This window comes from Nonomuraea thailandensis (assembly GCF_024172165.1).
Classification (GTDB): Bacteria; Actinomycetota; Actinomycetes; order Streptosporangiales; family Streptosporangiaceae; genus Nonomuraea; species Nonomuraea thailandensis.
The window spans coordinates 3,905,229-3,962,899 of the sequence record NZ_JAMZEB010000002.1 but is presented as its reverse complement, the minus strand read 5'-3'; the positions used below and the strand labels follow the sequence as shown (position 1 = coordinate 3,962,899).

Below are 57,671 nucleotides of genomic sequence, written 5' to 3'. Positions count from 1 at the left end.
TTCATGCCGCCCGTGGTGGTCGTGATCCCGATCTTCCTCATGTACCGCCAAGTCGGACTCATCGACACCAAGCTCGGCCTGATCCTCATCTACGCCGCGTTCAACGTCCCGTTCACGATCTGGATGATGAAGGGGTTCGTCGACGAGGTGCCCGCAGAGTACGAGGATGCCGCCATGCTCGATGGCTACACCCGCTTGCAGGCGTTCTGGAAATTCACCCTTCCGCTGCTCCTGCCCGGTATCGCCGCGACGGCGGTCTTCGCACTCATCTTCTCCTGGAACGAGTTCGTGTTCGCCATCTTCCTCACCTCCAGCGACACCGTGCGGACGGCCCCGCCTGCCATCGCCGGCCTCATCGGTGGAACCACCGTGGACTGGGGTCTGGTGGCCGCCGCCTCCGTCGTGTTCGCCCTGCCGGTGCTCGTCTTCGCCTACCTGGTGCGCAAGCACCTCGTCGCCGGTGTGACACTCGGGGCGGTGCGACGCTGATGGCGGGCATCGAGGTGACCGCCCTGCACAAGCGCTACCCGGACGGGACGGTCGCAGTTGATCACGTGGACCTGTCCATCGGCGACGGCGAGCTGTTCGTGATGCTCGGCCCTTCGGGTTGCGGCAAGACGACCACGCTGCGGGCCGTAGCCGGCCTGGAGAGGCAGACGACGGGCGACATCCGCATCGGCGACACGCTGGTCAACGACCTGCCGCCCGCCGAGCGCGACATCGCCATGGTGTTCCAGTTCTACGCCCTCTACCCGCATCTGAGAACCCGCGACAACCTGGCGTTCCCACTGCGGGCCGAGGGACTGCCCAAGGCGGAGGTGCGCGAGCGGGTCGAGGAGGCCGCCCGGCTGATGCGGCTCGGTCCGCTCCTGGACCGGCGGCCGCGCCGGTTGTCCGGCGGTGAGCAGCAGCGCGTCGCGCTTGCTCGCGCCCTGGTGCGACGACCGCGCGCATTCCTCATGGACGAACCTCTCACCAATCTGGACGCGGAGCTGAGGGCGGACATGCGCACGGAGATCAAGCACCTGCAGGGGGAGCTGGGGACGACGATGGTCTACGTCACCCACGACCAAGTCGAGGCCATGTCGCTCGGTCACAGATTCGCCATCCTCAACAAGGGCCGCGTCGAGCAGATCGGCACGCCGCTGGAGGTCTACGACCGTCCGGCGAGTCTCTTCTGCGCCGCATTCATCGGCTCCCCGCCGATGAACCTGATCGAGGTGGAGGTGGCCGAGGGGAAGCTGCGCAGTCAGGACGGACTGGTCCTCACGCCACCGCCAGGCCTGCCGCGCGACCGTCGCCTGGTCGCGGGCGTCCGGCCGGAGGCGCTGGAAGTCACAGAACCAGGGGCGGAACGTTCGGTCCCGGCCCGCTTGGTCTCGGCGGAGTGGCTCGGCGACGAGATCATCTACGTGGTCGACCACGGTGGCCAGGACGTACGGGTTCGGATGCCACCGACTGTGCGTTTCGCCGCTGACGCGCCGGTCGGGCTGCGGCACACCGGCGGGCCCCCGGCGGTCTACGACGTGCGCACGGAAGAGCTGGTGGCCTGATGGGAACCGTGGCAGCGCACGGGCTGCGCAAGTCCTTCGGTAAGGTCCAGGCCCTGGACGGGGTGACGCTGGACGTGCCGGACGGATCGTTCTTCGTCGTGCTCGGACCCTCCGGGGCAGGCAAGACGACGACCCTGCGAGCGATCGCCGGCCTTGAGAAGCTGGACGCCGGGTCGGTGCACCTGGACGGCAGGGACGCGACCGGTGACGCCCCGGCCGCACGCGACCTGGCCATGGTCTTCCAGAACTACGCCCTCTACCCGCGACACACGGCGTACGAGAACATCGCTTCGCCGCTGCGGGCACGCCGCTGTTCCGCGAGCGAGATCGCCGCTGCCGTCGAGCAGATCTCGAGCCTGCTGCACATCGAACGTCTGCTGCAGCGTCGTCCGGCGCAGTTGTCGGGCGGTGAGATGCAGCGTGTCGCCCTGGCCCGGGCGCTGGTACGTCGCCCACGCGCGTTTCTCATGGACGAGCCGCTGACGAACCTCGATCTCAAGCTCCGCGTCGAGATGCGCACCGAGCTCACCCGCATCCACCGCAGCCTCGGGGCAACCTTCGTCTACGTGACCAACGACCAGGTCGAGGCCCTGTCCATGGCCGACCAGGTCGCGGTCCTCAAGGAGGGGAAGGTGCAACAGGTCGCAACGCCGACCGAGGTGTACGAGCGTCCAGCCAACCAGTGGGTCGCGGGATTCGTCGGGAGCCCGCCGATCAGCCTGCTCCCCTGCCACGCCGAGGGAGATCGTCTGGTCGGGGCGGAAGGCTGGACGCTGCCGCGCCCCCGCTGGACCACGGCTGAGGACGGTCGTCCGCTGCTGCTGGGCCTGCGCGCGGAGGACCTGTCCGTCGAGCAGCGTGGGGACGCGTCGTTGTCGGGTGAGCTCTACGGCCTTGAGCCGCTCGGTGACCGAACGGTGGTCGACGTCCGAGTGGGGACGGAGATCCTCAAGGTCAAGGCACGAGCCACCGTCACCGGTACGCCGGGCGAGCGGCTGCTTGTCACGGTCGACCTGGACCGTGCGCACCTGTTCGATGCGGGCACCGGGCTGGCGCTGTCCGAGGCCGGGAGGTAGTCGCGCAGGGTGGCCAAGGCCACGTTCGGCCCGCTCGGCGGCCTCGACCCCGACGAGGTCGTGTGACCCGTTCGTCAACGCGTGAGGCGCGATCGCTGACGTCACGCTGGACATCACCAAGAACATCACAGGAGGCGACGCCATGAGTGACCCGATGAACGTCCTGGCCCCCGAGCACCGGCGGCTCCGGATCGGTGACGCCTGGCGCGACGCCGCCGGCGGAGCCACCTTTGCCGTCGAGGACCCCGCCACAGGCAAGACCATCGCCGAGGTGGCGGACGCCGACGTCGTCGACGGGCTCGCCGCTCTGGACGTGGCCGGCAAGGCCATGGCGGAGTGGGCGGCGACCCCGCCGCGAAAACGGTCGGAACTGTTGACCGCGACGTACCGGGCACTGACCGAGCGATCCGAGGAGGTCGCCCGGCTGATAACGCTCGAGATGGGCAAGCCGCTCGCCGAGGCTCGGGGAGAGGTGGCCTACGGCGCCGAGTTCTTCCGTTGGTTCGCCGAGGAGGCGGTGCGCGTCGAGGGGCGCTACAACACCGCTCCCGCTGGTGGATATCGCATCCTCACCGTGCCGAAGCCGGTCGGACCGTGCGTCTTCGTGACGCCCTGGAACTTTCCGCTGGCCATGGGCGCCCGCAAGATCGCTCCTGCGCTGGCGGCGGGCTGCACGACGATCACCAAGCCGGCGGCCCAGACGCCACTCACCATGCTGTTCCTGGCCCGCATCATGGAGGAGGTCGGAGTTCCCCCGGGCGTCGTCAACGTCGTGACAACCAGGCGTGCCGGCGAGGTGGTCTCAGCACTGCTGGCCGACCGTCGGACCCGCAAGCTCTCGTTCACCGGGTCGACCGAGGTCGGGCGCGTGCTCCTCCGACAGGCGGCGGACAACGTGCTGCGCACCTCCATGGAGCTGGGCGGCAACGCGGCCTTGATCGTGTGTGCCGACGCGGACCTGGACGTCGCGCTCGACGGTGCCATGGTGGCCAAGATGCGCAACATCGGGGAATCCTGCATCGCGGCCAACCGAATCTACGTCGAGGAGCCGGTGCGCGAGGAGTTCACGGCGCGCTTCGCCAAGCGGATGGGCGCGCTCTCGGTGGGCCATGGTCTCGACGACGGCGTGGACGTCGGGGCGTTGATCGACGAGGCGTCGGTCGCCAAGATCGACGAGCTCGTCGCCGACGCGGTCGATCGCGGCGCCCGTGTCCTGGTGGGCGGCGAGCGTCCGGATGGGCCGGGCTACTTCTACCCGCCTACGGTCCTCGTCGACGTGCCCGAGGACGCGCGGATGCTGGAGACGGAAATCTTCGGCCCGGTGGCGCCGATCATCTCGTTCACGTCCGATGACGAGGTCATGGCGAAGGCCAACGACACCGAGCACGGCCTCGTCGGATACGTCTTCACCCGTGACCTCCAGCGGGCGCTCCGGTTCACCGAGGGGCTGGAGACGGGGATGGTCGGCATCAACCGTGGTCTGATCTCGGACCCGTCAGCTCCGTTCGGAGGCGTGAAGCAGTCCGGGATCGGCAGGGAGGGGTCGCACGAGGGCATCCTCGAGTACCTCGACGTCACCTACGCGGCGATCGACCTGCCGTGACCGGCCTGCTGCTCCAGGTGCCCGCCGAGGATCACCGCGCCCTGTGCACACATGACCCGACCGGCCTCCACCCGTGGGGCCGGACCCGGGCCATGGCCGGCACGGATCCGCCGACGCCGTCCCGGTCTCGCAGGTGACCTGGACGTCCGCCCAGCAAATCACCGCCGACGTTCCAGAGAGGCACTGACATGCTTGAGACCGTCCGCGGACCACGCCAGCTGATTGTGGGCGAAGGGGTCGCGCAGAACATCCCACGAGTGGTGGCCGAGTGTGGCTCGCGAGTCCTCATCGTGACCGACCGGGTTCTTCTGGGGCAGCCGGGCGTGGCCGAGATCGTGGCCGCCGTGCGGGAGAAGGTCGAAGTCGTCGGGGTGTTCGCCGACGCGACTCCGGACGTGCCACTCGCCGATGTCGCCCTGGCCGTCTCGGTCGCCGCAGAGGTGGACGCCGACGTCATCCTCGCCATCGGGGGTGGCACGGTGATCGACCTTGCCAAAATCGTCGGCGTCATCCGGTGTCACGGTGGGACGCCGCGCGACTTCTACGGCGAGTCGAAGGTGCCGGGGCCGACGATTCCTCTCGTCGCGGTCCCGACGACGTCAGGCACCGGCTCCGAGCTCACGCCCGTCTCGGTGTTGACCGACCCTGACCGCGAGCTGAAGGTGGGGGTCTCCAGCGTCCACATCGTGCCCGACTTCGCCATCGTCGACCCCGAGCTCACCTACACCTGCCCTGCCACCGTCACCGCCCACTCCGGCATCGACGCGTTCTGTCACGCGGTGGAGAGCTACACCGCGCGACCCCGGGCCCACGGACCGCGCGACCCGGTGGAGCAGGTCTTCCTCGGCCGCAACCCGATCACCGATCACTACGCGCTCCTGGCCGCGGAACGGATCGCCCGCAGCTTGCCCCATGTCGTCAGGGACGGAGGCGACAAGGACGCCCGCGCGGACATGTCCTATGGGTCCATGCTGGCCGGGCTCGCGTTCTCCCACGCAGGCAACGGGGCTCCGCACGCCCTCCAGTACCCCATCGGCGCAGCCACCCACACACCGCACGGCCTGGGCGTCGGGCTGCTGCTGCCCTACGCGCTGGACGCGGCCAGGGACGCCATCGGCGACCGGTTGGCCATCCTCGCCGGGGTGTGCGGGCTCGACGTGACCGACGCCTCGGAGGCCGAGGCCGCGGATTCGTTCCTCACCTGGCTCGACGGGCTCCTTGCCGACATCGGCATCCCTACCACCTTGGCGGACATCGGCGTGGCACGCGCCGACCTCCCGCGCTTCGCGGAGATGGCCAGCGGTGTCACCCGCTTGATCCAGAACCATCCAGGCCCGACCGACACCGCCAGCCTGACGGCGATCCTCGAAGCGGCCTGGCTCGGGGACCGGACCCGACACGTCCTGACTCCGGAGCAGAGATGGTGACGGGCCTTTCACGTGACCACGAGACTGGGGCGAGTTCCTGCGTGCTCAAGCTGAGGGGATGTCGCAGCATACGGGGGAGCAGGGCGGCCGCGGCGCCGACGGTGGCCCACCGCAGGAACCGCCCGGTGATCAGACGTCGGTGAGCCGGCCGCCGGCGCCGGCCACGGCTCGCCGAGCGACCGGTCGTAGGAGGCGTGGTACTTCGCGCGGGCGGAGTCGCCGGTGAAGGCTGACGGCCGGCCGGGAACGCGCATGCTGACCTACCCCATCTCCTGATGAGATACAGCCGTAGCCCGATCGGCAGGCGTGCCGGACGCGGTGGTTCCGCCGGGGCGGCGGCCGCAGGTGGCCGCCGCCCCGGCGGAACGGCGTCACTCGGAGGAGAAGGCGGCGTCGAAGGCGGCGGCCGGCGGGGTGATGGCGTTGAGCGAGCGGATGTAGGCGAGGGATTCCGGCGCGCCGTGCAGCCGGTCCATGCCCGCGTCCTCCCACTCGACGGAGATCGGGCCGTCGTAGCCGATGTGGTTGAGCGCCCGGAAGCACGCCTCCCACGGCACGTCGCCCCGGCCGGTGGACACGAAGTCCCAGCCGCGCCTGGGGTCGGCCCAGGCCAGGTGGGAGGACAGGCGGCCGCGCCGTCCGTCGCGGGTGGCGACGCGGGCGTCCTTGCAGTCCACGTGGTAGATGCGGTCGGCGAAGTCGAGGATGAAGTTCGCCGGGTCCAGGTCCTGCCACACCATGTGCGAGGGGTCCCAGTTCAGCCCGAAGGCCGGCCGGTGCCCGATGGCCTCCAGCGTGCGCACCGTCGTGTGGTGGTCGTAGGCGATCTCGCTGGGGTGCACCTCGTGGGCGAAGCGCACGCCGACCTCGTCGAAGACGTCGAGGATCGGGTTCCAGCGGTCGGCGAAGTCGGCGTACCCCGCCTCGATCATGGACGGGGGCACCGGCGGGAACATCGCCAGCGTGTGCCAGATCGACGAGCCGGTGAAGCCGACGACGGTCGTGACGCCGAGCGCGGCAGCCGCGCGGGCGGTGTCCTTGATCTCCTCGGCGGCGCGCCGCCGCACGCCTTCCGGCTCGCCGTCGCCCCAGATGCGGGCGGGCAGGATGCCCTTGTGGCGCTCGTCGATGGGGTGGTCGCAGACGGCCTGGCCGACCAGGTGGTTGGAGATCGTCCACACGCCGAGGTTGTACTTGGCCAGGGTCTCCTTCTTGCGTTCGACGTAGGAGTCGTCCGCGACGGCCTTGTCGACCTCGAAGTGGTCGCCCCAGCAGGCGATCTCCAGGCCGTCGTAGCCCCATTCGGAAGCCAGCCGGCAGACCTCCTCGAACGGCAGGTCCGCCCACTGCCCGGTGAACAACGTGACCGGTCTCGTCATGAATCCTCCACTATCGTATAGCGGCTGCCCTCAGCCGCGCTCTGCTCGACGGCCGCCGGCACGCGCTGCACCCGCAGGCCGTCCTCGAAGGACGGGAAGGGGCCGGTGCCGGTGGCGATCGCCTCCAGGAAGTCCTTCGTCTCGTGGACGAAGGCGTGCTCGTACCCCCGAGGCCGTGGCCGGGCGGCCACCAGGCGCCCGCGTACGGGTGGTCCGGCTCGGTGATCTGCACCCGCCGGAAAGGATTTTGATGAGTGCGGGCTTCCCGGTGCCGTTCCGGCCGAGCGGGCAGTGCGCTTCTCCGGCTCTGGCCTCCAGATCCACGCCGTCCAGAGCGCGCACGCCGGGGAACTGCTTGACGATTCCCCGCATCACGAGCAGGTATGAGGAGTCGGATGCTGACCGCGGCACAGGGCCTCCTCGGATCGGTGGGGCGGTGCCCCGCCCGCCTGATGGCGCCGTTGGCACCGCCGCGGTGGCACCGAGGTCGGCGTCAACGGTGCCGCTGCGGCTCGGACGGCCGATCAGGCGGGCGGGACGTTCTGGGGGAGAAGGGGCACGGGAAAGGCGCGGGAAAGGCACGGTGGGGCAGGGGCACGGCGGCGTCCGTCCGCCGGACGGCATGCGCCGTGGCCGCGGCACGCGGAATGTGCAGAGGCGGTGCGGGACAGCGATCAGGCGGGCGGAAGGTGCGGAGGACGGGGGCGGGTCAGGACGAGCGGGGAGAGCAGACCGTCGGGGTTCCCTCGATGACCCCGACGGCCGGAGACGTTCGGATGGAGATGCTGGTGGGGTCGGACAGGGCTCGTTCGACGACGACACCGGCCGCGCCGCGCGAGGCGGCGCCGAAGCCGAGGTCGGAGGCGGCGAACCGGCAGCGTTCGACGGCGTCGCTCATGCCCGTGCGGGCCAGTTCGCGCTGCGCCGCGGGGATGAGCGGGTCGGCGAGCCGGGCGAAGTAGCCGCCCAGCACGATCACCCGCGGGTTGAAGAGGTTGATGAGCAGGGCCGCGCCGATCCCGAGCCACCGGCCGACCTCCGCGACGGCGGCCTCGGCGCGCGGATCTCCGCCGGCTCGGCGCTGCTCGATCTCGGCCAGGCGCTCCTCCGGGTCGCGGACGACCTGCGGGCCGGTGCCGTACGGGCGGTTCGGCGTGGCCATGCGCACCAGCGCGGCCAGCCCTACCTTGGTCTCCCAGCAGCCGACGCGGCCGCAGCGGCACCGCTCGCCGGACGGATCGATCATGACATGGCCGATCTCCCCCGCGAACCCGTCCGCTCCTCCCAGGAGCCGGCCGCCGGAGATGACGCCGCCGCCGACGCCCACCTCGCCGGTGAGGCAGACCAGGTCGGGGGTGCCCGCCGCGACGCCCGAGGTGTACTCGGCGAGGGCGGCGAGGTTGGCGTCGTTGTCCACCGCGATGGGGATGTCCCTCGCGATGTGGGACAGCCGCTCGGCCACCGGCACGCCGCGCCAGCCGAGGTTCGGGGCGACGACGACGGTGCCGGTGGTGGTGTCGACCAGGCCGGGGACGGCCACAGTGATCCCGGCCGGCGTGACCCCGAGCCGGTCGAGGTCGGCGACGGTCGTCTCGACCATGCGGGCCAGCTCGTCCAGTGAGCGTTCGGGGCCCGAGCCCATGGCGTCGAAGCCGATCCGCCGGTCGATGAGCACTCTTCCGGCCAGGTCGGTGGCGATCGCGGCGGTGTAGTCGACATTGACCTCCACGCCCAGGGCGCCGGCCCGGGAGCCGTCCAGGGCGAGCGCGACACCTGGGCGGCCGACGGAGCCCGCGTGCTGCGGCCCCATCTCCCTGACCAGCCCGCGGGCCTGCAACTCGTTCACCAGGCTGGTGACGGTGGCCTTGTTCAGCCCGGTCGCGACGGCGACGGCCGACCGGGAGCACGGGCCGTTCGCGCTCACGTGACGCAGCACGAGGGCGAGGTTGGAGCGGCGCACGGTGGCCTGGTCCGCGGGGGCTCCCGCGGGTCCGCCGCGGCTCGCCGAGTCGGTCGCGTGGCCGTCGGCCCGGTTGTGGTCCACGCTCCTCCTCGATTAGTGCGGATGGCTAGCCGAATTAAAGGGGCCGGCCTCTGAGGACACAAGGGGAAATCGGCCGCAATTTGTGTAACGTTCCGATAACTAGCGCCGGAATAGCCACTGAAATGCGGGGATTTCGGCGATGCCAACTCGTTACGAAAGTGAGGGGTGCACATTCGGTCACTCGCGTGTTACAACTCCGATTAATTGATTTCGAAGATAAACAAAGGGGCGGGTGGTGCCCATGACGTACAAGCCGCCCAACCGCGCTCCGGGTGGCGCTCCGCCGGCAGGTCCCGCCGCGCTGCGCCGGGCGAACCTCTCCCTGGTGCTGCGCGAGCTGCGCGACCACAGGTCCCTGTCCCGCGCCCACATCGCCGAGGCGACCGGGCTGCACCGGGCCACCGTGTCCAACCTCATGGCCGACCTCCTCGAACGGCGTCTGGTACGCGAGGTCGGCGTCGAGCACGTCGGCGCGGTCGGCCGCCCCAGACGGGCGGTCGCGCTGCACGGCGCGCACGTCGGCGCCCTCGGCATGGAGATCAACGTCGACTACATCGCGGTCCACGGCACCGACCTCAGCGGCCGGGTCCTGGTCGAGCGCCGGGTCGTCTACGACGCCATGGGCAGCGGCCCGGACCGCGCCGTGCGCCGGCTCGGGCTCGTGGCCAAGGAGGCCGTGGAGGCCATGCGGCGGGCCGGAGCGTCGCCCGCCGGCATCGTGGTGGCGGTCCCCGGGCTCGTGGACGTGGCACGCGGCGTCGTGACGCTCGCGCCGAACCTCTACTGGCACGACCTGCCCCTGGCCGACCAGCTGAGCTCTCTGCTGGGCCCGCTGCGCGTGCCCGTGCGGGTGGACAACGACGCGAACCTCGCCGCGCTGGCCGAATACACCTCCGGCGTCGCCGCCGGCACGCCGTACCTGGTGTACCTCACCGGCGAGGTCGGGGTCGGCGGCGGCATCATCCTGGGCGGCGAGCTCCTGCGCGGCGCGGACGGATTCTCCGGCGAGGTCGGGCATCTGCAGGTGGACCCGAACGGCGCCCAATGTGGCTGCGGCCGCATCGGGTGCTGGGAGACCAAGGTCGGCCTGGCCGCGCTCGTCCGCGCGGCCATGCCCGAGCAGGCCTACGGGCTGCCCGGCATGCCGGTGCCCGACCCCGGCGAACGGGTGGCCGACCTCGCCAGGGGCCTGGCCTCCGGCGACCGGCGAATGACGACGGCGGTGGCGCAGGTCGGCGAGTGGCTCGGGCTCGGCGGCTCGATCCTGGCCAACCTGTTCAACCCGCGCGTGATCGTCATCGGCGGCTACTTCGCCTCGCTGGCGCAGTGGCTGCTGCCGCATGCGCAGGACCAGCTGCAACGGCTCGTGGTGGCCGCTCCCGCCGCCCGGTGCCGGTTCGTCGCCTCCACTCTCGGCTTCGGCGCCGCCTCCCGCGGCGCCGCCAGCATGGTGGTCAGCGACATCATCGACGATCCGACGACGATCATGGATTCACCGCCCCGGCCGGCACCTTACTGACGGCCCCCACAGGCCTGGAGACGGCACCCTCCAGCACCCCGCACCATCCGCTACCACCAAGTGGCAACAGCGCGGCGGCGCGCGCCTTGCCTGACGTCCCCCCGGTCAGGAAGGGTTTTCCATGTCACCACGTCATCGAACGTGGGCCAGGCTGCTCAACGCGGTCCTGCCAGCACGCGGACGACGCCCGAGGCGCCGGACCGCGACGACGATGGCCTTAGCCCTCGTCGCCCCCTTCGTCACCCTCCTCGCGGCGCCCGTGAGCGCCGAGGCCGCCACGGCGGCCGAGCCCGCGTTCAAGGTGCTCGTCTTCTCGAAGACGACCGGCTTCCGGCACGACTCGATCCCCGAGGGCATCGCGGCCGTGCAGAAACTCGGCCAGGAGAACAACTTCGCGGTCGACACCACCGAGGACAGCGCGCTGTTCACGGACCAGAACCTGGCCCAGTACCAGGCCGTGGTCTTCATGTCCACGACCGGTGACCCGCTGAGCGCGCAGGACCAGAAGGACGCCTTCCAGCGCTACATCCAGAACGGCGGCGGCTTCGTCGGCGTCCACGCCGCCGCCGACAGCGGCTACAACTGGGCCTGGTACGGCAAGCTGGTCGGGGCGTACTTCAAGTCGCACCCGGCGATCCAGCAGGCCACGGTCAAGGTCGAGGATCCGGCGCACCCGTCCACGAAGGACCTGCCGGCGACCTGGACCCGTACCGACGAGTGGTACGACTACCAGGCCAACCCGCGCGGCACGGTCCACGTGCTGACGTCGATGGACGAGAAGTCCTACACCGGCGCCACGATGGGCGCCGACCATCCGAACACCTGGTGCCACGACTACGACGGCGGCCGTTCCTGGTACACCGGGCTCGGCCACCTCAAGGAGAACTACAGCGAGCCCAACTTCCTGAAGCTGCTCCTCGGCGGCATCCAGACCGCCGCCGGCGCGGTCAGGGCCGACTGCTCGGCCTCGCAGAGCAGCAGCTTCGAGAAGGTCACACTCGACGACAACACCTCGAACCCGATGATGGTGGACGTCGCCAAGGACGGCCGGGTCTTCTACATCGACCGGCTCGGCGACGTCAAGATCATCAAGCCGTCCGGCGGCACGGTGACGGCGGCGAAGCTGAACGTCTTCACCGCCAACGAGAGCGGCCTGCTCGGGCTCACGCTCGACCCCGGCTTCGACACCAACCACTGGGTGTACCTGTACTACTCGCCCACCGGGACGAACGTCGACCGGCTGAGCAGGTTCACCGTCACCGGCGACACCCTGGACCTGGCGAGCGAGAAGCAGATCCTCGACATCCCGGTCCAGCGGGCCGAGTGCTGCCATCACGGCGGCGGCATGGTGATGGACCCCAGGACCGGCGATCTGTGGCTGGGCACGGGCGACAACACCAACCCGTTCGCCTCCGACGGCTACACGCCGATCGACGAGCAGTCCGGCCGCGCCGGCTGGGACGCCCAGCGCACCTCGGGCAACACCAACAGCCTGAGCGGCAAGCTGCTGCGGATCCACCCCGAGCCCGACGGCACCTACACGATCCCGTCCGGCAACCTCTTCCCGCCGGGCACGGCGAAGACCAAGCCGGAGATCTACGGCATGGGCTTCCGCAATCCGTTCCGCATCGGCCTCGACCCGAAAACGGGCCACGTCATGCTCGGCGAGTACGGCCCCGACGCCGGCTCGGTGAGCGCCACCCGGGGCCCGCAGAACACGGTCGAGTGGAACCTCGTCTCCAATCCGGGCAACTACGGCTGGCCCTACTGCGTCGGCAACAACACCCCCTACATCGACTACAACTTCGCCACCAAGCAGTCGGGGGCGCCGTTCAACTGCACCGCGCCGGTCAACGACTCCCCGAACAACGACGGCCTCACCGACCTGCCCACGATGGTGCCCGCGACGATCTGGTACCACTACGCGGCCGACCCGCAGAACTTCCCGGAGCTGAGCGGCGGCGCGCCGATGGGCGGCCCGGTCTACCGCGCCGACCCGAACCTGCAGTCGGACGTGAAGTGGCCGGCGTACTGGGACGGCAAGGCCGTGTTCGGCGAGTGGAACAACAACCAGGTGTGGTCGCTCCAGCTCGACGGGAGCGGCACCAAGCTCGTGGAGATGAACCGCATCCTCGGCTCCCTGTCGTTCAAGAAGCCGATGGACATGAAGTTCGGCCCCGACGGCGCGCTGTACATGATCGAGTGGGGCTCCGGCTTCGGCGGTGACAACGCCGACTCCGGCATCTACCGGATCGAGTACATCAAGGGCACCCGCCCGCCGATCGCCCGCGCCACGGCGGACAAGACGGACGGGCCGCTGCCGCTGGCCGTCACGTTCTCCAGCGAGGGCAGCCGGGACCCGGAGGACAAGCCGCTCACGTTCGCGTGGGACCTCGACGGCGACGGCGACACCGACTCCACCGACCCCAACCCCTCCTACACCTACGAGGAGGGCGGCGACTACAACGCGGTCCTGACCGTCACGACCCCCGACGGCAAGACCGCCACCGCCAGCGTTGCGATCAGCGCGGGCAACACCCGTCCCACCGTCACGGTGGACGTCCCGCCGAACGGCGCCTTCTTCGAGTTCGGTGACCAGGTGAAGTTCAAGGTCACCGCCACCGACCCCGAGGACGGCACGATCGACTGCGACAAGGTGAAGATCCAGGCGATCCTCGGTCACGACGGCCACGGCCACCCGCTCGACCAGCACACGGGCTGTGAGGGCACCCTGCAGACCCAGCAGCCCGGCCACGGCGAGTACGACAACCTCGTGTACGCGATCGAGGCCAGCTACACCGATGAGGGAGCCAACGGCGCCAAGCCCCTGACCGGGCGGGGCGAGACCCTCCTGCAGCCCAAGCGCAAGCAGGCCGAGCACTTCACGCAGACCGGCCGGGTGGCCGGCGGCCTGGGCACCGACGCCGCGGGCGTCCAGGCCGAGGCCACGAGCGACCCGCAGCGCGGCAACCAGCACATCGGGTTCGTCCAGGACGGCGACTGGTGGTCGTTCGACCCGGTGAACCTGTCGAACGTCACCGCGATCCGGTTCCGCGCCTCCTCGGGCGGCGCCGGCGGCACCGTCCAGGTCAGGGCGGGCCACCCCGAGACCGGCACGCTGGTCGGCTCGGCCGAGGTGACGCCCACCGGCGGGTGGCAGACGTTCACCGACGTCACGCTCGACGTGACCGGCCCGCCGGCGGAGAGCGGACCGCTGTACTTCGTCGTGCGCAAGCCGGCGAGCGCGGCGAACAACGCCTACCTGGCGAACTTCAACTGGGTCGACTTCGTCGGCAAGGGCGCCACGGACAACCAGCGTCCGGTCGTGACCGCGACGGCGACCCCGGCGGCGGGCGTCGCCCCGCTGAAGGTCGACTTCAAGGCGACGGCCACCGACCCGGAAGGCGACCCGATCACCTACAAGTGGAACTTCGGCGTGAACGGCGCGCCGGAGCCTGCCACGGCCGAGGCGAGCCACACCTACACCGCGCCGGGCAACTACACGGCCGTGGTGACCGTGTCCGACGACAAGGGCGCGTCGGGCACCGCGCAGGTCCAGGTCAAGGTGGACGCGCCGGCCACGGTGTGCTTCACCGGCCGTTCCGACGACTTCCTGGGCGACCAGCTCGACCGGGACCGCTGGTCGGTCATCAGGGAGAACCAGGACCTCAGGGTCGCCGACGGCAAGCTGGTGATCCCGACCTCAACCACCGACATCTACAGCGCGGGCGGCAACACGCCGAACATCGTGGTGCAGCCGGCGCCGTCGGGCGCCTGGACCGCCACCGCCAAGCTCACGCTGGACGCGCGGGACGCGTACCAGCAGGCGGGCCTGATCATCTACGGCGACGACGACAACTACGCCAAGATGGTGCTGCAGGCGCGCTCCACCTCGGGCTCGAACCACGCCGACCGCATCTTCCAGTTCATCCGGGAGGAGAACGGCAGCCCCAACGAGGTGTCGCAGAGCAACACGGCCACTCTCGGGGACGCCTACCCCGACACGGTGTACGTGCGGTTCGTCAGCGACGGAACGAACATGACCGCCCACTACTCCGCCGACGGCACCACGTTCACCGCGATGCCGCAGACCAAGTCGCTCGCCGGGATCACCGCCCCGAAGATCGGCCTGATCTCGCTGGCGGGGGCCAACCACCCGGTGGTGGACGCGTCCTTCGACTGGTTCCACATCACGCCGGACGACAGGGCGACCGGGCCGGACCCGGACGACGAGTTCGACGGCACCGCGCTCGACGCCTGCCGCTGGACCGCGATCGTGCGCCCCGACGCCACGGCGGTGCGCGTGAGCGACGGCAAGCTGGAGCTCGACACCACGACCGGTGACATCTACGGGACCGACAACACCGGCCCGAAGAACCTCATCCTGCAGCCGGCCCCGAACGGCGACTGGACGCTGGAGACCACGGTGGACGCCTCGGCCCTCAACGAGCAGTACCAGCAGGGCGGCCTCATGGTGTACACCGGCGACGACGACTACGTGAAGCTCGACTTCCTCACCACCAACGCGGCAGGGTCGACGGCGGCGCGGAGCATCGAGCTGCGCAGCGAGGTCGGCGGTACCGTGCAGAACCCGCAGCCGCAGGTGAACAACCTCACCACCGGCGTGTGGTGGCTGCGGCTCAAGAAGGAGGGCAACACCTACTCCGGGTCCTACTCCGCCGACGGCCAGACCTGGACGGCACTGTCCGCCGCGGTGCAGAACAGCGCGGTGGCCACCGGCGCCAAGGTCGGCGTGTACACGATCGGCACCAACCAGTCGGCGTCGAAGAAGGTCACGTTCGACTACTTCCGCCTCGCCAAGGCGGCGGCCGAGGACAAGACCGCGCCGGTGACGACGGCGACGACCGATCCGGAGCAGCCGGCGGGCGGCACGTTCACCGGCCCGGTGTCGGTCACGCTGCAGGCCACCGACGAGGACGGCGGCAGCGGGGTCGACAGGACCGAGTACCGGCTCGACGACGGCGACTGGACCGCCTATGCCGGACCGGTCACCGTGACCGGCGACGGGCAGCACGAGCTGCGCTACCGCTCGGCCGACAAGGCGGGCAACGTCGAGGAGGCCAAGACGCTGACACTGACGATCTCGGCGTCCACGCCGCAGGTCGACCTGACGGTCTCCGCCTCCTCCCGCTGCATCGGCACCTCGGCGTACGCGGCGGTCACGGCCGTCAACGGCTCCGACGTGCCGGTGACGGTGACGCTGACCACCCCGTTCGGCTCGAAGACCGTGGCCGACGTGGCCCCGGGCAAGCAGGCGTACCAGTCCTTCAACAGCCGGGCCGGGCAGATCGACGCCGGCACGGTGACCGTGAAGGGAGTCGCGACGATCGGCGGCGAGCAGGTCACCTCGTCGTACGACGCCGACTACCCGGCGCTCAGCTGCCGCTGACCGCACCGGCGGTGACCACTGTCCGCGCGACCGTGGTCACCGCCCCAGCAGAACCGGGGCCGGCCGGCCGATCGGCCGGCCGGCCCCGCCCCCCATCAATGGAGCGAAGACATGAGAATCAACAGGACCACGCAACTGCTCGCCGCGGCGGTGCTCGGCGTCGCGCTCGCGGGCGTCGGCGTGGCCGGTCCCGCGATGGCGGACGACGACCCCGAGGAGGGCATCGACGTCACGGTGACGATCGAGCCCAGCACCACTCACGGCCAGGTGTCCATGACCGTCGCCGACAACGGCGGCGTGCCCCTTCAGGAGGACGGCTCCAACGCCGCCGCCCGCCAGTTCGTCGGCACCCTGCCGACGGTCACGGTGACCGACACCCGCCGGCCCGAGGAGATCCCCGCCGGCGACTTCTGGGCGGTCGTCGGCCAGGCCAGCGAGTTCACCGCGACGAGCGGGTCCGCGCCGCCCATCGGCCCGCAGTACCTGGGCTGGCGGCCACGCCTGCTGACCGGCTCCTCCTCCGGGGCGGTGGAGGCCGGTGAGCCCGTCTCCAGTGTCATCTCCGACGGCTCGGGAGCGCCGACCGTCGGTCTGCAGGGCCAGGAGCTGCTGGTCTCGACGGCGAACTCCGCCGACGAGATCGGCACCTGGCAGGTCAACGCCGACCTCACGCTACGCACCCCCGCCGACGTCACCGCCGGCGAATACCGCTCGACCCTCACGCTTTCCCTGTTCAACCAGTCCTGAACGTTCACCAGTCCTGAACGTTCACCAGTACCGAACGTTCACCAGTACCGAACGTTCACCAGTACCGAACGTTCACCAGTACCGAACGTTCACCTAGTCCTGAACCGGAGGCAGGACGCCATCGCCCGCTCCGGCCGTCCGGGGCCCGCGCCCGCCCGGCGCGGGCCCCGGACGGCCACGACGAGACTGGAGACCTCTGTTGACCGCAAGCCGCCCGCGAGGCGTCCTCGCCCGCCTCGCCGTCCTGCCCGCTCTCGGTGTCGCGCTGCTGGCCGCCATGGTGGCGTTCGCCACCCCGTCCGGCGCCGACACCACCTGGTCGGTCGTGCCGGCCAACGCCGACGGTCCCGACGGCCGCAGCGTCATCGACCTCGAACTCGCCGGCGGCCAGCAGGTCGTCGAGCACGTGGCGGTCATCAACCGCTCCACCGAGCCGGTGAACTTCGCGATCGACGCCAACGACGGCTACCTGACCTCCAAGGGCTATTTCGACATGCGGCCCTCCGACGCCGAGCCCACCGACGGCGGCGCCTGGATCACGGTCCCCGGGAAGGTGACCATCGCCGCCGGGGCCACGTCCGTCGTTCCCGTGACGGTGTCGATCCCCCGGAACGCGACGCCGGGGGACCACCCCGCGGGCGTGACCGCGTCCCTGGAGACCGTCTCCGGCCAGGTACGGGTCCAGAACCGGGTGGGCGTCCGCCTGAACATCCGCGTCACCGGCGACTACGTGGCCAAGGTGGCCGTGACCGGCGTGCGGGCCGAGTACGTGGGTTCGTGGAACCCGTTCGCCGCCGGATCCGTCGAGGTGACCTACACCGTGGCCAACGAAGGCAACGTCCGGCTGGTCACGGACAACCAGGTGCTGACGTCCACGCTCGTGGGGGAGAGCGGCTGGAACGACCCGTCCGCGGCCAGGGCCAGGGAGCTCATGCCGGGCGGCAGCCGCACGTTCGTCGCGCGGGTGCCCGGCGCGTGGCCGCTGGGACCCATCGGCACGACCGTCATGGCGGTCCCCTCGCCTGCGGGCGAGCCGCTTCCCGGCGTCGCCGCCCAGCGGGCGGCGGTCGGCACCACGGTGTGGGCGCTGCCCTGGCCGCAGCTCGGCTCCCTCGCCCTCCTCGTCCTCGCCTTCTTCGCCATCCGGCTGAACGCCGCCAGGCGCCGCAGGCGCATCGAAAAGCTGATCATGCTCGCCCGCCAGGGCGCGCCCCAGGAGGCGTGAGCGCCCCCGGCAACCGTCCCCAGGAGGTGGCCACCATCAACCGACCCAGGCAACCGGCCCCGGCCCGGCCCGCGACGCGGGGCCGCGTGCTCGCCCTCGCGTTCGCGTTCGCGCTCGGCGCGCTCGTCGCCGGCGGCGTGGTGTTCGGCGTGACCCGGCCGAGCTCGATCGAGCAGGCGGCCGACCGCATCCGCGCCGAGTCCGCGCTGCGCGACCGGACCCAGATCAGGACCCTGACGGAGCTGGCCCGCGACACGCGGACCCGGCTCCTCCCCGTGCTCGACGGGCTCGCCCTGGCCCTGCCCGGCGACGGCGCCGCGGGACCTGCCGCGGTGACCGCCGCCGACGTCGAGAAGTGGCGGCAGGCCGCCGCCGCGGCCGTCCAGGGCTTCGCCGACCCGCCGTCCGGCGAGACCGCCACCAACGTGGCGCGGTCGAGTCTCGCCTCCGCCGTGCGGCAGTTCGCCACGACCGTCGACACCTACACGATGGCGCGGGACCTCACAGGACCGGCCCGCGCCGCCGCCCTCGACCTGGCCGCACGGCAACGCGCCGACGCGCTCTTCACCTGGTCGATCGGGGCCACCGCCCTCGACGCCGTGAACATCGACGCCGGCTACGGCCACCAGCACGTGTTCCTGCCCACATCACCCGGCGAAGGGGCGCTCACCCCCGACACCGAACCCGAGGGGAGCCACCACCAGTGAACAAGGCACCGGCATACGTCCTCACCGTCCTGCTGGCCGGGCTTGCGCTGGTGCTCGGCGCACCGGCCGCCGCGGCCCACGGCGGGCCGATCAAGCTGGAGGTGACAGGAGACGGCGCCGACAACGTCAACGTGCTGGTGACATACAAGAAGGACGGCCATCCCGTCACGGAGATCGTCGCGGCGACGCTGAAGGCGACCTCGGCCGACGGCCGGTCCTTCGGGCCGGTGCCGCTCAGGTCGGCGCCCGAGGGCCAGAACCTCTACCACTCCGCCGAGCCGCTGCCGAGCGGGGAGTGGCGGGTCACCGTGACCGCGACCGAGCCGTCCAAGGCGAAGGCGACGGTGCGGGTGAAGGCGGGCGTGGTCGCCGCCACGCCCGCCGTTCCCGCCCTTCCCGCACCGGACCAGCCGACGAGCCAGGCGACGGCCCCCGCGCGGAACGGCGCCGCCGCGGCGACGACCGCGGGGGACGACGACGGCGCGACGGGGACTCCCCTCAAGGTCGGCGTCATCGTCCTCGCGGCGCTGGCCGCCGTCGCGGCCTGGATCGTCTTCGCCCGGCGCCACACCCGCGCGGGCGCCGGGCACTGACGGACCTCGCGGGCCGGTTGCGGCCGATGGGCGATCGGGACGAGGACGTCGAGATTCTTGCGGGTGTGGCGTTGCCGGAGGGCCTCAACCGCCAGCTTGGGCAGATCCAGCGTGCGCCGCGATTTGCGGATCTTGGTGTCACCTCCGTCTCGGTCGGCGCGCCGGCGGTCAGGTGAGCGGGCGCGTCCATCGTCCCCCGTACTTGAGCGGCAATGCCGCGCTGCTCGCGATGGGCCCCCCATACCGGCGGGTGCTGGCATGGGCGGCCTCGAATATCGTTTACGGGCTGGTGCAGGTGTATCCGGATGGCAGGGCCGTGTTGCCGTCGGGACGGCTGGCCTGGAAGCCGAGGCTGGGGGTGCTGGCTCCGGGGGCCAACGTGCCGTTGAAGCTCATGCTCTTGGCCGTGACGGTCTGCCCGCTGGTGGTGACGGTGGCGTTCCACGAGCCGGTCAGCGTATGCCCGGCTGGGAGCGTGAAGGTGACCGTCCAACTGGTGATCGTCGAGGTACTGGTATTGGTGATCGTCAGCGGCTGGATCACATAGCCGGCACCCCACTGGGTCTGTACGGTCGGCGTGGCTGTGCACGTTCCGGTGGTGCCGCCGCTGGTGGTGACCTGGACCGTGTTAGACACCGGCGAGAGGTTGCCGGCGGCATCCCGCGCGCGGACCTGGTAACGGTAGGTGGTGCTCGGGGTCAGGCCCGTGTCGCTGAACGAGGTCGTGGCCGAGGTGCCGGCCTGGGCGAAGGTGCCGCCGGTGGCCCCGGGTGCGCGCAGGATGTCATAGCCGGTCACCCCGACGTCGTCAGTGGAAGCGGCCCAGGACAGGTTGATGCTGCCGGCGGTGGCGCCGGAGACCGCCAGCCCGGCCGGGGCGGTGGGTGGTGTGGTGTCGCCGCCGGTGGATGTCGTGGTGAACGTGACGAACGCGGAGTTGGCCGACAGGTTGCCCGCGCCGTCCCGTGCTCGTACGTAGACCTGGTACTGAGTGTTGGCGGTCAGCCCGGTCAGGGTGATCGAGTTGGTGGTGGACTGGCCGAGTAGCGGGTCGGTGGCGCCCGTTGCGCGGTAGACGTTGTAACCGGCCAGGCCGGAGCCGCCCTGGTCGGTGGATGCCGTCCAGGTCATGGTGGCGCCGGTAGCGGTCACGTTGGAGGCGGCGGGAGCGCCCGGAGTGGTCGGCGGAGTGGTGTCGTTCGTGCCCTGGAACTGGTTGAAGAAGTTCCACACCACTCCCTTGGTCCAGGTCCGTGCGCCGTCGTCGGCGGTGGACCCATCCACTGGACCGGGGGCATGACCCCCGTCGAACGCCGCCCATACGACCGGGTACCCGGATCGGCATCCCGAGTAGGCGGTGACGATGTGAGTCACGCTGCCTTGTGCCGGCTCGGGCGGGTTTTGGGGAGTGCAACCGTTGTTCCTGACGAACGTGTCGCGCAGGGACCGGCCCAGCGAGATGTTGAGTACGTTGTCCCTGAGGCCGTGTAGCCCGATGTAGGCGATGGGTTGGGTGCCGCCGCTGCATCCGCTGAGCTGTGCGCCGGAGTAGACGGCGACCGCGCGGAAGACCGTCGCCCGGGCGCAGGCCAGGGCGTAGCTCATGCCGCCGCCGTAGCTGAAACCTCCGGCGAACCGCTGCGTGGTGTCGACACACAGGTCTGCTTCGATCAGCCTGATCATGTCGTCGACGAAGGTCAGGTCTTCGCCGCCGGAATTGGCCCAGCCGTTGTTCAGGCCCTGGGGGGCGACGAAGATCGCGGTGTTGTTCGCCAGTTGCCTGAGCCCGTAGTAAGACCAGGTGAATCCGCTGGTCCCGCCTGAGTCGACGTCGTTGGCGGTGCCGCCTCTCCAGTGGAACCCGAAGATCAACCGGTAGGGGTTGTTGTTGTTGTAGTTGTCGGGAATTCTCAAGATGAAGGAGCGGGTCCGGCCACTGCTCTGAATCGACTGCGTGCCGCTTCTGAGCGTTGGGGTCTTGCCGCAGCCTGGCGTCGCCGCGGCGGCGCTTGCCGCGCGTGACGTGGTCTCGCTGCTGCTCAGCGCCGTACCATCGGTGGCCATCACGAGAAGCGCCGCGACCGTGACAGCGGCGAAGATGGATTTACCCCGCAACATCACTCACCTGCCTGTGGCTCCGCCGAGAGGGGCGGTGCCAGGGCCTCGGATAGCGTCGACATGAGGTTGATCAGTCCTCTCATCCGTGCAGACCTGGTGGCAGTTGGAAGGCGTGACGGATAATCGTGTTAGCGCTAACATAGCTTTCGCGCCTGCCCTCCGCCGATGGGTGGTGGTGTGACGGAGCAAATACGAGGCGTGCAGGTGCCGTCAAGGCGTGGCCCGCTCCTCTGTTCCGGATAAGCGGCGACCCGGGCCCCTCTTGCTGGCACGTAGCGCATCGTTCATTCGGAAACGCACTGAAAGTTTCAGGGCAACAAGCGTGCTACACCTGGCCTACGCCGAGGCTCCGCAAAGCCATGAGGCTGAATCCAACCTTCTCGGCCCCTGGCCGCACTGCTTCTGAAGGCCCTCGAAGCCATCTGAACATTGACCCGACAATCATCGAGGGCATCCAACAGATTCGCTCCTGAGGCCATGACAGGAGGAGGTGCGGTTTCAGTATGACTACCGGGTTGCCTCCCCCTGCCGGAGTCCGGTGGTGGACGGCAGGGGTCCCCGCGACCGAGTCGGCCCTGACCCCTCGGAGAGCGTGAGCGTCCGCCTCAGACCGGCATCGAGCGTCCCAGACTGCCGGTTTCCCTTCGGTCTCCCGAATGGAACATGAGCGACCCGCAGATTAGACGGGATCAAGAAAAGCCAGGCCCCACGGGGCGAGGCGGATCGCTCGCGTCCGAACCGCGCTTGATCCGTAGGAATCGGCCCCCAGCGGCTCCGTCCACGCCCCGCCCGCGGACCACTCGATCGCGATCTCACACGGCTGCGCCAGCCACTGCGCGCCGGCCGCGCGCGTCGAGTGCATCAGCCGCAGCGACGGAATGTCGTTCAGCGGCAGCGCGGCCTCGAACCCAAGATGCTGCCTGAGCAGACCGAGACGCAGCCCGTAGGTCCCAGCCGCCTGGCCAGGTCCAAGCAGCGGCAGGTACAGCTGTACCTCCAGTGCCTCATCGACAGTGGTCAGGCCGAACTCCGCCGCTCGCCACTCGATTGCCTCCTTCGGCACCCATGCGACGAATGCGTCGCGTAGGGTGCCGTCGAACGGGTCGTAGTGGATGAGCCAGGCGTTCTCGTGCTCGTTGACGACCTCGCGTACGCGTGTGATCTGCCATCGACGCATGCCGCCTCTTCTTTCCAGGGCTCTTGCCAAACAGGGCCCGACACATCAACCTGCAATTGTGGACAGTTCGCTGCTGCTCAATCTCGTCGCCCTATTTGTGTCCGTGACCGCAGTGGCCATCTCAGGGATCTTCGCCTTGAGGCAGATTCGGACAGCCGAGCACGCAAACCACATACCAGTAGTAATCGATCTGCTTACCGAGTTCCGATCACTCAAGTTCAACGAGGATTACTATTACGTCTGCAACGATCTCTGCGCTCAACATGATCCACGCCTGGGCATATCAGGGCTACCGGAGGACGCCAAGGAAGCTGTGTACAGCGTGGCTTACTACTTTCAGACCTTCGCGTCGCTGATAGCCATGAGGGTCGTCGACAAGAGAGCCACGATGACGCTCCTCTACCGGCGGGTGGTTCAGGTTTGGGGCGCCCTTGAACCCTACGTGCTACGAGAAAGAGAGATTCGGGGCACCGAAGGAGCGTGGCTGTTCAGAATACTGGAGTCTCTTGCAGGCGAAGCCAAGCGAATGCCCGCCGATACGCTCAACGACTTCCTGGCTACTGCCTTCAAGACCCCTGACGCCAGGACGTCCCGCCGAAACGGGCGCGCTCGATCCATGTCGCGGGATGATAATGAGATACGCGAGGCAAAACCTCTCAACGTCGAAGCGACGGATCTTGTCGATCCATGACCGTCCCAGAACCAGGGACACGATATTCGTCACATGCGCCAGGCCCACAGGTTCAGCAGCACCACGAACACCGTAGGCGTGCTCAGACCTGATTCGTTCGACGTCAGCTCGAACCCGCTCGTGCCGGGGTTGCGCACGTAGAAGTGCAGCCGGTCGGGGATCGGGTTGTCGGGCGTGAACACCACCCTCGGGGTGGTCTGCATGATCGGCCCGCCCCACGTCACGTTGTAGGCCGACCCGCCTGACAGCGACACCGCCCGCATGATCAAACCCGCGCCCGACGTGCCGTACGACCACTTGCCGATGAACTCGGTGCTCGCGGCGGAGAAGCGGAACCGGTTGAGGTTGCCGCCGATGTCGTTGTAGCCGACCTCGAGCTCATCAGGCTGCGCGAACATGTAGCCGCCGCCGGCCAGCCCATCGGCGGTCTGCACCATGTGCATGCGCCACTCGTCGCCGCGCTGGATCACCTCCGAGCGGCGGGTGCCGTCAGGGCTGTTGTCGGAGTTCAGCCGGATCGCCGCGTCGGTGTCGGTCCAGATGCGGGCCGAGTTCGCGCCGGTCCCCGGCATGAGCCTGATCTCCGGATCAGCCGCCCCGGCCGGGTTGACGATGATGCGGCGGCCGGTCACGCCGGTCGCGAGCTGGCCGACGATGCTGACGGCGCCGGACGCGGACGAGATCGACACGGTCTGCACGCTGGAGTTGTTGTACGCCTCCAGCCCGTCAGCGTTGAGCTCGACTCTGGCCCCGGTGGCGGCTCCCGCGACGATGCGGGTGGCCAGGGTGAGGACGGCCTCCAGCTTCGCCGCCGTGATCTGGTTGGCGGCGATGTGCCCGGCCTGGATCTGCCCGGTCGCGATCTGCGCCGCGGTGATCGCGTTGGCCACGATGGCGCCGGTAGTGATCGACTCGTCGGCCGCGTCGCCCTCGACGAGCCGCACCGCGGCGATCGTCACGCTCGCCGACCGGGCCGAGCTGTTACCGGACCGGTCGACGCTCGTGAACGAGAACTCCCGGTCCAGGTCGCACGGAAGGCCGGGAACGACGAGCGACCCGGCCGCGTCGAGCGCCCCGATCTCCTGCCAGCCCGGCGCGAGCGGGTCCTGCATCCAGACGAGCACCCTGTGGAGGTCGGCCGGCATCGGCGCACCGCCGACCCCGAGACCATCCCATGTCACGTGGACGACGCCGAGACGAGACTCCAGCGCCGGGGCAGCCGGCACGGGCGGGGCGTCCGCGTCGTCCGGGATCGTCACAGCGGCCGAGCTGGAGAACAGGCCTTTCTTGCCCAGGTTCACGGCGCGGACCTTGAACTGGTACTGCCAGCCGACCACCAGCGGCGAGTAGGTGGCGCTGGTGTCGGCGGCCTCCGTCACGGCCACCAGGAACCACGGCGCCCCGACCTTGTTGACGCGCATGAACAGCTCGTAGCCGCCCACGGTGAGCGCGACGGCGTTGACGGCGGTGGTGACCGCGCCCCACGTGACGGTCACCTGTCCGCGCGGCAGGCCGTGCTCGTCGATGTAAGCCAGCGGGTTCACGATCAGCCCGGCCGGGGCGGCGGGGGTGCGCGGCGTCGGCGACTCCGGCGCGGGCCGCGCACCCGACCCGCCCTCGGCCGTACTCCCGCCGACGATGCCGGCCGTGCGGCGAGCCAGCCGCAGGTCCCTTTCCAACAGGCGATCGTTGAGCACGAGGTTGCCGCCGAGGACGCCCTTCTCGTCCCGGGTGACGGTCATCTGCCGGACCCGCAGGCTCTCCATGGCCCCGGCCTCGTCCGGCGCGAGGATCCGATCGCCGGGCCGGTAGTCTCGCCACGGCAGCCACCGCGCGGTGTGCGGAGTGATCTGCCGGGTCCGCTGCACCTGCTCGTGCCCGGCCCGCAACAGCACCGCTTCGGCCAGGAGCTGCGCCGTACCCGGATCGCTCACGCCACCTTGACCGATGTAGGTTTCCCACCGGCCCCAGGGAGCTTCGGCGGCCCCGTTCGTCAACGACATGCGGAACCCGTCATCGCCCACCACGAGCGCCGACGTGGCCGCATCTTCGTAGGTGCCGATGTCGGGAGCGGCGACCACGTCACGGCCGGACCGCAGGTCAACCGGCCCGCTACCGCTGGTCAGGTCCCGCCCCAGCTCGGTGTCGGCGTTGTACGCCTGCAACGTCCGTCCGGCCATGCGGAAATCGAGCGTGCCCTGTTCGGCCAGGTTGATCAGCGTCGTCAGCGCGTCGATGCCCGGCTGGTAGTAGATCGTCAAGATCTTCGCCCACGGCTGTCCGGCGCTGTCGTGGGCCGGGGTGAAGTCCCACGAGAAGCCGGCCGCCGCGCCGCGCGCCTGCCCCTCTTGCAGGAACGTGGCCAGGATCGCGCCCGGGGTCGAGCTCAAGAAGGCCCGCTTGCCGTCCACCAGCGGCGCCGTTCCCGGAACAAGATCAGCTTGCGGAGCTGCTACACGTACCCAGGCAGCTCGTACCGCTCCAGCCCGGCCCGGTCGGTACCGTCACCACGGCGCTTGATCCGTAGAAACCGGGCGTCAGGGCCTTCCACCCAGCTCTGCCCGTCCTCGCTCCATTCGACCACGACCTCGACCGGCCCGGCCAGCAGGTCCGCGTTCACCGCGTGCGCGCTGGAGGAGAGCGTCAGCGCGGGCACATCATTCAGCGGGCACGAGACCTCCATGCTCAGCGGATACGGAAGCGACACGAACAACTACTGTCCGTCGATCATGGGAATCGGTTCCAGAAAGCCTGAGAACCAACTCCCGGTGCCAACAACCGCGAGAAATTGGTTCCAACAATCGTGAGCCGATCGTCAGGACCCCAGGGTCACGGCACCTCATCGGTTCCCACTATCGCGATCCGGCTCACCAGAAGTGGCTCATGGAAGCAGGGGCCCGCACCCTGTGGGTCGGCGCCTCATCGGCGGACCTCGCTCTCCAGACCACTGTCATGATCAAGAAGCCTCGCCACTGATGTAGGACGCGTCGGCCAACGATCAGCCGGGTGCGGTTCGGGGGACTCTGAGCCGTACCCGGCCCGGCTCCTTCGGCGGGATGGTCAGCTCCGCTTGAGGTTGGCCTTCTTCACCTTGTTGCCGCAGGTCGCCATGGAGCACCAGCGCCGCCGCCCACCCCGGCTCGTATCCACGAAAAGCCCGTCACACGTCGCCTGCTCACACCGCTTGATCACGCCGCCGGCGTGCCCGCCGAGCGTCGCGACAGCGTCGAAGGCCACGATGGCGAGCGCGGCCCGCGCCGGGTCGGCGTCGGGCAGACGCCACCGCGCCACACCGCCGTCGAGCTCCAGCGGTGGCCGGTGACGGGCGTTCCAGCGGTTGAGCAGCCTCTCGGCAGCCGGATCAGGCGCGCCGCCGTCCGCGATGGCGACACCCGATCGATGAATGGCCTCGCGCAGCTCGCGTGCCTCCTTCAGAAGCGACTCGGACACCGGCATGTCCTGCTTGCCGAGGGAATTGGCCAGCAACCAGGCCCGCAGCCGTTCCGGGGTAGGGATGCGCTCGACCGGGTCGCCGCGGCGCTCCGAGAGCGTGGCGACGAAGCGGAACGCGAGAACGTCGTTGCCCAGCCGAAACCCGTCGGAATGCGGCCGTACGGCCCCTGCGGACGACGCGCTCGCGGCGGCGGATGAACCGGTCATAGTGGTTCACTGTATGCCTCCAGCCTCTCCCACCGCAAAATTTGACGTTCCTCGGCGAACCGTCTAAACAGGTTCTATCGAACTGGCTCAAGAGGTTCACGCAGGAGATGATTCATGACCACGCCCCTTGAGGCGCTCACGGGTTTCGGCACCGTGCACGGCGTCCCCTGGCTGCCCGCCGGCTTCACCGACGTTTTCGACAGCACTCTTGTCCGGGCTGGCGACGTCCGCTTGCACACCGTGCAAGGAGGTGCGGGCCGGCCATTGTTGCTGGTCGGCGGCTGGCCTCAGAACTGGTACGCCTGGCGCTTTGTCATGCCCCGGCTCGCTGAGCACTTCCGCGTCGTCGCCGTCGATCCTCGCGGCGTCGGCCGCTCCGACAAGCCGCAGGGTGGCTACGACCTCGGCACCGTCGCCGCCGAACTCCGCACTCTCATGCGAGCGCTCGGACACGACCGGTTCCTCATGGCCGGGCACGACATCGGCATGTGGCTCGGCTACGCCCTGGCCGCCGATCACCCCGAGGCCGTCGAACGCCTCGCACTGATCGACGCCACCGTGCCCGGGCTCCTGCCCGGTGTCTCGATCTTCGGCCCCAAGGCCCAGAACGATCTGCTGTGGCACTTCGCCTTCAACCGCCAGCACTCGGTCAACGAGTCGCTGGTCCGCGGCCGGGAGGACATCTACTTCGGTCATCAGTTCCGCTCCAAGGCCGTTCAACCGCTGCCGGCGTCCGCGATCAGCTTCTACGTCGAAACTCTCGCCCGTGACCCCGAGGCGCTCCGGGCCAGCTTCGACTACTACCGAGCCACCGATGAGAACATCGCGCAGAATGAGCAGCGCAAGACGCGATCCCTCGCCATGCCCGTCCTCAGCGTCGCGGGCGCCCACGCGGTAGGTGAACGGATGGCCGACATGTTGAGGCCGGTGACCGGACGGCTTCACAACGTCGTCTTCGACGACTGCGGTCACTACGTACCCGAGGAGCGCCCCGATGCTCTCGTCGAGGAACTGCTCCGCTTCTTCCAGGACCCGCGAAGCCTCTCGTGAGTCCTGGAGTACAGCAGCCTTGAGACGTCGCTGTCGCGCTGGCCGGCTCGGTCCACGTACCGCTGGCCGGCTGGTGCCTGACGCAAGTGGCCGGCAACGCGGTACTCGCGCGCCTGCCGCTACGCGCCCTCCGGCAGCGGGGTCTCGCCGGAAAGCCATGCACGGACCACCGCCGCGTCGGCGCCGAGCACGGGCGGCGGGAGATGGCCGGTGAAGGTCTGCTCGGCCCCGTCAGGGTCGAAGAACCTCAGCGGCGGCCCCGGCAGGGTGATCCCCCCAGCGCGGGATGCTAGACATCGAGAAGGGGCCCTTGGCTGCGGGTCTGGTCCCATTCGTAGACCTCGCGCACGTCACGCACCTTCCCGGCGGGCACACCGGCTTCGGCGAGCAGACCGAGCAGCGTCGCGGTGTCGTGCTCCGCGAAGCGTTCCTCCACCAGACTCACTTCAATGAGCACCTCCCGCACCTGTCCCTGGGGTATGCCGCTCCCTTCGATCCCTGCCCGAGCCAGTCGAGGCCGATATCGAGGTCATCCGTCGTGATCGCCTCGGCGGGCTGATCCGCGAGTATGCGCAGGCCGCACAGGGTGGCCGAGTTCACGGCACCCACAAGTCCGCGGACGTCGAAAAGGCGAGGACCGATTCAGCGAATGGACGTCGCCCTGTCAAGAAAGTATGCGGCTGTTCGCGATGAATCACGCGCTCGCTGCGGAGCTCCGGAAGCTTGCCGCAGAACCCTTCCTTGAGGCACGTGCCGACCAGCTTTGTTCTCTATTCGGGGGCCGTCGAGGAACCGGCCGTGGGCGAGCTCCGGTGCGAGGTGGACCTGTTCGCTGCCTTCCCGGCCACTTCTGTGTCCACCGCGGCGCGTGAAGGCCACGGCTCCGTCCCCTCCGTGTCGAGGACGGAGCCGTGATCAGGAAACGCGCCGACGGTCAGGCGCAGGTGTAGCCGGACGGCAGGGCGGTGTTGCCGTTGGGCCTGCTTGCCTGGAAGCCGAAGCTGGTGGTGCTGGCGCCCGGCGCGAGCGTGCCGTTGTGGCCGACACTTCTGACCGTTACGGTCTGGCCGCTGGTGGTGACGGTGGCGTTCCACGAGCCGGTCAGCGTGTGCCCGGCCGGCAGGGTGAAGGTGACGGCCCAGCCGGTGATCGTCGAGGTGCTGGTGTTGGTGATGGTCAGCGGCTGGATCACATACCCGTTCCCCCACTGGGACTGTACGGTCGGGGTGGCCGAGCAGGCACCGCCGGTGCCCGCCTGGGTGGTGATCTGGACGGTGTTGGAGACGGGTGAGACGTTGCCCGCGGCGTCGCGCGCCCGCACCTGGTAGCGGTAGGTGGTGCTCGCGCTCAGGCCCGTGTCGGTGAACGAGGTGGTGGCCGAGGTGCCGGCCTGGGTGAACGTGCCGCCCGTCGCGCCCGGAGCGCGCAGGACGTCATAGCCGGTCACACCGGTGTCGTCAGTGGAGGCCGTCCAGGTCAGGCTGGTGCCGGTCGCGGTGGTGCCCGAGGCGGCGAGCCCGGCCGGGGTGGTCGGCGGCGTGGTGTCGGTCTGGCTGGTGGTCAGGCCGAAGAACTCGACGGCGTAGCGGGCCATGCCGCTCTGCGGAAGAACGTGCCCGGCGCCCTGGATGCTGTACGCCTCCACCTGCACCCTGCCGGACGGGTCGGCGTACCGGCTGCGGGTCCAGCCTGCCTGCGGGGTGTCGGTGCCGGTCGGGCTCTGGCTCAGCCCGAACACGTTGGTCCACTGCTCGATCGACTCACGCAGCAGCGAGTAGGGCACGAGGGTGTCGCTGGTGCCGTGCCACAGTTGCACGCGCGGGCGGGGGCCGGAGAATCCCGCGTACGCCTGGCGGACCGCATCGCCCCACTGCTGAGGTGTCCGGTCCATGCTCCCGCCGGTGCACCTGCTGCTTCCCGGCGGGTAGTCGGCGGCGCCGGCGAAGCAGTTGAAGGGCACACCCATGAAGGAGGCGCCTGCCTTGAACACGTCCGGGTAGACGGCGAGCATGTGCTGGGTCATCATGCCGCCGGACGAGCTTCCAGTGGCGTAGACCCGATTCGGGTCTCCCTGATAGGTCCGCTCGACATAGTCGATCATCGAGATGATCGAGACCGGGTCGCTGCCGCCGCCGCGCTGCTTGGCGGCGTCCGACCAGGTGTCGAAGCAGTTGCCGAACCCCGCCGACTGGGTGGCGGTCGGGTAGATGACGATGAAGCCGTATCGGTCCGCCAGCGAGGCGAACTCACTGCCCTGGTAGAAGCCGGGGCCGGAGCCGCCGCAGCCGTGCATCGCCACCACGATCGCCGGGGAGGCCGGGTGCGAGTCCGGCACGTAGACGTACATCCGCATGTTGCCCGGGTTGTTGCCGAAGCTGCTCACCTCCACCAGGGCGGCGGCAGCGGCCGGCGTTCCGAGTATCACGGTCATGACGGCAAAGAGCGCCGCGGCGCAGGCGCCAGTCAGCGCCGTGGTCCATCGTCTCATTCGCGCTCCTCCTCGCCATGTCCGCGGCGCGCCGCGGACCGGTCCGCCGCGTATCGACCTCGGTCGCTGGAAAATAGAAGGGCCACGAGCCGGCGTCAATGCGCGCTCGGTACACGTGCCCGCCGGCTCACCTGGGAGACGGCCGTTTCCCCTGCTTATCAAGTAACTTGCTATCAAGGTCCTTGATAAGGACCTGGGAAACTTTCACGGGGCCCGTCGTGACGGGGCGCGATATCGTCGCCTGGTGACCGATCCGGGTGTCCCCGCGGCCGCTGCGCCGGACGCACCACCGCCCCGTGTGAGCTATCTGGTGTTCCGGCTGGAACGCCGCATCCGTGCCTGCCTGGATGAAGCGCTCGCCCGGCACGGCCTGACGACCACCGAATACATGGCGCTCAGCGAGCTGCGCCTGCGCGACGCCCCGTCCTCGGCCGACCTGGCCCGCATCGCCTTCGTCACCCCGCAGGCGATGAACCTGGTCATCCGCGATCTCGAACAACGCGGCCTGATCCGCCGCGACCCGCATCCCCGTGGTGGCCGCGCCCTGCGTACCCGCCTCACCCCGAAGGGCCTGAGCACCCTCCGGCGATGCGACCGATCCCTCGACAGCATCGAAGCCGTCATGCTCGCCGGGATCGACGACCTGGACCGTACGACACTCGCGGAAACGCTCACCCTGTGCGCCCGAGCCATCCACCCCGGCACGCGGGCCCTGACCCCCGCCCTTCGCTCGAAGGAGCCACCACCGTAGCCCTGGCCCATACGCGGAATCGTCACAGGCCGCGACCACAACCGGCAGGGCGGCCGGTCATCGGCGGCCGTTGAGGCATCGGCGGCCGTTGAGGCATCGGCGGCCGTTCAGGGGCCGGGCCGCCGCCTGGGGGAGTGGTGATCTCCGCGAGCGAGCCGGACGGCGGTCGTGCGGCTCGCGCGACGTCAATGACCGCTTTCTCGATCCAGCGGGAGCGGAAGGGGGCCGGGGTTGGCCCAGGGCAGCATACGGAAGGCACGGTCGCTGATGCGCTCTGGCACGTCTGCCGGCATCCGGCTAGCGGGGAGCGGTAGGTGGCGGTGGCCTCGTCGAGGAAGGCCTCGCGATAGGCGGCGGCGATTCTTCGGGCCGCCTGCTCATAGTGGCTTCGCCGGGTGTCCAGCCCCAGCTCGCGGCAGATGGCCACGGTACGGGTGGCGATGCGGTGCAGCACCATCGTCGCCGTGGGCGCGGGACCTTCCGGTGCGAACTGGTGACCGGGGGACAGCCAGTCTCCCCAGCTGTGCAGCGGCCAGACGCCGTCGCCCGCGAGGTCCAGCAGGCGATCGGTGTAGCGGAACATCGGTTCGGCGTAGCGGTCCAAGATGGTCAGGTCGCCGTACTCCCAACAGTGATTCCACGGAATGAGCACCATGGACGCGCTCCAGGCCGGATCGGGACCGTAGCCCCATCCAGAGCTGGGGATGATCCGGGGAACCACCCCGTTCTCGTGCTGCGCCTCGACGTGGTCGTCGAGCCATTTGACGAAGGCGGTGCGCAGGTCGAAATGGTGGAGCGCCGCTTCGGTGGCCAGGTGGGCGTCGGCCGTCCAGCCGTTCTTCTCGTAGACGGGGGTGTCGGCGGGCACGCCGTGCAGGTTGTTGAGGAACGTGCGGCCTGTCGCGGCGTCGACCCAGGTCAGCGCTGGCGGATTTGGCGTTGACACCGACTCCGTGCCCGGGGGAGGCCGCTACGTAGGTCGCCTGGGCGTCGTCGGTGGCCGGGAACGGCTTGACCTCGTACGTAACGTCTTTGTTGAGGTCCTGCATCTGCCCGAAGGTGTATGACCTGCTCATCGACGTCAGTCACTCGCATCGGCATGAGCTCCCCCGTGGCGGGTTCGGAAACGACCATCGGAGTCCGCACTCCCGTGCACGGCCGCCCTCGTGCCGCACCAGAACGATCATTCAGTGCCGGTTGTCATCGGCCTCGTCACCCTGCGCGCGGACACTGTCGCATCAATCCTCGGAGTGCCTTCGGCGGTAGGCGGTGAAGGCCACGTACCGCAGGGCTCCGGTGCGGTAACCGTTCAGGAAGTGCGGCTCTACGCCGGTGCGGTGCTGGGATGCGCTGCGTAGCTCCCAGTAGGGGATCGCGTCCTGGGTGAGGTCCTGGATCTGGGTCGGGATCAGGCCGGCTTCGAGCATGGCGAGGATGTAGGCGCTGCGGGCGTTGATGTTGCAGACGTAGTGTTCGTCGATCGCGTCGATGGCGGGGGAGCGTGGCCCGGTGAGGTCGTCCCAGCACCAGGTGACGCCGACGTAGCGGCCGCCGGGCGTCAGGAGGCGGGCGAACTCGGTGAAGGCCTCCACGAGGTCCACGTACATCGTGGTCTCGTTGGTGACGACGGCGTCGTACGTTCCCTCGGGCAGGCCCGTGTCCACCATGTTCGCGTAGTGGAAGCGGACGTGCTGGTCACAGCCGCGCTGCTTGGACAGGTTCTCGGCGAAGTCGAGGTGGTGCCGGCAGAAGTTGACCCCGTCCACCCGGCACCCGTACCGGTCATGGATCATGAAGCTGGTGCCTCCGCGGCCCGAGCCGGCGTCCACGACGCTCACCTGCGCGGTCAGTCCCGTCAGGCCGTCGAGGATGAGATCGACCTGCTCGGTCTCCATGCGATGCATCTCGGCGAGAATGCGCTGTTCGCGCCCGGCCGGGTCGGCGTCGAGGATGCTGCGGTCGAAGTCGCCGACGGCGTAGTGGTGGTGGTAGAGACCGTCGTCCTGACCGAGCAGGAGGTTGATAGGGTCGTCGGTCTTGTCCGTCCAGTGCTCGTGCAGGGCACGTTCGTAGGGGGAGCGGATCACGTCCTTGGCGGTGATGGCCATGCGGGTCCTCGTCGTTCGGGGCCGGGCCGTCAGTGGTCGCGGTTGCCGGCCATGTCGATCAGGAGCAGGAGGTCGGCCGAGCCTGCCGCGGTCGGGCCAACTTCTGCCAGGGCCGCCAGAGCCGCCCGGGTACGCCGGGCGATCTCGGCCCTGACCCAGTCACGGCCTCCGGCGGCTTCGATGAGCCTCTTCACCTGGGCCAGGCCGTCGGCGTCCAGCTCACGGGCATCGTGGTAGATCCCGGCCAGGCGTTCGGCGACCGGGGTTCCGGACTCCAGGGCTGCCATGACGGGCAGCGTCTTCTTGCGGGAGATCAGGTCTGCGCCTGCGGGTTTACCGGTGACGGACGGGTCTCCCCAGATGCCGAGCAGGTCATCGGTGAGCTGCATGGTCATCCCGAAGTCGCGGCCGAAGCGGCCGTACGCCGCCGCGACCGTCTCGTCCGCTCCGGCGGTCAGGGCGCCGAGCTCGCAGGCCGCGCCGGTCAGCGCGCCGGTCTTCTGCTCGGCCATCGCCAGGCACTCGGCGACCGTCACGTCGTCGCGGGTCTCGAAGGCCAGGTCGGCCGACTGGCCCTCGCACAGTTCCTGGACGGCCCGGCTCAGCACCAGCGCCGCTTTCCCGATCGCCACCTGTTGCATGGCCAAGGCCATCAAGGTGTCGCCGGTCAGGATCGCTTGATTGATGCCGAACACCGACCACGCCGTGGGACGGTGCCGTCGCGTCCGGTCTCCGTCCAGGACGTCGTCATGCAGCAAGGAGTAGTCGTGCACCAGCTCGACCGCCGCCGCGGCGGCGAGTACGGGCGGTGCGGCAGCGGCGTCGAGATCGGACGAGGCTTGGGCGCAGGCCAGCACCAAGGCCGGGCGCAGGCATTTCCCCGAGTGTCCCGCCGGTCGCCCTTCGGTGTCCCACCAGCCCATGTGATAGCCCGCGACCCGGCGCAACCGCCCGGGCAGGCCGTCGATCAGCGTGCGCAGGACGGGCTCGGTGAGTTCGCGGGCTCGGGACAACAGTGGCGGCGGGCATGTGCCGGTGCTGGGGTGAGCTCTGCTTGTGGTCATCCATGTCACCGATCCTGTCGTCGGAGCCTCGAGGAGGGCGGCGGCCATCGTCGTGACCGCCACCCGCTGCACAAGGCTGTGTACTAGTTGGGGACGAGCGTCTGGCCTGCCGTCCGGGTCTCGGCCAGCAGGAACTCCTCGAACATCGTCAGGAAGGCGCTGGTGGGGATACGCCCCTGCTGCGCGGTGTCGAGTTCGGCGTAGAACGTCTCGGCCGCGGCGCGCGGGAATCCGATGCCGAGAGCGGCGGTCACGAAGTCGACGCGCTCGATGTACCCGTCCTGATCCAGGTCGCACAGAGTCGCCAGAGACTCCGCGAGCGGCCGGACGGCGGAGGGATAGTTCTGCGGTGTGTGCGGCCGGGCGAACTCCTCGAAGCTCAGCCGGCCGTCGTTGTTCTGGTCGAGCTCGCTCACCAGGCTCGTCCAGTAGGCGTCGATGCTCTTCAGGTATGCCTGCGCCGGTTCGGAGCCCTGGCCGACACCGAGATCGTTGATGATCCGGCGCGCCGCCGTCTCCAGGTCGCTGCTCTCGAGATAACCGTTGGAGTTGGTGTTGAGGACATCGAAGACGGCCTTGATCCGTTGGTGCCGCGCGTCCATGGGGCCTCCTTGGCTACGCTGAGTAATCTTCCAAGCCCATTAGTAGCAGAGCGTTGCCAAGGCATTACCTTCCACAACAGGAACACTTCTCTGTCTCACGGAACGACTCCTTCAACAGGCGCTGACCGGCCGAGATGGGCGAGCACGCGCGGATGCAGCAGTGTGGCGGGGGACGCGGCCAGGTGGATGACCGAGAACAGGCTGCGGTAGACCGCTGGATCATGGGGAGCGTGGTCGAGCAGCCTGTTCAGGGCCCGTGCGGCCAGCCTCGAGGGGGAACGGCGGCGCGCCGGCGCCCAGCCGATGTCCGCGGCGGTGGTCATGAGCCACGGTACGGCGAGCAGCCGCGGCGCCCTGACCGCGAACGTGTCCGGGTCGCGTCCCTCGGCCAGCAAATCCCGCAGCAGCAGCGCCTGCATGGTGATCACGGTCATGCCCTGGCCGTAGACGGGGTTGAGACAGAACAACGCGTCGCCGAACGCGAGCAGCCCCGCCCAGGCTGAGGCGGTCCGGTGATGCAGCCGCCAGCGGTTGGGGCGCACCGCGTAGCCGTGGATGCGCGACAGCGGCCGGCCTTCCGCGATGACGCGGCTGATCTCGGGGTTGCGCAGCGAACGGGCGTAGCGCAGGAATCCGGCCTCGTCGAAGGGGGCCTGCTGATTCATGCCGGTGAGGCTGACGAGCCAGCGGTCCGGCTCGACGGGCACGACCGCCGCGCCGCGCGGGACGAGCGGCGCGGAGGTGAGCTCGACCGCAGGCCGCCATGAGCTGCCCGCGGGGGGTTGGTAGAGGCGGGAGGTGTAGCAGGCCCGGCCGGGCAGGACACGTTCGGGTGGCGTGGGCAGGCCGGCGGCGGTCAGCCAGTGGGGCAGCCGCGAGTGCCGGCCGGACGCGTCCACGACCAGGTCGGCGTCCACGTCCCGGCTCGCATGTCCGCTCACTCCGACACAGCGTGGCTTGCCGCGTTCGGAGGTGAAGCGCAACCGCTCGACGTGGAAGCCCCTCTCCAGCCGCACGCCGGGCAGGGCCAGGACACGCCGGCGCAGGACGCGGTCGAGGACTCCGCGATCCGGCGAGGTCAGCGCCAGGCCGAGCGGTACGTCCGGCGCCCAGCCGCGTGGCAGCATCGCCGCCATCCGGCAGACGTCGAACGTGGCCGCTCCCGTACCGGCCAGCTCTTCCGCCAGCCCGGGGAAGAGCGCTTCGAGACCCCGCATCCCCCGATCGAGCAGGACGTGAACGTGCCGCGCCTGCGGCAGGCCGGGCCGCCGGACGACGTCCGCCGTGACCGGATCCTTCTCCAGCAACGTCACGGCCCGGTAGTGATCGGCCAGTACCCGGGCGGCGAGCAGGCCGGCGAAGCCCGCCCCGACCACGATCGCGTGTTCGTCTCCCACGTCGCTTCTCTCCTGTCACTCAGCACCACCGATGCCTGCTTCGCCACTTCCGGCAGGGGCAGCATTGGCTGTCTCGTCAGCAACTCGCCTCCCTCTGGCCGGCCATGACGAAAGCGTTATCGCTCGATTACCTTGAGTTAAAACTGCAGGAGAGGGGATCCGTGAGTGCATATTCGGGGGCCAAGCAGCACACCGCTCCACGTGAGGAACCCACCGCCGGGGAGGCGCCGCCCGTCTTCTCACTCCCTGATCTGGCCCTGCCCTTTCCCGCTTCCACCGCTCGCCGGGACGGCGAACCGTTGCGGCGCGAAGCCAGCCGCTGGGCCCTCGACCAGGGCCTGATCGGCCCGCGCGGCCACGACCGGCTGCTGAGCTCCCGGCTCCTGGACGCCGGGATCGCGCTCACCGGCGACGCCCCGCGCGAGCGCGCCGTGATCCTGCTGGAATGGGTGCTCTGGACCCTGCTGCTGGACGACCGCATCGACGACGGACGGTGGGCCGACGACGGCGTCCTCGACGCCTTCACCGAAACCGCCCGGCAGATCGTCGAGCACGGCCACGAGCACGGCCACGAGCGCGGGCACGAGCGCGGGCACGAGGATCCGATGTTGCGGACCCTGGCCTGCGACCTGTGGCCACGCACCCGGCGGCTCGGTGACACCGCCTGGCAGAGCGCCATCGCCGGGCACGTCGTCCGGCATCTGCTCGCCCAGTGCCGGATGACCGCCTCGCGGGCTCACGGCCGGACTCCCTCCCTGGCCGACTACACCGCCATGCGGCGCGACCTGCTCGGCGCCGACCTGCTGTTCGACCTGATCGAGGCCATCCACGGCCTCAACACCGCCTGGCCGAGCGATCTCGCCGCGCTCGTCACCCAGCTGCGTGACTGCACGGGTGACGTCCTGAGCTGGACCAACGACGTCTACTCGCTGGAGAAGGACCTGCTGCTGCGCGAGGACGCGAACCTCGTCAAGATCGTCCGGCGCGAATGGGACGGCACCTGGCAGGAGGCGGTCGACACCGCACACGCCATGATCATGCGGCGTGTCGACACCTTTCAGGCCGTACGGAGCGATGTCGGCCGGCACACTCCATCGCCCGACCGCGACAGGGCCCAGGCGCTGGCCGACCGGCTGTCAGCCGCCATGGCCGCGGGCCTGTCCTGGCATCAGTCCGTCGGCCGCTACCACTGGCAACGCTCCGCAGCCACGATCGACACGGCCCGCACGCCCCCGAGCCTGGTGTGGACCGAGTTCGAGCGGGACCCGTACCCGCTGTACGCGCGGCTGCGCGGCCACTTTCCGCTGATGCGCGACGAACTGCTCGACGCGTGGGTGATCAGCCGGTACGACGACGTACGCGCCGCGCTGTGCGACCCGGACGTGTCATCCCAGAGCTACGCCTGGCAGGTCGGCGCCATGGTCGGCCGGACCCTGCTGGAGATGGACGGCCGGGAGCACACCGTGCACCGCGCCCTGCTGTCACCCGCCTTCCGCGGACACGCGGTGAACGCCCTGCGCCGCACCGCCCAGACCACCGCCGCCGACCTCGCCGCCATCACGGCCCGGCAGATCCGCGACACGGGACAGGCGGATCTCACCACCGGCTTCTGCAGGCAACTGCCCATCACCGTGCTGACGCAGGTGCTGGGCCTGCCGGTGGGCGACGCCGAGATCCTGCGTCCCTGGTACACCGCCGGATTCGCGTACATGAGCGACCATCGCCAGGACCCGCTGACGCTCCAGCAGGGCCTGGCCGCCCGCGACGACCTGTACGACTACCTCCGCCCGCACCTGGCCGCCCGCCGCGCCCGCCCCGGCGCCGACCTCATCTCGACCCTGTGCACCAGCCCCGTGAACGGCGAACTGCTGGACGATCAGGAGATCATGGGCTGCTGCGCCGTCCTCCTGGCCGCCGGAGCCGACACCACCGACCGGGCTCTCGCCCTCTTCGCGGCCAACCTGCTCAACAACCCCGACGCGCTCGCGGCACTGCGCCACGACCCGGCCCTCGCCGACGCCGCCTGGGCCGAATCGCTGCGCCGCGACCCGCCCACCCAGATCATCATCCGCCACACCACCAAGGCCATCGACCTCCCCTCCGGCCGCCTCCCCCCGGAGGCCACCGTCGCGTGCCTCCTGGCCTCCGCCAACCGGGACCCCGCCCACTTCACCGACCCCGACCGCTACGACCTGCACCGCACCGCCACCACCACCGACCGGCAGTTCGCCGCGTCGGCCGCCCACCTGGCCTTCGGCGCGGGCCGGCACTTCTGCCTCGGCGCCCACCTGGCCCGCCTGCTCGGCACCACCATGCCGATCCTCCTGCGCGCACTGCCCGGGCTGCGCTGGGCGGACGGCTTCACCCCCACAGAAACCGGTCTGATCAGCCGCGGACCGGTCAGTCTCCTCATCACCATGGAAGGCGAGCGATGACCCCCCTGCCCTCACGGCCCCCACGCACCTACCAGGACGGTGCGCTCAGCCACGCGGTCACCTCCGAACTCGGCCGCCTCCAGGCGCTGGAAACCGCCCGCGACGCCACCACCATCGACCTCATCGAGCGCCTCGAACCGCGACGCGACTGGCACTGCCTGGAACTGGGCGCCGGCGCCGGCTCCATCGCCCGCTGGCTCGCCACCCGCTGCCCCCTCGGCCAGGTCACCGCCACCGACCTCGACACCCGCTTCCTGTCCGGCGACCTGCCCCCGCACCTGCACGTCGTACGCCACGACGTGACCCGCGACACCTTCCCCGACGGCACCTTCGACCTCATCCACGCCCGAGCACTCTTGGTTCACCTGCCCGACCGCGACCAGGTCCTCAAGCGGGCCGCCCAATGGCTGCGCCCCGGCGGCTGGCTGATCGTCGAAGATCCGGACGTCTTCCCTGTCGAGTCCTCCCCCAACGCCCTGTTCAAGCAGGTCGCCCTCGGCGGCGCCCAGCTCCTCGCCGCCACGATAGGCACCGACCTGCGCTGGCCCCGCACCATGCCCGCGCCCCTGACCACCGCCGGCCTCGTCAACCCCGGACTGCACATCGCAGTGGGAACCGTCGGTGACGGAGCCCCCGACGACGCGTTGTGGCGAGCCACCTTCGACCAGGTACGCATGGCCATGACCCAGCACGGCCTCCTCGCGGCCGACGACGCCGCACGGCTCGACCGCCTGCTCGACCAGCCCGACTTCCTCGACGTATGCCTGGCCTTCGTCTCCAGCTGGGCCCAACGCCCCGCCATCTCCACGAGCCGCTCCGCCGGGGTTCGAATAGATCATGGAGCGTCCTAGTCTCGGTGGTTGGTAGTCGTCCGGTGGCGGTGCCGGGGAGTCGCTCCTGTTCCCCGGCACCGGTCCTAGCGAACGTAGACGTTGGGCCGGGGTGGGGTGCTCATGCCGTTGCCGATGAAGAAGCTCGGGTGCGGCGGCTGGTTGTAGGCGGTGTTCTGCCAGGCCAGCGCCACCCGGTACTGCGGATCGTGCAGCAGGGTGTGGATCTTCGTGGAGGTCACGGACGGCGTGGCGTAGATGCGCAGTGCCCGGTTGTCGGTGGTGGGCCAGATGACCTCCTCGCGCCAGTCTCCGAGGATGTCGCCCGACAGGGACGGGGTGGACTTGGTGCCGTTGTTGGAGTGCACGCCGGAGGCGGTCAGCAGGCGGGTCTCGCCGCTGGTGCCGTACTTGTCGATGCGGGTCTGGTCCAGCAGTTCGCGCACCGGGTCGCCGTCCCACCAGGCCAGGAAGTTGGCCGAGGACGGCTGGCGGCCGACCACGGCGCCGGCGGTGTCGCGCAGGCCGTTCTGCCCGGCGCCCGCCGCCCAGGACTCCGCACCCGGGCTGCCGGCGTGGATGTCAGCGGCGACTCCGCGGCCGGGGCCCTCGCCGGAGCTCGCGGCGGTCTGCCACAGCCGCGCTCCGGTCCGGGCGTCGGTCATGTACAGGCCCGGGCTGGCGACCCACTCGGAGATCTTCACGTACTCCAGGCCCGCGCGGGACGGGTTGAAGTCGCCCAGGTGAGCGGCGTCACCATGGCCCAGGCCGGTGTTCCACAGGCCGCGGCCGTTGTCGTCGATCGCGGCGGCGCCGTAAAGGATCTCGTCCCTGCCGTCGGCGTCGACGTCGCCCACGGTCAGGGCGTGGTTGCCCTGGCCGGCGTAGCCGCCGTTGCCGGAGGCGTTGGAGTCGAACGTCCACCGCTTGACCAGCTGGCCGTTGCGGAAGTCCCAGGCGGCGATGACGGCGCGGGTGTAGTAGCCGCGCGCCATGATCAGGCTGGGCCGCTGGCCGTCCAGGTAGGCGGTGCCGGCCAGGAACCGGTCGACGCGGTTGCCGTAGGTGTCGCCCCAGGAGCCGACGTTGCCGCGGGGCGGGTCGTAATCGACGGTGGACATCGCGGCGCCGGTCTGGCCGTTGAACATGGTCAGGTACTCGGGGCCGGACAGGATGTAGCCGCCGGAGTTGACGTAGTTGGCGCTCGCGTTGCCGATGACGGTGCCGCGCCCGTCGACGGTGCCGTCGGCGGTCTTCATCGCGACTTCGGCGCGGCCGTCGCCGTCGTAGTCGTACACCTGGAACTGGGTGTAGTGGGCGCCGGCGCGGATGTTGCGGCCCAGGCTGATCCGCCACAGGCGGGTGCCGTTGAGCTTGATGCCGTCGATGTGGATCGGGGTGGTGACACCGGACTGGGAGTTGTCCTTGGCGTTGTTGGCCTCCCACTTGAGCACGATGTCCAGCTGCCCGTCGCCGTCCAGGTCGCCGACGGAGGCGTCGTTGGCGTGGTGCTCGGCGGAGGGCGGCGTGATCGGCACGTCCAGGTAGCCGCTGCCGAAGCGCAGCGAGGTCTCCGACACCGGTCCCTCGGCGCCGCCGGTGACCGCCCGCACCGTGTACGTGGCACCGGCGTCGGCGCCGGAGTCCAGGTAGTTGGTGGTGTCGGTGACGTTCGCGATCCGGGTGCCGCCCCGGTAGACGTTGAAGGTGGTGTCGCGGGACTCGGTGCCCAGCAGGCGCCAGGACACCAGGTTGCCCGACCCGGAGCGCACGCTGATCAGGCCGCGGTTGAGATCCTCGACCTGCTTACCGGCACCGGGCTCCGGCGTATCAGTGGTGACGCGGAAGGTGGCGTCGGCTCGGTCCACCGCGGTGCTGATCGGGTCGAGGCGCAGCAGGTAATCGGCGTGCCGGATATAGCGGTCGGGGAAGTTGAAGGACTGGAACGACGCCGCTGACGCGTCCGACAGGCCCGCGACACGGCGGAACGTGGCGTCGGCTCGGAACGTCGCGCTGCCGTCGTTCTGGACCAGGGCGAAGTCGTAGTTGAAGTGCCGCAGGTAGTAGCCGGGATAGTTCGACGATTCGAAGGACACGGCGGAGGAGTCCGCCAGGCCCGGCACGATATTCCATTCCGCGTCCGCCGCCGGGCTGACGTTCGCGTCGATCCGTACGTCGAAGTCGATATGCCGTACGTACCGGTCGGGGAGGTTCACCGACTGCAACCGGCTCAGGGCGGCGGCGGAGACGGACGTGTCGATGGCTGACGCCGGAAGCGGCGCCAGCAGAACCGCCACCATCGCCACCAGGGCGATGCGCAACTTCCTCATGATGTGCTTCCTTCAGTTGGTGACGCGGAAGGTGGCGTCGGCGCGGTCCACCGCGGTGCTGATCGGGTCGAGGCGCAGCAGGTAATCGGCGTGCCGGATATAGCGGTCGGGGAAGTTGAAGGACTGGAACGAGACCGCTGACGCGTCCGACAGGCCCGCGACACGGCGGAACGTGGCGTCGGCTCGGAAGGTGGCGCTGCCGTCGTTCTGGGCCAGCGTGAAGTCGTAGTCGAAGTGCCGCAGGTAGTAGCCGGGATAATTCGACGATTCGAAGGACACGGCGGAGGAGTCCGCCAGGCCCGGCACGATCCGCCACTGTGAATCCGCCGCCGGGCTGACGTTCGCGTCGATCCGGACGTCGAAGTCGACGTGCCGTACGTACCGGTCGGGGAAGTTCACCGACTGCAACCGGTTCAGCGTGGTGGAGGGGCCGGACGGCTCGCCGGACGGGCCGGCCAGGATGGTGGAGGTCGAGACCGGTACGCCCAGGTTGGGGGTGCCGTCGGCGTTCCAGGAGATCTTCTGCACGCGGGTGGTGCGGGTGGTGCCGCAGCCCTGGGTCGACGAGGAGTTGGCGTGGTAGGCGATCCAGGCTTCGGTGCCGTCGGGGGAGGTGAAGAAGGAGTGGTGGCCCGGGCCGTAGACGCCGTTCGCGTCGTTGCGCTGGAAGATCGGGTTGGCGAACTTGCTCCACGAGGATGCCGCCAGCGGATCGCCGCCGCGGTACTCCAGCATGCCGAGCTTGTAGTTGGGGCCGTTGCAGTGGCTGGCCGAGTAGGTCAAGAAGGTCCGGCCGTTTCGCTGCAGCGGGAAGGAACCCTCGTTGACGGCACCGTTCTGGCGTTCCCAGGCCAGAGTCGGGGCGGAGATCCGCCTGCCATGGGCGCTGGCGGTCCACGGGTTGGACATCGGTGCGATGAACAGTGACTGCAGGCCGTCGGAGGCAAAGGCGGAGTACGTCAAGTACAGGTTGCCGTTGAGTTTGAGCACGCTGGCGTCGATCGCCCATCCGTTGTTGGGCATCAGGTTGACGACTCCGCGGATGGTGTAGGGCCCCATCGGGTCGGAGCCGGCGCTTTCGGCGACGTGCGTGCGGCGGGGAAGGCTGCCCTGCTCGATGGAGTAGTACAGGTACCAGCGGTTGTTGATCATCTCCAGGTGCGGGGCCCACATCGTGTTGCCGCCGGTTTGCACGACAACCTGTTCAGGGGCGCTGTAGAGGCCGGCGATCGTCGGGGAGCGGCGCATGACCACATTGGCCGACCACGTGGTGGCGACGTAGTAGTAGAAGCCGTTGTGGAAGAGCAGCGTCGGATCGGCGCTGTTGGGAGTTCCAACGACGGGGTTGGCGAAGGAAGGCCCGGGCGCGGCGTCGGCGCGACTGGAGCCGGCGGCGGTGTCCAGGGTGAGGACCAGCAGGCTGGCCATGGCGAGCAGCAATATCCGCCATGCCATTCCTCGGGAAAGGGAAAATAACAAGAGTCACTCCTGACATCGTTTGAATCTCGGCAATACCAGGGATGGGGCGGGACGATGTGGGCCGACCACGCCCCGGCTCTGGTCTCGCGTGGGCTAATAGGCGAAAGGCCAGCCGGCGGAGTCCCAGCCGAGTTTGTTGATGCCAAGCAGGGACGCGCCGTTGTCGGCGTAGTAGTGGTAGAAGAGGATCGATCCGTCGTTGTCGTCCAGGTAGGCCTGGTGGCCGGGGCCATGGATGCTGCCTCGGCCGGCCAGGATCTCGGTGCCGCCGCCGGAGTTCATCGCCACCCCGTTGCGGTCGATGAAGGGGCCGTTTACCGAGGTCGAGCGGCCAACCATGATGCGGTACGTGCTGGAGGCGCCGCGGCAGCAGAGATCGAAGGAGACGAACAGGTAGTAGTAAGTGCCGTGTCTGATGAGGGTGGGCGCCTCTATGGCGGTGCTGCCCTGGCGTCTGGCGACGCTGGTAAGGGCGGTACCGGTGCGCCTGCCGGTGGCCGGGTCGAGCTGGATCTGCTTGATGCCCGTCCAGAACGAGCCGAAGGTCAGCCACCAGCGGCCCTGTGTGTCGATGGTCATGTTGGGGTCGATGGCGTTGAAGGTGTCACCGTTGCGGGATTCGATGACCAGGCCCTGGTGGGTCCACGACCCTGAGGCGCCGGTAGAGGATGTGGCCAGAAAGATCGCCGAGTGCTGAGAGCCGAAGCTGGAGGCGGAGTAGTACATGTAGTACCGGCCGTTCGCAAAGGTGATGTCGGGCGCCCACACGTGATTGCCGCCGCCGGTGTAGGGATGCGCCCACGGGACGCCTCCAGGGAAGGCCGACCCGGCGTTGCGCCAGGTGGTTCGGTCGGTGGAGGACTTGAGCGAGATGTTGTTACCGGTGTGGGCCAACAGGTAGGTGCCGCCGGGGGTCTTGGTCACCTCCGGGTCGTGCACGCCGATGTCACCGGTCACATATCCGGGCCGCGGGTAGGAGGCCGGGGGGATGGTGGGGCCACCCGAGCCGCCGAGTTTGACGAGGCGCCATTGCTGGTTGGCGCCGCCGAGATCGGTGTACTGCGCCAGGCGGGCGCCGTCGGCTGTGGACCACTCCCAGGTTTCCAGGGCCTTGCCGCTGTGGCGATTGACCAGGATGTAGGAGGCGTCGGTGTCGATGACGGCCGCGGCGGCTGGGGGTGCGTTCACGAGTGACTGGCATAACGCGAGCAGTATGCCGACGGTTGCCACGAGAGCGGCGGCGACACCACGGCGGATGCGTCGGATAGGAGGGCTCGGGAATCTATTCATGGGTCCTCTTTTCTGCGGGAGCCAACGGAGTGAGTCGTCGCAGCATCGTCAACGCCGAGCGTAATGGTCGCGGTAATCTCGTGAGATCTACAAATGTCCGCGATCACCTGAACGCCATGCCTTGTTATCGCTAACATCGGTGCTTGCATATGTGTTCGCAAGATCCAAGGATATTAGGGTTCCGGTCTTGCCCTAACGTTGTTTTCGTCAAGGGGCCCGGAGGCGCTGGTGGGGAAAGCGGCTCCAGCTAGCCTGCGCCTGGTCGGCCACGGCGACGAGCACGCCAGAAACTTGACCAGCTTACAGATAAAACGACTTCCGGTCGCCAAGCTGCCTGTTAACGCTAACAAAGTTGGTTATCCACGACACCTCCGAAGGTGGGGAGATATCCGACCGTTGCGACGGGCATCACTATGAACCTGGCATGCATCATGCGTCAAGGGTCGGGCAGCGAAGCGGAGACCGGGAGCGCGTCGCGGTGCCGGAGCAGATCTACCCGGCCACCGGACAGCCGCTCCAGGAATTGGTAGCGCTGGCAGCGAAAAGAGTCGCGGACACCCGGAAGTGAACCTCTGAGGCCAAAAATTTCGTACATATAGCGAAAGTTTCGGCGAGATGCCCAAGGTGAAAGTTTCACCCCATTGATTTCACCGAAGACCGCCGTGGCCGCGATCTGGTCTACCACGCCCAGCCGGCATATGAGCCTGCTGGTGCTGGTCCTGGCCTGCGGCTACTGCAGAGGTTCCGGGCTCGCGCAAGGCCGGCGGCGATGAGGTTGTTGCCGGTCCACCCGATCTACGGCCAACCGTCCATCAATGACGTTCGAATGTGATGGTCCGCCAGGCCGTCGTTGGCGCTGTGCCGCCGGGTGATGTTGTAGAAGTAGCCAGGAGGGCGTTTGTTTTGAGTAGATCAGCTCGTGGGAAGAGGTTCGTAATCGCGGGCTGAACGGCGGTACAGCATGAGCCGGCCCAGACTTCTTTCGACTACCCAGCGGCGTTTGACGACTTGGAAACCGCGAGAGTCGGGTCTTCTTGCGACGACTTCGACGTCGATGCCTGTACGCGCCGGTCCGGAGACTCCAGCGACCGTCTTCACCGGTTCGGCGGCGTCGGGAATGCCTTCGATCATCAGCTTGATGACGGCGTCGGCAACGGGCAGGCGCTTGTCAGGAGGGATCTGGTCATAGGCTTGCCGGGCCAGACGCTCCCATTCCAGGTGGAAGGACCACGGTGAGATCGTCACCGCGTTGCACGATCTCGTGGTTGTCGCCGGGGGCAGGGCATGCTCGATCACGCGGCCCAGTCTGATGACCTGCGTACTCCCGGCGGCTGACGAAAAGCAGCCGCCGCACAAGTGCCGCGGACCGTCACCAGAGGGGACGGATACGCGGGGTCGGCCCGCGACTTTGGCCACGGCCGAGCGCGGATTGTCGTAGGTGCGGGGGCCGGTACGTTCAGGCCGGCTTATCGATGCAGAACGATTTTCCCCTAGATACGGCCGGTTTCGCTGCGCTGCATGCCTGCGATGATCTTGTCTTGGGTGATGGGCAAGTCGCGGATGCGGTGGCCGATGGCGTGGTAGACGGCGTTGCCGATCGCGGGGGCCACTCCGGTGGTGGCGGCCTCGCCGAAGCCGCGGGCGCCGAGCGCGTGGCTGGCCGGATCGGGCCGGTCGATGAAGCTGATGTCCATGTCGGGCACGTCGGCGTTGACCGGCATCAGGTAGCTGGACAGGTTCGGGGTGAGGATGCGGCCCAAGTGGGGGTCGGTGAGGGTGTGTTCGGTGAGGGCGGCGCCGATGCCCCAGATCGCTCCGCCGATGGCCTGGCTGCGTGCGGTGCGTTCGTTGAGAACGCGGCCGGGGTCGTAGACGCCGACGATGCGGCGTACCCGTACGTGGCCGAGCACCGGGTGCACGGCCACCTCGACGAACACCGCGCCGGTCGAGTAGGCCCGGGTCATCGGTCTCCCCGGCTGGCTGGCCGATCGGATCGGCCGGCCGTGGCGGCGCAGCACGTCCCGGTGGCTGGTTCGGCGTGCGGGGTGGTCGAGGTGGAACAGGAAACCGTCCGCGGCGGCGATCCGGCCGGGAGGCAGACCGTACAGCGGGCCGTCGTGGTCCGCCACGGCAAGGGCGATCACCTGATCGCGGGCGGCCGTCGCGGCACGGACGACGCCCGCGCCGGTGGAGGGCACGGTCGAGGACGCGAACGAGGGCGCCGCGCTCGGGAACGCGGAGTCGCCGAGATCGAAGACGACGTCGTCCGGCGGCAAGCCGAGTACGTCGGCGCCGATCTGCTTCATCACCGTGTACGTGCCGGTGCCGATGTCCTGCGTGGCGGATCGGATCTCGGCTCTGCCGTCGAGCCCGATCGTCACCTCGGCCCCGGACATCGCCTGGCCGCCCGCGGTGTGGGCGGCGGTGGCCATCCCCCACCCGGCCAGCCAGCGGCCGTCGCGCATGGAGCCGGGCCGGGGATCACGGCGCGACCAGCCGAAGCGTTCGGCTGCTCGTTCGTAGCAATCGCGCAGGTGGTTGCTGCCGTGCCGGACACCGGTCTCCTGGTTGACTGCCGACCAGTTACGAATCCTGAGCGTGATCGGGTCCAGGCCGAGCGCGTAGCTCAGTTCATCCAGCGTCGACTCCAGGGCGTGGTTGACGACGGTCTCCGGCGCCCGGGTGTAGCCGCCGTTGGCCAGGTCCAGGCCGACGGCTTGCCGTGTGGTGCGCACGTTCGGGCAGGCGTACAGGATCCGGGTGGTTGTCGCGCTGGTGGCGAACCGGCCCTCGGCGCGTGCCACCTGCTGGGTGAGGGTGTGGTCGATCGCGGTCAGCCGTCCGTCGCGGGTGGCGCCGAGGCGCAGCACCTGGTGCGATTCCGCGCGGTGGGCGAAGCCGGTGTAGGCCTCGGCCCGTGTCAGCACCAGCTTGACCGGCCGCCGCACCCGCCGGGCGACCGCCGCGGCCAGGACGGTGTGCGGCCACGTCCGTCCCTTGGCGCCGAACCCGCCGCCCACGTACGGCGAAAGGACACGAACGTTCGCACGCGGCAGCCGGAACACCCGCATCAGCTCGTCTTGGACGGTGGCCATCGCCTGGGTCGACTCGTGGACGGTCAGCCGGTTCCCGTCCCACCGCGCGATCGTGGCCGACGGCTCCATCGGGTTGTGGTGTTGCATCGGAGTGGTGTAGACGGCCTCGATGGTGACGGGCGCGCCGGCCAGGGCCGTGTCGACGTCGCCGCGTTCGTAGACGTTGCCGGTGCCGTCGGGGCCTTGAGGCGGCAGATAGGCCTCGCCGAGGTGGTCTCCCAGGATCACCTCCGGCTGTTCGGCCCGGTAGTTCACCGCGACCAGCGTGGCCGCGTACTGGGCCTGTTCCAGGGTCTGCGCCACCACGACCGCGACGGGCTGGCCGGCGTGGCGGATGCGGTCGTCCTGCAAAGGCGGGGCGGCCTGCGGGCGCGGTCTGGGAAGGCGGCCCAGGTTGTGGTGGGTGAAGACACCGAGCACCCCGGCGGCTGTGGCGGCCATGGCCGTGTCGAGCGCGGTGATGCGTCCCCGCGCGATCGTGCTGGTGACCAGGACGGCGTGGGTCATCCCGGCGACCTGCTCGTCGGCGGCGTACCGGGCGGCGCCGGTGACCTTGGCCACGGCGTCCACCCGGGCGATCGGCCGGCCTACCGCGTTCATCCCGTCTCCCCGAGCCGGCCGAGAGCCTCCGCCAGGGCTCGCTGCACCAGCGGAACTTTGAAGGCGTTGTCCTGGCGTGGCCTCGCCTCGCGCACCAGGGCCGCGCCGGCCGCGCGGATCGAGGCGGTGTTCAGCGGACGCCCGGTCAGGGCCTGCTCCGCGGCGGGCGAACGCCACGGCCTGGGCGCGACGCCCCCGAACGCCAGGCTCGCCTGGCTCACTTCACCGTCACGTAGCTGGATGCACGCCGCGACGGAGACGACGGCGAACTCGAACATGGCCCGGTCGCGTACCTTCAGATACCGCGAACCTGCGGCGAGGGAGGTGATGGGCACGTCGATTTTGGTGATGAGCTCGCCCGGACGCAGGACGGTCTCCCGGTGCGGGGTGTCGCCTGGCAGGAGGTAGAAGTCGGCGATCGGTATCTGGCGCGGGCCGTCGGCGTGCAAGGTGTGCACCGTGGCCTGCAGGGCCGTCAGTGCGACGGCCAGGTCGGAGGGGTGCACGGCGATGCAGCGATCGCTGCCGCCGAGGATGGCATGCCACCGGTTGCGGCCCTCGATCGCCGGGCAGCCGCTGCCGGGCGATCGTTTGTTGCACGGCATGGCGGCGTCGCGGAAGTACCAGCACTGGGTGCGCTGGAGCAGGTTGCCGCCGAGCGAGGCCATGTTGCGCAGTTGCGGCGAAGCACCGGCGAGCAGGGCCTGCGCCAGCACCGGCAGCCGCCGGCGCACGGCCGGGTGCGCGGCCACGTCGCTCATCCGGCTCAGCGCGCCCAGCTCGATCCTCTGCCTGGTCTCCCGTACGCCGTCCAGCGGTAGCGCGTTGACGTCGATCAGGTGCTCGGGCCGCTCGACGCCGTCCTTCATCAGCTTGAGGATGTCGGTGCCCCCGGCGATGAAGCGCGTACGCGGTTGCGTGGCCAGGTGAAGCGCTGTCTCGGCGCGGTCGGCGCGGGTGTAGGCGAAGTCGTCCATCAGGACATCCCCTCGGCGGCCTGCCGGACCGCGGCCACGATGGTGGGGTAGCAGCTGCAGCGGCACAGATTGCCGCTCATCCACTCGCGGATCTCGTCATCGGATCCGGCGTGGCCTTCTTGGACGCAGGCGACGGCGGACATGATCTGGCCGGGGGTGCAAAACCCGCACTGCAGCCCGTCGTGGTCGATGAACGCCTGTTGCATGGGATGCAGACGGTCGCCGTCGGCCATGCCTTCGATGGTGGTGATGTCGCGGCCGTCCTGCATGATCGCCAGCGTCAGGCACGACGTGATCCGTCGCCCGTCCACCAGCACCGTGCAGGCGCCGCACTCGCCGCGGTCGCAGCCCTTCTTCGTCCCGGTGAGGCCGATCCGCTCGCGCAGCGCGTCGAGCAGGGTCACCCGAGGTTCGAGGAGCCGCTCGTACACCACATCGTTGACCTTCAGCAGGACCTTCACCGGGCCCTGGACGACGATCGCCTGCCCGGCCATCGCGTGCGCGGCCTGCTCTGGTGCGGCGTAGGTGGTTGTCGCCGAGGTGACGGCGATGGCAGTACCGGCCTTGAGGACGGTACGCCTGGTCGCCTCTGGCGCGGCTTCGCTGGATGTGTCGCTCATGACCTGCCTGTGCGTTCTGGCGCCGGGGCCGGCGCGGCACGCCGGCGCAGGAGTGGCCTCTTCGCGGTCCAACGAGCAACCCTGACCGGTCCGCACCCCAGCCTAGCTGCTGCTTTGCCAAAGGGCCGGGTTTTGAAACGTACGCGTGGCGAAGGACGCAGCCGACCGCGTCCAGGAGACAGCCAGCAGCCGGAAGGCGTCAGCGAGCTTCGCCACGCGTGGCCGAACCCACGTCCAAGCACGGTTTGAACCCCGCTCGCGTCAGCCGGGATCGGCAGCCGGGGAGAAAAGCTGACGTTCGCCCGGGTCGAGGGCCGGGTCCGATGCTGGGCCTGGTTCGGGCAAGGGGGCGCGGTGGGCTGCGGCGGAGGGTCCGCTTGACGGCGGCCTTCGCACATCGCGGCGGCCGCGTTACCGTGCAGCGCCAAGGCCAGGCAAGCAGGGCGGCCAGGCAGTTGTCGAGGTCACGGACACTCGGTTCAGTGGAACAGGCGAGACCGGTGAACGCGGCCACGGCCCCGTGCGGTGATGGCCGTCGTGCCTCCTCCCTGGGCTCCGTTTCATGGGAGCGTTCAGTGGTCTCCTGGTCTGCACTGACCTCTGGAACGGTGTTTGCCCTGGCCGTGCTCGGCTTCGCGCGGTGTCTCGTGGGCAGTCGCCCGATGCGCAACGCCGGCGCGTCCGGAGGACCTCGGCCGACCCCGGCGCGATGCTGGCCGGTGGCGAGACCGGCGTGCTGTGGCGGCCGGACGCCGTGGGGCGACCCCAGGATCGCGGTGGCTCACCGGACGGACGTGCCGGTGGTGGTGAGGTCGCGGCGGTAGGACTCCGGCGCCTTGTAGACGGCGATCATCGTCACCACCGCGCCCACCATGACGTACGCCGCCACCAGCGGCCACCGCGACCCGTCCGCCCCGGCCAGCGCGGTGGCGACGAACGGCGTCAGCCCGCCGGCGAAGACGGAGGCGATCTCCCGCCCGGCCGCCGCCCCGGTGTAGCGCCGCTCGGCGGGGAAGAGCTCGGCGTAGAAGGCGGGCTGGATGGCGTTGATCGCGTTGTGCCCGACGTTCAGCACCAGCACGTACGCGAGCACGATCAGCACCGTCGACCCGCTGTGCAGCATCGCGAAGAACGGGAAGGCCATCACGAACACCACCGCCGCCCCGAAGAAGTAGACCGGCCGCCGCCCGATCCGGTCCGACAGGGCGGCGAAGGCGCCGTGGCTGACGAAGGCCAGCACGGCGGCGATCAGGATCGCGTTGTTGAGCTGCCCCTTCTCGATCCCGATGCTCGCGCCGTAGGACAGGGCGAACACCGTGAGCAGGAAGTACGGCAGCGCCTCGGCGAAGCGCAGGCCCACGATCAGCAGCAGGTTGCGCCAGTCGTCGACGAAGATCCGGCGGATCGGCCCATGGGTCGCGCGCTGCGGGTCCGCGGCGACCGCCGAGGTGAAGACCGGCGTCTCGTGCAGGCTGCGGCGCATCCAGAACGTCACGACGAGCACCACCGCCGACAGCAGGAACGGGATCCGCCACCCCCAGCTCAGCAACTGTTCGTCGGGCAGCGTGAAGACGTAGGCGAAGACGCCCGTGATGAGGATCTGCGCGGAGAACCCGCCGGTGTTCGGCCAGGCGCTGAAGAAGCCGCGCCGGTGCGGCGGCGCCGACTCCAGCACGATGATCATGGAGCCGCCCCACTCGCCGCCGACCGCGAACCCCTGCGCCAGCCGCAGCACCACCAGCAGGATCGGCGCCCAGACGCCGATCGAGTCGTACCCGGGCAGCAGGCCGATGAGGATCGTGCTCACCCCCATCAGGACGAGCGTGACCATCAGGGTGGACTTCCGGCCGTGCCGGTCGCCGCGGCTGCCGAAGTAGAGGCCGCCCAGCGGGCGGGCCAGGAAGCCGACGGCGAACGTGCCGAAGGCCGACAGCGTGGCCACGAAGCCGCCGGCTTCGGGGAAGAAGACCTTGGGGAAGACGACGGCGGCGGCCGTGCCGTACACGAGGAAGTCGTAGTACTCGAGGGTGTTGCCGAGGAAGCTGGAGGCCGTGACCTTCCAGGTGTAGCGCAGGTCGTTGCGTGGGGGAGAGGTCGCGACCATGGCGACGCCCTTTCTGCCGTGCGGCTGAGGGGGATTTCGGCAGGGATTCGGTTGCCGCACACTATGACTCGGCAAACGGTTAACCGTCAACGGTTGACGTTGACCGTCTGCGGCGCAGCGCGTTAGGCTCCGTGCAGGACACGAGAGGAGAGCTGGTGACGATCACCCATCCGTTGCGTCATCCACCGCTCGGTGACCAGTTGCTGGCCCAGCTCCGCTCGCTCATCGTGCGCGGTGAGCTCAGCGTGGGCACGCACCTGGTCGAGGGCAGGATCGCGGAGCGCTTCGGGGTGAGCCGCGGGCCGGTCCGCGACGCCCTGCGCCAGCTCGAGATCGAAGGCCTGGTCGAGACGCGCAAGCGCGGCGTCTTCGTACGCGGCCTGTCCGACTCGGACCTCGTCGAGCTCTACTCCCTGCGCGGCGCCCTGGAGGGCCTGGCCATCAGGGAGGCCATCGCCCGGCTCGGCGCCGCCGACTGGACGCCGATGGACGCGGCGATCGAGCAGATGCGCGCCGCGGCGGCCACGCCCGACCCCGCCAAGTTCGCCGCCGCCGACCTCGACTTCCACAGCGGCTTCTACACGCTCGGCGCCAACCGCTGGCTCACCGCCACGTGGGAGCTGCACCGGCCGCTGTTCGCCACCGTGCTGGAGATCACCAACACCGACCGCGACCTCGTCCCCGTCGCCGAGGACCACGCCGACCTCAGCGGGATCGTCCGCTCGGGCGACGTGGACGCGGCGCTGGCCGCCCTCGCGGCGCACCTCGACGGCTCCTGCGGCCGCATCCGCGCCACGCTGAGCGAACGGCCCCGCCCGCAGCCCGCGTTCTGACACCGATCCTCGCCCCCAGGCCGGGCCGGTCCGCAGTGGACCTCCTGACTCGGACCGGCCCTTCCCACCTGCGCCCTCCACCTCGGACCGGTCCCCTCACAGCGAGGCTTCGCCATGCCGCAAAGCGTCACGCCCCAAGACCCCACCCCAACAGATGTCGCGCCGCACAACGTCACGCCACCAGGCGACCGGCCTTCCGCGCCCCGTGCCGAGGTGCTCGCCGCCGTCCCGGCCTTCTTCGACGAGGCCGGTGAGCTCGACCTCGCCACCACCAAGGCGTACTTCGCCGACCTCGCGCCCCGCGTGGACGGCGTGTTCGTCTGCGGCACCACCGGCGAGTTCCCGGCCCTGGAGCGGGCCGAGCGGCGGGCGGTCGTGGAGGCGGCGCTGGCCGTGTTCGGGCCCGAGCGGGTGGTGGTGCACGTGGGGGCCGCCGCCACCCGGGAGTCGGTGGCGCTGACCAGGGACGCGGTCGCCGCGGGCACGCGCAGGCTGGCCGCGCTGACCCCGTACTACCTGCCCGCCGACACCGGCGCCGTCCTGCGGCACTTCGACGAGGTGACGCGGGCGGCGGGCCCGGCCGCCGTGTACGGGTACCTCTTCAGCGAGCGCACCGGCGTGACCGTCGAGCCCGCCGGCCTGGCCGCCGCGACCGGGCTGGCCGGCGCCAAGCTGAGCGGCCGCGCGGCGGACCGGTTCGCCGAGTACGCCGCCGCCCTCCCGCCCGGCAAGCGGCTGTGGTCCGGCTCGGACACCCGGCTGGCCGAGGTCGTGCGCGGCGGCGGCGCCGGAGTCGTCTCCGGCCTGTCGGCCGCCTTCCCCGAGCCGTTCACCCGCCTCGCCGACGCCGTCGCGAGCGGCGACACCGCTGCGGAACTCGACGCCCAGGCCCAGGTGGACGAGGTGCTGGACACGCTGGCCGGCACCGTGGAGGGCATCAAACTCGCCCTGCGCGACCTCGGCCACGGCACCGGCCTTCTGCGCATGCCGGCTCCGGAGATCACCCCCGAACGCCGCCGCCGCATCGCCCGCCTGGCGTCACAACGGTGAGTCGCCCTTCCGGACGGCGGCGCCCAGCCCGGCCGGCGTCACGGGATCAGGCGCGGTGGACGATCTCTCCGTCCAGCATGGTGAGCCACGCGTCCACCCCGGCCAGCCCCTCGGCGGGCAGCCCGGCGACGTCGGCGTCCAGCACCACCACGTCCGCGAGCTTCCCGGGCGCCAGCGACCCGATCCGGTCCTCCATGCGCAGGGCGTAGGCGGCGTCGATGGTGTGCGCCCGCAGCGCCTCCTCCAGCGTGACGGCCTGCTCTGCCCCGATCGGGCCGCCCTCACGGGTGCGCCGCCGCACCGCGTTCGAGACCGTCTCCATGGGCCGCAGCGACGACACGAACGAGTCGCTGGACAGCACCGGCCGCAGCCCGGCGTCCAGCTCCTCGCGCATCGGCTGCAGCCGGTGCGCCCGCCGCTCCCCGAGCCGGCGCACGAAGTCGGTGCCGCTGTCGAACAGGAAGTTGGGCTGGTTGACCGGGATCACCCCGAGCGCGGCGAACTCCCTGACCTGCGCGGGCGTCGGATGGCCGCAGTGCTCGATCCGCGGCCTGGCGTCGTCGCCCGACACCGCCACGGCCGCCTTGATCGCGTCCAGGGAGTAGCCCATGGCGCGGTCGCCCTGCGTGTGGATGCCGATCTGCCAGCCGGCCGACGCCGCCTTGCGCACCAGCTCCACGAGCTGCGCGGGCTCGTGGTAGAGGGACCCGGTGAAGTCGTCCCCGTACGGCTCCTCGAACATCGCGGTGCCGCCGAGCAGCGTGCCGTCGCAGTAGAACTTCATCGCGCCGAACCGCAGCCGGTCGTCGCCGAACGGCCCCGCCAGCCCGATCGAGGCCAGCTCGTCCAGCATGTGCGACAGCGGCATGACCGCGGTGCGCACCGGCAGCGTGCCCGCCTCCCACGCCGAGCGGTAGACCAGCAGCTCGCGCCGCGACACCTGCGGGTCGCACACGGTGGTCACGCCGGCCCGCAGGTACGTCTCGCCGGCCAGCTCCAGCCACGACCGGAGCTGCTCCAGCGGCAGGTCCACGTGGAAGTTCGGGCCGTGGCAGCCGATGTCCACAGCCACCGGCAGCAGCAGCTCCATGGCGGAGTCCAGCACCATGCCGGTCAGCCGGCCGCCCTCGTCGCGCACGAACGCGCCGCCCGCCGGGTCGGGCACGTCCTCGCCGATGCCGCGCCAGGCCAGCGCGGTGGAGTTCACCACGGCCTGGTGCCCCGACACGTGGTAGACGATCACGGGATGGTCGGTGGTGGCCTCGTCGAGCTGTCTCCGGGTGGGCCGGCCGCCGGGGAACTTGGCGTCGTCCATCCCGTACGCCCTGATCCACTGGCCCGGCGGCGTCCTGGCGGCCTCGGCGGCCACTGCGGCGACCAGGTCGGCGGCGCTGCCCACGGCCGGGTAGCGCGCGTCCACCGCCACCAGCGTCTCGGCCGTGGACAGCAGGTGGTTGTGCGGGTCGATGAAGCCCGGCAGCACGCTGCGCCCGCCCGCGTCGACCAACGAGGCGCCGGGACCGGCCGCGGCCAGCACGTCCGGCTCGCGGCCCACGGCCAGGATCCGGCCGTCGCGGACCGCCACGGCCTGCGCGGCCGGGTTCGCCGGGTCCATGGTGATGACCTTGCCGCCGGTGATGACGGTCGTGGTGGACATGATCGAGCTCTCCTATTCGCTGACGACAGAGGGGGCGGGCAGGCGGTCGCGGTGGCGCGGCGCCACGGCCAGGCAGATCACGCTGAGCACGCACATGCCGACGAGCAGCGCCACGGCCGGCCAGGCGGCGCCGCCGTACGCGGCGACGAGGGCGGTGGCGACCAGCGGCGACAGGCCACCGAAGATCGCGCCCGCGCCCTGGTAGGCGAGCGAGATCCCGGTGTAGCGGACCTGCGGCGGGAACATCTCGGCCAGGATCGCCGCCATCGGCCCGTACGTGCCGGAGGTGACCAGCCGCATCAGCCCGAGCAACGCGAAGATCAGCACCGCGTTCCCCGAGCCGAGCACCGCGAACTGCGGCACGGCCAGCACCGCGGTCAGCACCAGGAACACGATGGCGACCTTGCGGCTGCCGAACCGGTCGCCCAGCCAGGCGATGCCCAGCGTGGCGACCAGCTCGACGAACGAGGCGAAGCTGAGGCCGTTCAGGATGAGCTGCTCGGACGCGCCGACGGACGGCCCGGTCGCGTACGACAGCAGGAACGTGGTCAGGATGTAGTAACCGCCGATGGCCACCGGCAGGGTGCCGACCCCGAGCAGCACCGCCCGCCACGAGGTGCGGAACACCTCCTTGATCGGCACCCCGGTCTTGTCGGTCCGCTCGAAGACCGGCGACTCCTCCACCCGCAGCCGGATGAACAGGCCGACCAGCACCAGCACGGCCGAGACGATGAACGGCACCCGCCAGCCCCACGACTGCAGGGCCTGCTCGCCGAACAGGCTCATCAGGCTGAACGCGCCGGTCGCCAGCAGCGCGCCCGCCGGGTTGCCGAGCTGCGCGAACCCGCCGTAGAAGGTCTTCCTGCCCTCGGGCGCGTGCTCGACGGCCATCAGCGCCGCCCCGCCCCACTCGCCGCCGACCGCCAGCCCCTGCACGAACCGCAGCAGCACCAGCAGCACGGGGGCGAGCGCCCCGATGGAGTCGTAGGTGGGCAGCAGCCCGACGACGAACGTGGCCGCGCCCATCATGAGCAGCGTCACCACCAGCGCCGACTTGCGGCCGACCCGGTCGCCGAAGTGGCCGAACACGATGCCGCCGAGCGGCCTGGCGAAGAAGCCGACGGCGTAGGTGGCGAAGGACGCCATGAGCGCCACCGTGGGGCTGGAGGCGTTGGGGAAGAACAGGTCGTCGAAGAGCAGCGCGGCGGCGGTGGCGTAGACGTAGAAGTCGTACCACTCGATCGTGGTCCCGACGAAGGCGGCGCCGGCCGCCCGGGTGGCGCGGTTCATGGTTCCTCCGGGTGTAGGGGGTGCGACGACGATAAGCGCAGGTCACTCCGAGGAGAGCCGGGACGAAACGCACCACCGGAGGTGAATTAGAGTGCGGTATGCACTCTCGTGAGGTGGCGGCGTGGCGTTGACGGTGGCGCAGGCGATGACCCTGCCGGCGATGGAGATGCGGCTGCTGGCCGGGCGCGCGGGGCTGGCGCGGGCGGTGCGGTGGGCGCACGTGTCGGAGCTGGCCGACCCGGTGCCGTGGCTGCTCGGCGGCGAGCTGGTGCTGACGATCGGCCTCGGCCTGCCCGCCGACGCCGCCGGGCGGCGCGCCTACGTCGAGCGGCTGGCCGGCGCGGGCTGCGCGGCGCTGGCCTTCGCGCTGGGGGAGGCGGTGTCCTCGGTGCCCGCGGAGGTGCTGTCCGCGGCCGACGAGCACGGCCTGCCGGTCCTGGAGATCCTGACGCCGTTCATCGCGGTGACGGAGGCGGTCGCCCGCTGGCACGCCGACGAGCGCGTACGCGGTGAGCGCCGCGTCGTGGCCGCCCAGGAGGCCATGGCGCGGGCCGCGCTGCAGGCGGGCAGCGCGGGCATCCTGCGTGCCCTGGCCGAGCACACCGGCGGCGAGGCCCTCCTGCTGGACCCGCACGGCACGCCCCGCGCGTCCAGCCCGGCGGGGCCGTCACCCGGGCGGCACGCCACGGCCG

At 69.9% G+C, this 57,671-nt stretch carries 44 protein-coding genes and 1 pseudogene (2 of these 45 cut by a window edge); 20 read left to right on the top strand and 25 right to left on the bottom strand.

Annotated elements, in window-relative coordinates; all coding sequences use genetic code 11:
• The 5 genes from HD597_RS21820 to HD597_RS21800 all read left to right on the top strand — a co-directional run.
• Positions 1–489 carry the 3' portion of a carbohydrate ABC transporter permease gene (locus HD597_RS21820; RefSeq protein ID WP_253744525.1) on the top strand. 423 nt of this gene lie to the left of the window's left edge, so the window shows 489 of its 912 coding nt (coding positions 424–912); its start codon lies off the left edge, out of view; it ends in the stop codon at positions 487–489.
• Complete coding sequence (locus HD597_RS21815; protein WP_253744524.1) at positions 489–1,553, top strand: ABC transporter ATP-binding protein; 1,065 nt, start codon at positions 489–491, stop codon at positions 1,551–1,553. Before HD597_RS21820 ends, HD597_RS21815 begins: the two co-directional genes overlap by 1 nt.
• A gap of 8 nt (positions 1,554–1,561) precedes the next feature.
• Positions 1,562–2,629: an ABC transporter ATP-binding protein gene (locus tag HD597_RS21810; protein WP_253744523.1), complete on the top strand. Its 1,068-nt coding sequence runs from the start codon at positions 1,562–1,564 to the stop codon at positions 2,627–2,629.
• 142 nt (positions 2,630–2,771) lie between these two features.
• Positions 2,772–4,232, top strand: coding sequence for an NAD-dependent succinate-semialdehyde dehydrogenase (locus HD597_RS21805; RefSeq protein ID WP_253744522.1), 1,461 nt, complete (start codon positions 2,772–2,774; stop codon positions 4,230–4,232).
• Between the two features lie 188 nt (positions 4,233–4,420).
• Entirely contained in the window at positions 4,421–5,659 is a 1,239-nt protein-coding gene (locus tag HD597_RS21800; protein ID WP_253744521.1) for an iron-containing alcohol dehydrogenase, read from the top strand.
• A 371-nt stretch (positions 5,660–6,030) separates the two neighbouring features.
• On the opposite strand, the gene HD597_RS21795 is transcribed toward HD597_RS21800, so the two are convergent.
• The 3 genes from HD597_RS21795 to HD597_RS21785 all read right to left on the bottom strand — a co-directional run bounded on the left by HD597_RS21795 (position 6,031) and on the right by HD597_RS21785 (position 9,082).
• Positions 6,031–7,038 carry a sugar phosphate isomerase/epimerase family protein gene (locus tag HD597_RS21795; RefSeq protein WP_253744520.1) on the bottom strand — a complete coding sequence of 336 codons (1,008 nt, stop codon included), beginning with the start codon at positions 7,036–7,038 and terminating at the stop codon, positions 6,031–6,033.
• Positions 7,035–7,229, bottom strand: a complete 195-nt coding sequence (locus tag HD597_RS21790) for a hypothetical protein (protein WP_253760007.1) — start codon at positions 7,227–7,229, stop codon at positions 7,035–7,037. The genes HD597_RS21795 and HD597_RS21790 overlap by 4 nt, the downstream gene beginning before the upstream one ends.
• 518 nt (positions 7,230–7,747) lie before the next feature.
• A complete protein-coding gene (locus HD597_RS21785) occupies positions 7,748–9,082 on the bottom strand; it encodes an ROK family transcriptional regulator (protein ID WP_253744519.1) in 1,335 nt (444 codons plus the stop codon).
• Positions 9,083–9,323: 241 nt separating this feature from the next.
• Here HD597_RS21785 and HD597_RS21780 point away from each other — a divergent pair, with 241 nt between their 5' ends.
• The 7 genes from HD597_RS21780 (at position 9,324) to HD597_RS21750 (ending at position 19,459) form a co-directional block, all read left to right on the top strand.
• A complete protein-coding gene (locus tag HD597_RS21780) occupies positions 9,324–10,601 on the top strand; it encodes an ROK family transcriptional regulator (protein WP_253744518.1) in 1,278 nt (425 codons plus the stop codon).
• 211 nt (positions 10,602–10,812) lie between these two features.
• On the top strand, positions 10,813–16,011 hold the full coding sequence (locus tag HD597_RS21775) for a ThuA domain-containing protein (RefSeq protein ID WP_253744517.1): 5,199 nt from the start codon (positions 10,813–10,815) through the stop codon (positions 16,009–16,011).
• A 111-nt stretch (positions 16,012–16,122) separates the two neighbouring features.
• Positions 16,123–16,758 (top strand): hypothetical protein, encoded by a 636-nt coding sequence (locus HD597_RS21770; RefSeq protein ID WP_253744516.1) that lies wholly within the window; start codon positions 16,123–16,125, stop codon positions 16,756–16,758.
• A 199-nt stretch (positions 16,759–16,957) separates the two neighbouring features.
• Entirely contained in the window at positions 16,958–17,983 is a 1,026-nt protein-coding gene (locus tag HD597_RS21765; RefSeq protein WP_253744515.1) for a COG1470 family protein, read from the top strand.
• The gene (locus tag HD597_RS21760; protein ID WP_253744514.1) at positions 17,980–18,690 is read left to right on the top strand and encodes a hypothetical protein; all 711 of its coding nucleotides are present in this window, start codon (positions 17,980–17,982) and stop codon (positions 18,688–18,690) included. Before HD597_RS21765 ends, HD597_RS21760 begins: the two co-directional genes overlap by 4 nt.
• Positions 18,687–19,283, top strand: a complete 597-nt coding sequence (locus tag HD597_RS21755; protein WP_253744513.1) for a hypothetical protein — start codon at positions 18,687–18,689, stop codon at positions 19,281–19,283. Before HD597_RS21760 ends, HD597_RS21755 begins: the two co-directional genes overlap by 4 nt.
• Positions 19,284–19,309: 26 nt before the next feature.
• A complete protein-coding gene (locus tag HD597_RS21750; RefSeq protein ID WP_253744512.1) occupies positions 19,310–19,459 on the top strand; it encodes a hypothetical protein in 150 nt (49 codons plus the stop codon).
• A 103-nt stretch (positions 19,460–19,562) separates the two neighbouring features.
• On the opposite strand, the gene HD597_RS21745 is transcribed toward HD597_RS21750, so the two are convergent.
• A complete protein-coding gene (locus HD597_RS21745) occupies positions 19,563–21,401 on the bottom strand; it encodes a fibronectin type III domain-containing protein (RefSeq protein WP_253744511.1) in 1,839 nt (612 codons plus the stop codon).
• A gap of 679 nt (positions 21,402–22,080) precedes the next feature.
• Positions 22,081–22,578, bottom strand: a complete 498-nt coding sequence (locus HD597_RS21740) for a hypothetical protein (RefSeq protein WP_253744510.1) — start codon at positions 22,576–22,578, stop codon at positions 22,081–22,083.
• Positions 22,579–22,636: 58 nt separating this feature from the next.
• Between HD597_RS21740 and HD597_RS21735 the strand changes: the two genes are divergently transcribed.
• Positions 22,637–23,269, top strand: coding sequence for a DUF4760 domain-containing protein (locus HD597_RS21735; protein ID WP_253744509.1), 633 nt, complete (start codon positions 22,637–22,639; stop codon positions 23,267–23,269).
• Positions 23,270–23,298: 29 nt separating this feature from the next.
• Here the strand turns inward: HD597_RS21735 and HD597_RS21730 are convergent, their stop codons facing one another.
• The 3 genes from HD597_RS21730 to HD597_RS21720 all read right to left on the bottom strand — a co-directional run bounded on the left by HD597_RS21730 (position 23,299) and on the right by HD597_RS21720 (position 26,929).
• A complete protein-coding gene (locus HD597_RS21730) occupies positions 23,299–25,659 on the bottom strand; it encodes a phage tail protein (RefSeq protein WP_253744508.1) in 2,361 nt (786 codons plus the stop codon).
• Between the two features lie 62 nt (positions 25,660–25,721).
• Entirely contained in the window at positions 25,722–25,976 is a 255-nt protein-coding gene (locus HD597_RS21725; RefSeq protein WP_253744507.1) for a hypothetical protein, read from the bottom strand.
• Positions 25,977–26,329: 353 nt separating this feature from the next.
• Positions 26,330–26,929: a CGNR zinc finger domain-containing protein gene (locus HD597_RS21720; RefSeq protein WP_253744506.1), complete on the bottom strand. Its 600-nt coding sequence runs from the start codon at positions 26,927–26,929 to the stop codon at positions 26,330–26,332.
• Positions 26,930–27,082: 153 nt separating this feature from the next.
• On the opposite strand from HD597_RS21720, the gene HD597_RS21715 reads away from it, so the two are divergent.
• Entirely contained in the window at positions 27,083–27,979 is an 897-nt protein-coding gene (locus HD597_RS21715) for an alpha/beta fold hydrolase (RefSeq protein ID WP_253744505.1), read from the top strand.
• 289 nt (positions 27,980–28,268) lie between these two features.
• Here the strand turns inward: HD597_RS21715 and HD597_RS21710 are convergent, their stop codons facing one another.
• On the bottom strand, positions 28,269–28,436 hold the full coding sequence (locus HD597_RS21710; RefSeq protein WP_253744504.1) for a CoA transferase: 168 nt from the start codon (positions 28,434–28,436) through the stop codon (positions 28,269–28,271).
• Positions 28,437–28,913: 477 nt separating this feature from the next.
• Positions 28,914–30,467 carry an extracellular catalytic domain type 1 short-chain-length polyhydroxyalkanoate depolymerase gene (locus HD597_RS21705; RefSeq protein ID WP_253744503.1) on the bottom strand — a complete coding sequence of 518 codons (1,554 nt, stop codon included), beginning with the start codon at positions 30,465–30,467 and terminating at the stop codon, positions 28,914–28,916.
• A 244-nt stretch (positions 30,468–30,711) separates the two neighbouring features.
• Here HD597_RS21705 and HD597_RS21700 point away from each other — a divergent pair, with 244 nt between their 5' ends.
• Positions 30,712–31,218, top strand: coding sequence for a MarR family winged helix-turn-helix transcriptional regulator (locus tag HD597_RS21700; protein ID WP_253744502.1), 507 nt, complete (start codon positions 30,712–30,714; stop codon positions 31,216–31,218).
• A gap of 22 nt (positions 31,219–31,240) precedes the next feature.
• Here the strand turns inward: HD597_RS21700 and HD597_RS21695 are convergent, their stop codons facing one another.
• From HD597_RS21695 to HD597_RS21675, 5 genes are all read right to left on the bottom strand, one after another.
• On the bottom strand, positions 31,241–32,164 hold the full coding sequence (locus HD597_RS21695; RefSeq protein WP_308210676.1) for an alpha-L-rhamnosidase-related protein: 924 nt from the start codon (positions 32,162–32,164) through the stop codon (positions 31,241–31,243).
• 292 nt (positions 32,165–32,456) lie between these two features.
• A complete protein-coding gene (locus tag HD597_RS21690) occupies positions 32,457–33,326 on the bottom strand; it encodes an SAM-dependent methyltransferase (RefSeq protein ID WP_253744500.1) in 870 nt (289 codons plus the stop codon).
• 29 nt (positions 33,327–33,355) lie between these two features.
• On the bottom strand, positions 33,356–34,390 hold the full coding sequence (locus HD597_RS21685) for a polyprenyl synthetase family protein (protein ID WP_253744499.1): 1,035 nt from the start codon (positions 34,388–34,390) through the stop codon (positions 33,356–33,358).
• An 83-nt stretch (positions 34,391–34,473) separates the two neighbouring features.
• Positions 34,474–34,992 (bottom strand): EF-hand domain-containing protein, encoded by a 519-nt coding sequence (locus HD597_RS21680; protein ID WP_253744498.1) that lies wholly within the window; start codon positions 34,990–34,992, stop codon positions 34,474–34,476.
• A 95-nt stretch (positions 34,993–35,087) separates the two neighbouring features.
• Positions 35,088–36,389, bottom strand: a complete 1,302-nt coding sequence (locus HD597_RS21675; RefSeq protein ID WP_253744497.1) for an NAD(P)/FAD-dependent oxidoreductase — start codon at positions 36,387–36,389, stop codon at positions 35,088–35,090.
• 161 nt (positions 36,390–36,550) lie between these two features.
• Between HD597_RS21675 and HD597_RS21670 the strand changes: the two genes are divergently transcribed.
• Together HD597_RS21670 and HD597_RS21665 are read left to right on the top strand one after the other, a co-directional pair.
• Positions 36,551–38,824, top strand: a complete 2,274-nt coding sequence (locus HD597_RS21670; RefSeq protein WP_253744496.1) for a cytochrome P450 — start codon at positions 36,551–36,553, stop codon at positions 38,822–38,824.
• Complete coding sequence (locus HD597_RS21665) at positions 38,821–39,675, top strand: class I SAM-dependent methyltransferase (protein WP_253744495.1); 855 nt, start codon at positions 38,821–38,823, stop codon at positions 39,673–39,675. Before HD597_RS21670 ends, HD597_RS21665 begins: the two co-directional genes overlap by 4 nt.
• A gap of 65 nt (positions 39,676–39,740) precedes the next feature.
• On the opposite strand, the gene HD597_RS21660 is transcribed toward HD597_RS21665, so the two are convergent.
• From HD597_RS21660 to HD597_RS21625, 8 genes and pseudogenes are all read right to left on the bottom strand, one after another.
• Complete coding sequence (locus HD597_RS21660) at positions 39,741–41,984, bottom strand: rhamnogalacturonan lyase family protein (RefSeq protein WP_253744494.1); 2,244 nt, start codon at positions 41,982–41,984, stop codon at positions 39,741–39,743.
• A 12-nt stretch (positions 41,985–41,996) separates the two neighbouring features.
• Positions 41,997–43,439, bottom strand: coding sequence for a family 43 glycosylhydrolase (locus HD597_RS21655; protein ID WP_253744493.1), 1,443 nt, complete (start codon positions 43,437–43,439; stop codon positions 41,997–41,999).
• 117 nt (positions 43,440–43,556) lie between these two features.
• Positions 43,557–44,753, bottom strand: a complete 1,197-nt coding sequence (locus HD597_RS21650) for a family 43 glycosylhydrolase (protein WP_253744492.1) — start codon at positions 44,751–44,753, stop codon at positions 43,557–43,559.
• 915 nt (positions 44,754–45,668) lie between these two features.
• Positions 45,669–45,821, bottom strand: a pseudogene (locus tag HD597_RS21645) (IS5/IS1182 family transposase); the annotation flags it as partial.
• A 422-nt stretch (positions 45,822–46,243) separates the two neighbouring features.
• Positions 46,244–48,448, bottom strand: coding sequence for a xanthine dehydrogenase family protein molybdopterin-binding subunit (locus HD597_RS21640; RefSeq protein WP_253744491.1), 2,205 nt, complete (start codon positions 48,446–48,448; stop codon positions 46,244–46,246).
• A complete protein-coding gene (locus tag HD597_RS21635) occupies positions 48,445–49,425 on the bottom strand; it encodes an FAD binding domain-containing protein (protein WP_253744490.1) in 981 nt (326 codons plus the stop codon). The genes HD597_RS21640 and HD597_RS21635 overlap by 4 nt, the downstream gene beginning before the upstream one ends.
• A complete protein-coding gene (locus tag HD597_RS21630) occupies positions 49,425–50,117 on the bottom strand; it encodes a (2Fe-2S)-binding protein (RefSeq protein ID WP_372513386.1) in 693 nt (230 codons plus the stop codon). The genes HD597_RS21635 and HD597_RS21630 overlap by 1 nt, the downstream gene beginning before the upstream one ends.
• 709 nt (positions 50,118–50,826) lie before the next feature.
• The gene (locus HD597_RS21625) at positions 50,827–52,149 is read right to left on the bottom strand and encodes an MFS transporter (RefSeq protein WP_253744489.1); all 1,323 of its coding nucleotides are present in this window, start codon (positions 52,147–52,149) and stop codon (positions 50,827–50,829) included.
• A gap of 155 nt (positions 52,150–52,304) precedes the next feature.
• On the opposite strand from HD597_RS21625, the gene HD597_RS21620 reads away from it, so the two are divergent.
• On the top strand, positions 52,305–52,982 hold the full coding sequence (locus tag HD597_RS21620; protein WP_253744488.1) for a GntR family transcriptional regulator: 678 nt from the start codon (positions 52,305–52,307) through the stop codon (positions 52,980–52,982).
• A 114-nt stretch (positions 52,983–53,096) separates the two neighbouring features.
• Complete coding sequence (locus HD597_RS21615) at positions 53,097–54,032, top strand: dihydrodipicolinate synthase family protein (RefSeq protein ID WP_253744487.1); 936 nt, start codon at positions 53,097–53,099, stop codon at positions 54,030–54,032.
• A gap of 46 nt (positions 54,033–54,078) precedes the next feature.
• Here HD597_RS21615 and HD597_RS21610 read toward each other — a convergent pair whose 3' ends face one another.
• Both HD597_RS21610 and HD597_RS21605 read right to left on the bottom strand, forming a co-directional pair.
• A complete protein-coding gene (locus tag HD597_RS21610; RefSeq protein WP_253744486.1) occupies positions 54,079–55,689 on the bottom strand; it encodes an amidohydrolase in 1,611 nt (536 codons plus the stop codon).
• A 12-nt stretch (positions 55,690–55,701) separates the two neighbouring features.
• Entirely contained in the window at positions 55,702–56,979 is a 1,278-nt protein-coding gene (locus tag HD597_RS21605) for an MFS transporter (protein ID WP_253744485.1), read from the bottom strand.
• A 121-nt stretch (positions 56,980–57,100) separates the two neighbouring features.
• Here HD597_RS21605 and HD597_RS21600 point away from each other — a divergent pair, with 121 nt between their 5' ends.
• On the top strand, positions 57,101–57,671 hold the start of the coding sequence (locus HD597_RS21600; protein WP_253744484.1) for a PucR family transcriptional regulator. 1,145 nt of this gene lie beyond the right edge of the window; only the first 571 of its 1,716 coding nucleotides appear in the window; it begins with the start codon at positions 57,101–57,103; its stop codon lies beyond the right edge, outside the window.

Coding starts and splice junctions, on each gene's coding strand:
- HD597_RS21650 (WP_253744492.1), bottom strand. CDS start 44,753: ATGAATAGATTCCCGAGCCCTCCTATCCGACGCATCCGCCGTGGTGTC.
- HD597_RS21815 (WP_253744524.1), top strand. CDS start 489: ATGGCGGGCATCGAGGTGACCGCCCTGCACAAGCGCTACCCGGACGGG.
- HD597_RS21780 (WP_253744518.1), top strand. CDS start 9,324: ATGACGTACAAGCCGCCCAACCGCGCTCCGGGTGGCGCTCCGCCGGCA.
- HD597_RS21615 (WP_253744487.1), top strand. CDS start 53,097: ATGCCGCAAAGCGTCACGCCCCAAGACCCCACCCCAACAGATGTCGCG.
- HD597_RS21610 (WP_253744486.1), bottom strand. CDS start 55,689: ATGTCCACCACGACCGTCATCACCGGCGGCAAGGTCATCACCATGGAC.
- HD597_RS21740 (WP_253744510.1), bottom strand. CDS start 22,578: ATGCGTCGATGGCAGATCACACGCGTACGCGAGGTCGTCAACGAGCAC.
- HD597_RS21605 (WP_253744485.1), bottom strand. CDS start 56,979: ATGAACCGCGCCACCCGGGCGGCCGGCGCCGCCTTCGTCGGGACCACG.
- HD597_RS21720 (WP_253744506.1), bottom strand. CDS start 26,929: ATGACCGGTTCATCCGCCGCCGCGAGCGCGTCGTCCGCAGGGGCCGTA.
- HD597_RS21705 (WP_253744503.1), bottom strand. CDS start 30,467: ATGAGACGATGGACCACGGCGCTGACTGGCGCCTGCGCCGCGGCGCTC.
- HD597_RS21655 (WP_253744493.1), bottom strand. CDS start 43,439: ATGGCATGGCGGATATTGCTGCTCGCCATGGCCAGCCTGCTGGTCCTC.
- HD597_RS21665 (WP_253744495.1), top strand. CDS start 38,821: ATGACCCCCCTGCCCTCACGGCCCCCACGCACCTACCAGGACGGTGCG.
- HD597_RS21795 (WP_253744520.1), bottom strand. CDS start 7,038: ATGACGAGACCGGTCACGTTGTTCACCGGGCAGTGGGCGGACCTGCCG.
- HD597_RS21640 (WP_253744491.1), bottom strand. CDS start 48,448: ATGAACGCGGTAGGCCGGCCGATCGCCCGGGTGGACGCCGTGGCCAAG.
- HD597_RS21660 (WP_253744494.1), bottom strand. CDS start 41,984: ATGAGGAAGTTGCGCATCGCCCTGGTGGCGATGGTGGCGGTTCTGCTG.
- HD597_RS21680 (WP_253744498.1), bottom strand. CDS start 34,992: ATGGACGCGCGGCACCAACGGATCAAGGCCGTCTTCGATGTCCTCAAC.
- HD597_RS21750 (WP_253744512.1), top strand. CDS start 19,310: ATGGGCGATCGGGACGAGGACGTCGAGATTCTTGCGGGTGTGGCGTTG.
- HD597_RS21690 (WP_253744500.1), bottom strand. CDS start 33,326: ATGGCCATCACCGCCAAGGACGTGATCCGCTCCCCCTACGAACGTGCC.
- HD597_RS21635 (WP_253744490.1), bottom strand. CDS start 49,425: ATGGACGACTTCGCCTACACCCGCGCCGACCGCGCCGAGACAGCGCTT.
- HD597_RS21625 (WP_253744489.1), bottom strand. CDS start 52,149: ATGGTCGCGACCTCTCCCCCACGCAACGACCTGCGCTACACCTGGAAG.
- HD597_RS21770 (WP_253744516.1), top strand. CDS start 16,123: ATGAGAATCAACAGGACCACGCAACTGCTCGCCGCGGCGGTGCTCGGC.
- HD597_RS21685 (WP_253744499.1), bottom strand. CDS start 34,390: ATGACCACAAGCAGAGCTCACCCCAGCACCGGCACATGCCCGCCGCCA.
- HD597_RS21745 (WP_253744511.1), bottom strand. CDS start 21,401: ATGTTGCGGGGTAAATCCATCTTCGCCGCTGTCACGGTCGCGGCGCTT.
- HD597_RS21800 (WP_253744521.1), top strand. CDS start 4,421: ATGCTTGAGACCGTCCGCGGACCACGCCAGCTGATTGTGGGCGAAGGG.
- HD597_RS21805 (WP_253744522.1), top strand. CDS start 2,772: ATGAGTGACCCGATGAACGTCCTGGCCCCCGAGCACCGGCGGCTCCGG.
- HD597_RS21775 (WP_253744517.1), top strand. CDS start 10,813: ATGGCCTTAGCCCTCGTCGCCCCCTTCGTCACCCTCCTCGCGGCGCCC.